General features: G+C 58.3%; 49 protein-coding genes (2 of these 49 running past the window's edge). 22 read left to right on the top strand and 27 right to left on the bottom strand.

Going from position 1 to position 57,671, the window contains the following annotated elements; translation table 11 throughout:
- Nucleotides 1–169, bottom strand: partial view of an NUDIX hydrolase gene (locus tag VO84_RS20635; RefSeq protein WP_231738121.1) — the start only. Its footprint begins 266 nt before the window's first position; 169 of the gene's 435 nt are visible here — the first part of the coding sequence; it begins with the start codon at nt 167–169; its stop codon lies beyond the left edge, outside the window.
- 113 nt (nt 170–282) lie between these two features.
- On the opposite strand from VO84_RS20635, the gene VO84_RS22315 reads away from it, so the two are divergent.
- From VO84_RS22315 to VO84_RS20620, 4 genes are read left to right on the top strand one after another with little or no spacing between them, the layout of a single operon-like run.
- Nucleotides 283–516: a heavy-metal-associated domain-containing protein gene (locus VO84_RS22315; RefSeq protein ID WP_082662242.1), complete on the top strand. Its 234-nt coding sequence runs from the start codon at nt 283–285 to the stop codon at nt 514–516.
- Nucleotides 517–2,709, top strand: coding sequence for a heavy metal translocating P-type ATPase (locus VO84_RS20630; protein WP_082662241.1), 2,193 nt, complete (start codon nt 517–519; stop codon nt 2,707–2,709).
- 39 nt (nt 2,710–2,748) lie between these two features.
- Nucleotides 2,749–5,112 (top strand): LPS export ABC transporter permease LptG, encoded by a 2,364-nt coding sequence (lptG, locus tag VO84_RS20625; protein WP_058189659.1) that lies wholly within the window; start codon nt 2,749–2,751, stop codon nt 5,110–5,112.
- Nucleotides 5,113–5,135: 23 nt separating this feature from the next.
- Nucleotides 5,136–6,905 (top strand): ABC transporter ATP-binding protein, encoded by a 1,770-nt coding sequence (locus VO84_RS20620; RefSeq protein WP_058189658.1) that lies wholly within the window; start codon nt 5,136–5,138, stop codon nt 6,903–6,905.
- A gap of 6 nt (nt 6,906–6,911) precedes the next feature.
- On the opposite strand, the gene fliS is transcribed toward VO84_RS20620, so the two are convergent.
- The 3 genes from fliS to VO84_RS20605 all read right to left on the bottom strand — a co-directional run bounded on the left by fliS (nt 6,912) and on the right by VO84_RS20605 (nt 10,103).
- Complete coding sequence (fliS, locus tag VO84_RS20615; protein ID WP_058189657.1) at nt 6,912–7,340, bottom strand: flagellar export chaperone FliS; 429 nt, start codon at nt 7,338–7,340, stop codon at nt 6,912–6,914.
- 17 nt (nt 7,341–7,357) lie between these two features.
- Nucleotides 7,358–9,013: a flagellar filament capping protein FliD gene (fliD, locus tag VO84_RS20610; protein ID WP_058189656.1), complete on the bottom strand. Its 1,656-nt coding sequence runs from the start codon at nt 9,011–9,013 to the stop codon at nt 7,358–7,360.
- Nucleotides 9,014–9,206: 193 nt separating this feature from the next.
- Nucleotides 9,207–10,103, bottom strand: a complete 897-nt coding sequence (locus VO84_RS20605; protein ID WP_058189655.1) for a flagellin N-terminal helical domain-containing protein — start codon at nt 10,101–10,103, stop codon at nt 9,207–9,209.
- Between the two features lie 246 nt (nt 10,104–10,349).
- Here VO84_RS20605 and VO84_RS20600 point away from each other — a divergent pair, with 246 nt between their 5' ends.
- Genes VO84_RS20600 through VO84_RS20590 form a run of 3 tightly spaced genes read left to right on the top strand, consistent with a single transcriptional unit; the run spans nt 10,350 to nt 12,272 of the window.
- Nucleotides 10,350–10,646: a flagellar FlbD family protein gene (locus VO84_RS20600; protein ID WP_082662240.1), complete on the top strand. Its 297-nt coding sequence runs from the start codon at nt 10,350–10,352 to the stop codon at nt 10,644–10,646.
- Between the two features lie 16 nt (nt 10,647–10,662).
- The gene (locus tag VO84_RS20595; RefSeq protein WP_058189921.1) at nt 10,663–11,442 is read left to right on the top strand and encodes a flagellar motor protein; all 780 of its coding nucleotides are present in this window, start codon (nt 10,663–10,665) and stop codon (nt 11,440–11,442) included.
- The gene (locus VO84_RS20590) at nt 11,439–12,272 is read left to right on the top strand and encodes a flagellar motor protein MotB (protein WP_058189654.1); all 834 of its coding nucleotides are present in this window, start codon (nt 11,439–11,441) and stop codon (nt 12,270–12,272) included. Before VO84_RS20595 ends, VO84_RS20590 begins: the two co-directional genes overlap by 4 nt.
- Here the strand turns inward: VO84_RS20590 and VO84_RS20585 are convergent, their stop codons facing one another.
- Complete coding sequence (locus VO84_RS20585; RefSeq protein WP_058189653.1) at nt 12,273–12,689, bottom strand: secondary thiamine-phosphate synthase enzyme YjbQ; 417 nt, start codon at nt 12,687–12,689, stop codon at nt 12,273–12,275. It lies immediately after the preceding gene.
- A 51-nt stretch (nt 12,690–12,740) separates the two neighbouring features.
- Here VO84_RS20585 and VO84_RS20580 point away from each other — a divergent pair, with 51 nt between their 5' ends.
- The gene (locus tag VO84_RS20580) at nt 12,741–13,088 is read left to right on the top strand and encodes a tetratricopeptide repeat protein (protein ID WP_058189652.1); all 348 of its coding nucleotides are present in this window, start codon (nt 12,741–12,743) and stop codon (nt 13,086–13,088) included.
- The gene (locus VO84_RS20575; protein WP_082662239.1) at nt 13,085–13,858 is read left to right on the top strand and encodes an endonuclease III domain-containing protein; all 774 of its coding nucleotides are present in this window, start codon (nt 13,085–13,087) and stop codon (nt 13,856–13,858) included. The genes VO84_RS20580 and VO84_RS20575 overlap by 4 nt, the downstream gene beginning before the upstream one ends.
- Here the strand turns inward: VO84_RS20575 and VO84_RS20570 are convergent.
- From VO84_RS20570 to VO84_RS20525, 10 genes are all read right to left on the bottom strand, one after another.
- Entirely contained in the window at nt 13,800–15,338 is a 1,539-nt protein-coding gene (locus VO84_RS20570; protein WP_058189651.1) for an efflux transporter outer membrane subunit, read from the bottom strand. The two genes, VO84_RS20575 and VO84_RS20570, sit on opposite strands and share 59 nt — an antisense overlap.
- A 33-nt stretch (nt 15,339–15,371) precedes the next feature.
- Nucleotides 15,372–18,503, bottom strand: a complete 3,132-nt coding sequence (locus VO84_RS20565) for an efflux RND transporter permease subunit (RefSeq protein ID WP_058189650.1) — start codon at nt 18,501–18,503, stop codon at nt 15,372–15,374.
- Nucleotides 18,500–21,865: an efflux RND transporter permease subunit gene (locus tag VO84_RS20560; RefSeq protein ID WP_058189649.1), complete on the bottom strand. Its 3,366-nt coding sequence runs from the start codon at nt 21,863–21,865 to the stop codon at nt 18,500–18,502. The genes VO84_RS20565 and VO84_RS20560 overlap by 4 nt, the downstream gene beginning before the upstream one ends.
- The gene (locus tag VO84_RS20555) at nt 21,862–23,331 is read right to left on the bottom strand and encodes an efflux RND transporter periplasmic adaptor subunit (protein WP_058189648.1); all 1,470 of its coding nucleotides are present in this window, start codon (nt 23,329–23,331) and stop codon (nt 21,862–21,864) included. Before VO84_RS20555 ends, VO84_RS20560 begins: the two co-directional genes overlap by 4 nt.
- A 252-nt stretch (nt 23,332–23,583) precedes the next feature.
- The gene (rapZ, locus tag VO84_RS20550) at nt 23,584–24,489 is read right to left on the bottom strand and encodes an RNase adapter RapZ (RefSeq protein WP_082662238.1); all 906 of its coding nucleotides are present in this window, start codon (nt 24,487–24,489) and stop codon (nt 23,584–23,586) included.
- A 114-nt stretch (nt 24,490–24,603) separates the two neighbouring features.
- Entirely contained in the window at nt 24,604–25,248 is a 645-nt protein-coding gene (locus tag VO84_RS20545) for an HPF/RaiA family ribosome-associated protein (RefSeq protein ID WP_058189647.1), read from the bottom strand.
- A gap of 104 nt (nt 25,249–25,352) precedes the next feature.
- Nucleotides 25,353–27,005 carry an RNA polymerase factor sigma-54 gene (locus tag VO84_RS20540; RefSeq protein ID WP_058189646.1) on the bottom strand — a complete coding sequence of 551 codons (1,653 nt, stop codon included), beginning with the start codon at nt 27,003–27,005 and terminating at the stop codon, nt 25,353–25,355.
- Between the two features lie 192 nt (nt 27,006–27,197).
- Complete coding sequence (gene lptB / locus VO84_RS20535; protein ID WP_058189645.1) at nt 27,198–27,926, bottom strand: LPS export ABC transporter ATP-binding protein; 729 nt, start codon at nt 27,924–27,926, stop codon at nt 27,198–27,200.
- 34 nt (nt 27,927–27,960) lie between these two features.
- Nucleotides 27,961–30,651 (bottom strand): LptA/OstA family protein, encoded by a 2,691-nt coding sequence (locus tag VO84_RS20530; protein ID WP_157440034.1) that lies wholly within the window; start codon nt 30,649–30,651, stop codon nt 27,961–27,963.
- On the bottom strand, nt 30,602–31,216 hold the full coding sequence (locus VO84_RS20525; RefSeq protein ID WP_058189643.1) for a hypothetical protein: 615 nt from the start codon (nt 31,214–31,216) through the stop codon (nt 30,602–30,604). Before VO84_RS20525 ends, VO84_RS20530 begins: the two co-directional genes overlap by 50 nt.
- A 119-nt stretch (nt 31,217–31,335) precedes the next feature.
- On the opposite strand from VO84_RS20525, the gene VO84_RS20520 reads away from it, so the two are divergent.
- On the top strand, nt 31,336–32,004 hold the full coding sequence (locus VO84_RS20520) for a ribonuclease T2 family protein (RefSeq protein WP_197414141.1): 669 nt from the start codon (nt 31,336–31,338) through the stop codon (nt 32,002–32,004).
- A 21-nt stretch (nt 32,005–32,025) separates the two neighbouring features.
- Nucleotides 32,026–33,057 carry an alpha/beta fold hydrolase gene (locus VO84_RS20515; RefSeq protein WP_157440032.1) on the top strand — a complete coding sequence of 344 codons (1,032 nt, stop codon included), beginning with the start codon at nt 32,026–32,028 and terminating at the stop codon, nt 33,055–33,057.
- Between the two features lie 53 nt (nt 33,058–33,110).
- Here VO84_RS20515 and VO84_RS20510 read toward each other — a convergent pair whose 3' ends face one another.
- The 3 genes from VO84_RS20510 to VO84_RS20500 all read right to left on the bottom strand — a co-directional run bounded on the left by VO84_RS20510 (nt 33,111) and on the right by VO84_RS20500 (nt 36,770).
- Entirely contained in the window at nt 33,111–33,455 is a 345-nt protein-coding gene (locus VO84_RS20510) for a hypothetical protein (protein WP_058189640.1), read from the bottom strand.
- Between the two features lie 67 nt (nt 33,456–33,522).
- A complete protein-coding gene (gene glyS / locus VO84_RS20505; protein ID WP_058189639.1) occupies nt 33,523–35,652 on the bottom strand; it encodes a glycine--tRNA ligase subunit beta in 2,130 nt (709 codons plus the stop codon).
- Nucleotides 35,653–35,813: 161 nt separating this feature from the next.
- Nucleotides 35,814–36,770, bottom strand: a complete 957-nt coding sequence (locus VO84_RS20500; protein WP_058189638.1) for a glycine--tRNA ligase subunit alpha — start codon at nt 36,768–36,770, stop codon at nt 35,814–35,816.
- 81 nt (nt 36,771–36,851) lie between these two features.
- On the opposite strand from VO84_RS20500, the gene VO84_RS22945 reads away from it, so the two are divergent.
- A complete protein-coding gene (locus VO84_RS22945) occupies nt 36,852–37,310 on the top strand; it encodes a hypothetical protein (protein ID WP_058189637.1) in 459 nt (152 codons plus the stop codon).
- On the opposite strand, the gene recO is transcribed toward VO84_RS22945, so the two are convergent.
- Nucleotides 37,303–38,037, bottom strand: coding sequence for a DNA repair protein RecO (recO, locus tag VO84_RS20490; protein WP_058189636.1), 735 nt, complete (start codon nt 38,035–38,037; stop codon nt 37,303–37,305). The genes VO84_RS22945 and recO overlap by 8 nt on opposite strands.
- Nucleotides 38,038–38,141: 104 nt before the next feature.
- Between recO and VO84_RS22300 the strand changes: the two genes are divergently transcribed.
- Both VO84_RS22300 and VO84_RS20480 read left to right on the top strand, forming a co-directional pair.
- Entirely contained in the window at nt 38,142–38,456 is a 315-nt protein-coding gene (locus VO84_RS22300) for an AbrB/MazE/SpoVT family DNA-binding domain-containing protein (RefSeq protein ID WP_082662235.1), read from the top strand.
- The gene (locus tag VO84_RS20480; RefSeq protein ID WP_058189635.1) at nt 38,453–38,851 is read left to right on the top strand and encodes a PIN domain-containing protein; all 399 of its coding nucleotides are present in this window, start codon (nt 38,453–38,455) and stop codon (nt 38,849–38,851) included. The genes VO84_RS22300 and VO84_RS20480 overlap by 4 nt, the downstream gene beginning before the upstream one ends.
- Nucleotides 38,852–38,965: 114 nt before the next feature.
- Here the strand turns inward: VO84_RS20480 and VO84_RS20475 are convergent, their stop codons facing one another.
- Nucleotides 38,966–39,226: a 4Fe-4S dicluster domain-containing protein gene (locus VO84_RS20475; protein WP_058189919.1), complete on the bottom strand. Its 261-nt coding sequence runs from the start codon at nt 39,224–39,226 to the stop codon at nt 38,966–38,968.
- 205 nt (nt 39,227–39,431) lie between these two features.
- Between VO84_RS20475 and VO84_RS20470 the strand changes: the two genes are divergently transcribed.
- A complete protein-coding gene (locus VO84_RS20470) occupies nt 39,432–40,499 on the top strand; it encodes a beta propeller repeat protein (RefSeq protein WP_058189634.1) in 1,068 nt (355 codons plus the stop codon).
- A gap of 58 nt (nt 40,500–40,557) precedes the next feature.
- Here the strand turns inward: VO84_RS20470 and VO84_RS20465 are convergent, their stop codons facing one another.
- The 7 genes from VO84_RS20465 to VO84_RS20435 all read right to left on the bottom strand — a co-directional run bounded on the left by VO84_RS20465 (nt 40,558) and on the right by VO84_RS20435 (nt 47,568).
- Complete coding sequence (locus VO84_RS20465; protein ID WP_058189633.1) at nt 40,558–41,424, bottom strand: inositol monophosphatase family protein; 867 nt, start codon at nt 41,422–41,424, stop codon at nt 40,558–40,560.
- A gap of 39 nt (nt 41,425–41,463) precedes the next feature.
- The gene (locus VO84_RS20460) at nt 41,464–41,748 is read right to left on the bottom strand and encodes an RNA chaperone Hfq (RefSeq protein WP_058189632.1); all 285 of its coding nucleotides are present in this window, start codon (nt 41,746–41,748) and stop codon (nt 41,464–41,466) included.
- A 58-nt stretch (nt 41,749–41,806) separates the two neighbouring features.
- A complete protein-coding gene (locus VO84_RS20455) occupies nt 41,807–42,739 on the bottom strand; it encodes a VWA domain-containing protein (protein ID WP_197414140.1) in 933 nt (310 codons plus the stop codon).
- Nucleotides 42,732–43,502, bottom strand: coding sequence for a molybdenum cofactor biosynthesis protein (locus tag VO84_RS20450; RefSeq protein ID WP_058189630.1), 771 nt, complete (start codon nt 43,500–43,502; stop codon nt 42,732–42,734). Before VO84_RS20450 ends, VO84_RS20455 begins: the two co-directional genes overlap by 8 nt.
- 104 nt (nt 43,503–43,606) lie before the next feature.
- Nucleotides 43,607–46,024: an endopeptidase La gene (gene lon, locus VO84_RS20445; RefSeq protein ID WP_058189629.1), complete on the bottom strand. Its 2,418-nt coding sequence runs from the start codon at nt 46,022–46,024 to the stop codon at nt 43,607–43,609.
- Nucleotides 46,025–46,594: 570 nt separating this feature from the next.
- Nucleotides 46,595–46,897 (bottom strand): anti-sigma factor, encoded by a 303-nt coding sequence (locus tag VO84_RS20440; protein ID WP_058189628.1) that lies wholly within the window; start codon nt 46,895–46,897, stop codon nt 46,595–46,597.
- Nucleotides 46,894–47,568 carry an RNA polymerase sigma factor gene (locus tag VO84_RS20435; RefSeq protein WP_082662233.1) on the bottom strand — a complete coding sequence of 225 codons (675 nt, stop codon included), beginning with the start codon at nt 47,566–47,568 and terminating at the stop codon, nt 46,894–46,896. The genes VO84_RS20440 and VO84_RS20435 overlap by 4 nt, the downstream gene beginning before the upstream one ends.
- A gap of 269 nt (nt 47,569–47,837) precedes the next feature.
- Here VO84_RS20435 and VO84_RS20430 point away from each other — a divergent pair, with 269 nt between their 5' ends.
- From VO84_RS20430 to VO84_RS20400, 7 genes are all read left to right on the top strand, one after another.
- Nucleotides 47,838–50,972 (top strand): outer membrane protein assembly factor, encoded by a 3,135-nt coding sequence (locus VO84_RS20430; RefSeq protein ID WP_058189627.1) that lies wholly within the window; start codon nt 47,838–47,840, stop codon nt 50,970–50,972.
- Nucleotides 50,973–50,985: 13 nt separating this feature from the next.
- Nucleotides 50,986–51,747 carry a hypothetical protein gene (locus VO84_RS20425; protein WP_058189626.1) on the top strand — a complete coding sequence of 254 codons (762 nt, stop codon included), beginning with the start codon at nt 50,986–50,988 and terminating at the stop codon, nt 51,745–51,747.
- Complete coding sequence (locus VO84_RS20420) at nt 51,744–56,114, top strand: translocation/assembly module TamB (RefSeq protein WP_058189625.1); 4,371 nt, start codon at nt 51,744–51,746, stop codon at nt 56,112–56,114. Before VO84_RS20425 ends, VO84_RS20420 begins: the two co-directional genes overlap by 4 nt.
- 60 nt (nt 56,115–56,174) lie before the next feature.
- Nucleotides 56,175–56,525: an STAS domain-containing protein gene (locus VO84_RS20415; protein ID WP_058189624.1), complete on the top strand. Its 351-nt coding sequence runs from the start codon at nt 56,175–56,177 to the stop codon at nt 56,523–56,525.
- Nucleotides 56,526–56,926: 401 nt separating this feature from the next.
- Complete coding sequence (locus VO84_RS20410) at nt 56,927–57,187, top strand: type II toxin-antitoxin system VapB family antitoxin (protein WP_231738119.1); 261 nt, start codon at nt 56,927–56,929, stop codon at nt 57,185–57,187.
- Nucleotides 57,184–57,597, top strand: a complete 414-nt coding sequence (locus VO84_RS20405; protein ID WP_058189623.1) for a type II toxin-antitoxin system VapC family toxin — start codon at nt 57,184–57,186, stop codon at nt 57,595–57,597. The genes VO84_RS20410 and VO84_RS20405 overlap by 4 nt, the downstream gene beginning before the upstream one ends.
- A 47-nt stretch (nt 57,598–57,644) precedes the next feature.
- Nucleotides 57,645–57,671 carry the start of a M24 family metallopeptidase gene (locus tag VO84_RS20400; protein WP_058189622.1) on the top strand. It continues 702 nt past the right edge of the window, so only the first 27 of its 729 coding nucleotides appear in the window; its start codon is at nt 57,645–57,647; the stop codon falls past the right edge of the window.

The raw sequence follows: 57,671 nt of genomic DNA, 5'->3' as shown, positions 1-57,671 counted from the left end.
AGCCCGTTTCTTCCTCTACTTCACGCACGATGGCGCGTTCGAGCGACTCACCCAGCTCTATCAAGCCGCCAGGCAGTGACCATTGGCCGCGCGCCGGCTCTGTTGCTCGCCGTACAAGCAGAATACGGCCCTCATGCGCCACTACCGCGCCCACACCGACTAAAGGCATTTCCGGAAACTCACGCTGCATATATCACTAAAATAAAGCCGTAGCATGTGGGATGCGCAAATGGGCCTGCAACTTCCGGACCGGCGCATCATCTTTATATACAGGGGAAAATCGTGGCTGAGATTACTTTGCGGATTGATGGAATGCATTGCGGAGCCTGCGTGAGGCGCGTCAGCCAGGCGCTGGGCTCTGCGCAGGGGCTTGCTGTAAAAGAGGTGCGCATCGGCGCGGCGCGTATCGAATCCGACCAGCAATCCGCTGCCACTTTGGCTGTCGAGGCGCTGGCCAAGGCGGGATATAAAGCGCATCCGGAAGCAGATCTGGAAGAAGTACACGCGAACAACTGAGTGAATGAAGCTACCACAGAATCGATTACGCTGCCCGTTGTGGGGATGAGCTGTGCTGCCTGCCAGCATCATGTGGAGGAGGCGCTGCGCTCAACTGCGGGCGTGGACACGGCTCGCGTGGACCTGATGGCGCATCGTGCGCATGTGGTTTTCAATCCGGCGCTTGTGCAGCCGGATTCCTTTATTGCTGCCATCCGGAACGCCGGTTATGATGCTGTGCTGCCGCGCTCCGGGACGAACGGACCAGAGCAGCCTGTGCCTCAATCTGGGTCTACGCTCAAAGCATCTGTTGCCATCGGCTCCGGAATTATCGCCATGTTGCTTGGCATGAGGATGGATGCGGCACAAGAACCTGTTGTGCGCTGGTTCCTGCTTGGGCTCACTGCAATCGTGGGTGCGTGGGCGGGGCGAGGAATTTATCTCAGTGCATGGCGCGGCCTGCGCCACGGCTCGACGAATATGAACACCCTCGTCGCGCTCGGGACAAGCGTGGCGTTTCTCTACTCGGCCTTTGTTACTATCACGCCGGGCAGCGTTTCAACGCCGATGGTTTATTTCGACGCGGTTCTGCTGATCCTTGGCTTTCTGCTGCTTGGCAAGGCCCTTGAAGAGCGCGCCAAACATCGTGCCCTTGCCGCACTGGATGCGCTAAGCCGCATGAAGCCTGTTACGGCACGACGCGTCGTTGACGGCATAGAAACCATTGTTCCTCTTGCAGAGATTGGTCCCGGCGACCGCGTGCTGGTGCTACCCGGCGAGCGCTTCCCGGTGGATGCGGTCATTGCCAGCGGCCGCACTACTGTTGATGAATCCATGTTGACCGGCGAGTCAACGCCGCTTGATCGCTCCGTCGGCGAGCGCGTTCTGACCGGTTCCCTCAACTACGATGGCGCGGTTGAGTGCGTCGCTGAGTCGCTCGGCGAAGAAACAGTCCTGGCGCGCATCACGCGCATGGTGGAACAGGCACAGAGCTCGCGTGCTCCCATGGAGCGCCTTGCTGACCGCGTCTCAGCTATCTTTGTTCCCATCGTTCTTGTGCTCGCTGTTCTCACCTTTGCTGTGTGGATCATCGCAACGCACTCTTTGGCGCAATCGCTATCGAGTACAGTTGCCGTGCTTGTCATCGCATGTCCCTGTGCGATGGGTCTTGCCGTTCCTGCAGCGCTCACCGTGGCTGTGGGCCGTGGCGCGCAGCTAGGCGTGCTCTTCAAAGGGGGCGAAGCGCTGGAGCGCCTGGCAAACGTCGATGTCATCGCTCTCGATAAGACGGGGACGCTCACGGTGGGCCGTCCTGTGCTTGAAACTATTCAGCCGTTCGGACAATTCGACGAGCGCACGCTGCTCCGCGTTGCGGCAGCAGCGGAAGAGCGTTCCAATCATCCGCTTGCCCACGCCATTGTGGACCGCGCTCACGCGCTCGATCTTTCATGGCAGGCGGCCGAAGATGTGCAGATTATTCCCGGCCGCGGTTTGACCGCACGCGTTGAAGGGCACGACTGCATCCTGGGTAATGCCGCGCTCTTTGCGGAGATGGCTCTTGCGCTTCCCGCCGGAGTTTCCGCTCCGGAAGCGGGGGTTACGCGCCTCTGGATGGCGCTGGATGGTGTTCCGGTCGCGTATTTCGATGCGCGAGATGCGCTTCGACCTTCGGCTTCTGCGGCCGTCGCGCAACTAAAGCAGGCTGGCCTCCGCGTGCTCATGCTTACCGGCGACTCTGAATCCGCCGCACAGCCCATTGCGGAGCAGGCCGGCATTGCGGAAGTTGAACCGGGGCTCGACCCTGCTGGCAAGCTTGCCCGCATCCGCGCGCTGCAGCAGGAGGGTTTTCGCGTGGCCATGGCGGGCGACGGCATCAATGATGCAGGCGCGCTGGCCGCGGCTGATGCCGGACTCGCCATAGGCTCTGGCGCGGACCTTGCGCAGGAGGCTGGCGACGTTCTGCTTCTCCGCTCCGATCCTGCGGTCATCGCTGCGGCTATCGGCCTGGCGCGCCAGACGCTCCGCACTATGCGCCAGAACCTTGTGTGGGCCGCCGGCTACAACCTCATCGGAATCCCCATTGCCGCCGGTGCGCTTTATCCGGCATTTCATATTTTGCTCAGCCCGTGGGCAGCAGCCGCGGCCATGGCCTTCAGCTCCGTGAGCGTGCTGGCTAACAGCCTTCGGCTGCGCGGCTGGCGTCCTTCTGCCTAACTTAATCTGACACGATAGACTGACAGCAGAGTCTCTTACGTGCGCATCCTCACTCGCTACATTCTCGGCGAAATTCTCTCTCACGCGCTCATTGGATGCGCGCTCTTCACCTTCATTCTCTTTATGCCGCACCTGCCGCAGATTCTGGAAACTGTGGTGCGGAACAGTTCCACGTTGAGCAATGTGGCGCAGATATTTCTCTTTACGCTGCCGTATCTCCTGAACGTCACCATTCCCATGTCCGTGCTGGTGGGAGTTTTGCTAGGCTTGAGCCGGCTGGCAGCGGACAGCGAGATCATTGCCATGCGCGCCGGCGGACTCGGGATTGGCTACTTTGTCCGCGTCGCTTCCATCGTCGCCATTGGCGGCTGCATCCTCGGCCTCGTCAACTCGCTCTACGTCTCGCCCAAGGCCAACCAGGCCATTCTCGACATGGAGCAGGAGCTTGCCGCTTCGCAAGCCTCGTATCAGATTCAACCCCGTGTCTTTATCGAAGACTTCAAGGATTTCGTCCTGTATGTGCAGGATGTGCGTAGCGGAACGGGCGCGGCCAACTGGCGCCAGGTTTTCATGGCCGATGTCTCCGACCCTTCTTCTCCGAGCATCACCACAGCCGCCTCTGCCACCGTGGCCAACGACTCTCCACAGGAGCTGCTGATGCGCCTGCGGAACGGCGCCAAGCATGAGAATCTGCCGGACCAGCCATACAGCATTTCAAAATTTGCAACTACCGATCTTCCGCTAAGCCTGAATCCGCAGAGCAGCGTCCACCTGGGCCGCCTGGATACGGTCATCTACGCGATCCCCACGAAAGAGCTGATTCAGCTTATTCAGAAGGCGGACAAAAAAGGGCCTGATCATAAACGCTTTCTCATCGAGCTGAACAATCGGTTCTCGTATCCCGCCGCATGCCTTGTGCTCATGCTGGTTGGTGTGCCGCTTGGCGTCGTCTCGCGCCGCGGAGGCAAGAGCTCCGGCTTTGTTTTCACACTGCTGCTGGTCATCCTCTACTACATCCTCTCTTACACCGGAGTGGCCATGGCGAGGCAGGACAAGCTGCCTGTTTTTGTCGCCGTCTGGATGGCAAACATTCTTTTCGCGGTGACAGGCACGTTCCTGCTCTGGCAAATCGCCACCGGAGGCCGCGTGCTCTCCGCGCTTTTGTCGCTGACTGCGCGCGCTCCCAGAGTGAATGCCGCCGCTGCAATTCAGGAGAGCGGGGCCCAGATCGGCAACAGGATCGGCAGTTGGTTCGAACGCTTGCAGCCGCGCGCTTCCCGGCGGTCCCGCGGCGTCTTTCCGCGCATCCTGGACGAATACGTCATCCGCCAGTTTCTGAACACGTTCTTCCTGGTCCTCTGCGGCTTTGTGATGCTCATGCTGGTCTTCACCTTCTTTGAGCTGGTGGGCGACATCATCCGAAACCGCATCTCGCTTACCGTTGTCGGCGACTACCTAGTGAACCTGACGCCGAGCATGATCTATACCATTGCTCCGCTTGCCGTGCTCATTGCTGTGCTGGTCACCTTTGGCGTGCTCAATCGAAACAGCGAAATCATCGCCATGAAGGCTACGGGCATCAGTCTTTACCGGCTGGTGATTCCGATTGTGTCCATCGCAGCTCTCCTCGCTATCTGCCTTTTTGCCTTCGACGAACTCTACCTGCCGCAGGCGAATCGCAAGCAGGAGGCGCTGCGCAGCACCATCAAAGGCCGCCCGCCGCAGACCTTTCTCAATCCCGAGCGGCAGTGGATCTTTGGGCAGCCCCATCCCGGCGAACCGGACCGCATCTTCTATTACCAGTTCTTTGATCGCGATCGCGAAGAGTTCGCCAACATGTCCATCTTTGAGCTGGACCCATCCACCTTCGCCGTCTCCCGCCGCATCTTTGCCGCTCGTGTCGCCTGGGACGAGGATGCGGGGGCGTGGCGGTTCCAGAACGGCTGGGAGCGCGACTTCGACGGAGCAAATCAGAAAAACTTCCGCGAGTTCATCAACACTAGTTTTGGTGAAATTCACGAGGAGCCGAGCTACTTTTCCAAGGAAATTGTGCCGTCGCAGGAGATGAATTTCGGACAACTCGACCGCTATATCCGTGATCTGCGTCAGAGCGGCTTTGACACCATGCGGCTGCGCGTCGCGCTGTGGCACAAGCTCGCTTATCCGCTTATCGCCGTCGTCATGGCCATGCTGGCCATTCCCTTTGCGCTCTCCATGGGCCGCCGCGGCTCGCTCGCCGGGATTGCCGTCGCCATTGGCGTAGCCATTGCCTACTGGGTTGTCAACGGACTATTCGAGTCCATGGGCAACGTCAACTACCTTCCTGCGCCGCTGGCGGCGTGGTCATCCGATATTCTTTTTGGTCTGGCGGGTGGGTATTTGTTGCTGCGTACGCCGACGTAAGAGCCAGAAGCTAAAATAGAACTATGCTTCGCGACCTGCGCCCGCTCTTTTCCTATATGCGCCGCTACCGCTGGGGATACGTTTGGGGCAGCCTCTCTGTGGTAGCCACCAACGCGATCTCTGTCCAGTTTCCGCGCGTGGTGGGCAAGGCAGTCGACTCCTTCCGTGATCCCTCAACAACGCGTAGCACGATTTTGATTCTGGCCGGTTTGCTGGTCGTCATCGGTATCACCAAGGGCGTCTTTCTCTACGCGCAGCGCTGGATTCTTATCGGCATCTCGCGTGAGATCGAATTCGATCTCCGCAATGACCTCTTCCGCCATCTCGAAAGCCAGGACTCGGGCTTCTATCGCCGCTATCACACCGGCGACATCATGGCGCGCATGACCAACGATCTGAATGCGGTTCGCATGCTGCTTGGTCCCGCCATCATGTATAGCGCCAACACGCTGATGTTCACAGTCTGCGCGCTCTTTTATCTGCTCCGCGTCAGCCCGTACCTTACACTCATCGCTCTGGCCCCTGCGCCGCTCGCTTCCCTGCTTGTGCAATATCTCGGACGCAAGATCCACGAACGCTTTGAGCGCATTCAGGCTGGCTTTTCAGAGATATCTTCGCAGGCGCAGGAGAACTTCTCTGCCAATCGCCTGGTCCGCGCCTTTGCGCAGGAAGAAGCTCAGATCGCGCTCTTCGAGAAACTCAACCGCAGCTACATTGCCCGTTCACTGCGGCTGGTGCAGCTCATGGGGATGCTCTGGCCAACGCTGGAGTTCATTCTCGGCGGCTCCATGGTTCTCACGCTTCTGGTTGGCGGCCATCAGGTTATCGAGCATAAGATCAGCGTGGGCCAGTTCGTCGAGTTCAATACCTACATGCTTCTGCTCATCTTCCCGGTCATCGCACTCGGCTGGGTCGTCAACATCTTCCAGCGCGGCACTGCCTCTGTAGCGCGCATTGATGAGATGATGCGCGAGAAGCCCGCCATCGACGACAGCCAGGCCGATACGTCGATTCCCGCAGATACGATCCTCAGCGGCGAAATCGAGTTTCGCAATCTCAGCTTCCGCTACGATGAAGGCGCCCAGGATAGCCTCGCCGTGCTGCGCGACATTTCGCTCCGCATCCCGGCCGGCTCGAGCCTGGCCATCGTTGGTCCTACCGGCTCTGGTAAAACCACCCTCGTCAACACCCTCTCGCGCCTGCTGGAAGCTCCTGATGGCAGTCTTCTCATTGATGGTAGGCCCGTTCGCCAGTACCCTCTCGCCGTGCTGCGCCATAATATCGGCATGGTGCCGCAGGAGACCTTTCTCTTTAGTGAAACCCTGCGTGAAAATCTTGGCTTCGGCGCACCGGGAGCCGCTGCGCAGGAGCTTCTGGATGCCGCCGAAGCCGCGCATATCCGCAAGGAGTTCGAAGAGTTTCCTCAAGGGTTTGAGACCATGGTCGGCGAACGTGGAGTCACGCTCTCCGGAGGACAAAAACAGCGCACTGCGATTGCGCGTGCGCTGCTGCGCCGGCCCGCGATTCTCATCCTTGATGACGCGCTGGCCTCCGTGGATACCTACACTGAGGAGCGCATTCTGGGCGGATTACGCAATTACACTGCCGGCGCGACCACAATTCTGATTTCGCATCGCGTCTCTACTGTGCGCAATGCGGACCAGATCGCAGTACTGGATAAAGGCCGTATCGTCGAGCTCGGCACACATGATGACTTGCTCGCCCTCGATGGTTATTACGCCGGACTCTATCAGAAACAGCAGCTGGAAGAAGAGCTCGCTGTCGCGAGTTGATTCCTTCTACGCGCTCCACCGGCGCGAGTCCATGCCGTTCTCAGGCGCAGATAGCATCTGCGGCACAGAAGGATTCGCGGCAGGAGTCAGCGCCACCTGCTTCCAGGCATCGCGCACATTCTGCACACACTGAATCGCATGCAGAAACTTTGCCTTGGAAGCGCCCTGTGAGGCCTGCAAAATCTGCGCGAAGATCGACGCGTAGAAATCGCTCAGCGCCTGAGCCGGTCTTCCTCCGACATCCATTCGCAGGCGTGCCTGCAGATGCAGAATAATGTCCAGCGCGCGCTTCACCTGATTGCGCCGGGCCGTCTCGTCGCCGCGATCGACTGCGTCACATGCCGCATACAGAAAGCGAAGAATGCCATCGTAAAGCGCGACCACGAGTTCTACCGCCGATGCGCCCTTCAGCGTATGTTGCTGATATGTTCCCATTGGAGCTGCCCCTGGCCCTAGCCGTTCGGGTTTTCGTTGAAGCCACTAATGGCCGAATACAGTTCGTTGACGCTGTTCAGTTGCGCCGGCAACTCCTGCAGAATTTCATTTGCGGAATTGAGTTCGGTTGTAAGGCTCGACTGCTGCGCAGAAATCTCCAGATTCTCTTTCGACACATCCGCATTCAGCGACGATTCCACGTTGCTGTTTGACTTTTCGGCCAGCGCCAGTACGCCTACCGTATTGCTGGCGCCTGCGTTATTCAGCATCGTAGAGAAGGTCATTCCCCAGCTGTTGGCATCCTGAAAGAAGCCCAACACGCCGCTGTAGTCCGAGTTCAGCACCGAATCGAGCGATGTCTCGTCCAGGGAGATTGTCCCATCGTTATTCATGCTGATGCCAAGACCGGTGAGCGCATTCATGCCGCCGGTGTTTGCATCGTACGTCAGCGAGGTCGTACCATCTGCCAGGTTTGAAGTGGCGGAAAGAGGCGAGCCGGAGATATTCGACACCAGCACCAGCTGGGGCCCGGAACCGTTATTCACCACATTTGCCGTCACTCCAAGATCACCGGAATTGATGGCAGAGGCCAGGCCGTTCAAATTCTGGCTGCCTGAAGCCAGGGACGACATTTGAATCGTTGTCGAACCAATGGTGATGGAACCGGTCAGCGTATCGGACGCACTGCTTGCACCTGTTACAAATCCATTGGGGCTCTGATAGTTGATGCTGCTCAGGAGCTGCTGCTGCAGCAGACTGAGCGTGGGAGAACCAAACAACGGCTCGGAATTGCCGGAGGTGTCGGTGGTTTCCTGTGCATTCATGGCTGAAACCAGCGAGTTGTAATCCGTGACGAACTGGGTCACGGTGCTTTCGACTGCGGAGTTGTCATTTGCAATGACGACCTGGATTGTATCGCCTGTTCCGGTGGTGCCCAGAAGTTGAAATGTGACGCCCGGAATCAGACCCGAAACCGTGTTGGATGAGCTTTGGAGAGAGATACCGTTCACCGTCAGCGATGCATTCGCACCGGTGGCGATCTGAGAGGTATAACTCAGCGACGCGCCACTGGTGGAGTCCGTGATGCTGTTGGCGGTCACGGCGATGCTGCCACCTGTGCCGGAGGTATTTGAAGTCAGAACCAGTCGCGAGCCGGTGGTATCTGTAAGAACGGTTGCCGTGACGCCGATACCCGCTGAATTAACCGCGTTGGCAAGGCCGGTGATATTGTCATCCCCTGTACTCGAATCGGGCACATCAATCGTTGTTCCGTTGATGTCCATTGAGCCTGTCAGGGTATCGCTGGAACTGCTGATCGCCGTCATAAAGCCGGTCGCGGTGGTGGCAAGCGAATTCACTGAAACGGTATATGTGCCTTCCGCAGCCGAAGAATCCGCAGCGGTCAGCTCCAGAATGTCGTTATTCGAGCTGGACCCTTCTTTCAGCGACATAACGCCGGTAAAGTCGGTCAGCGAGCTTATGTCATTTGTGAGATTCGAGTAGAGCGTGCCCAGACTGGACAAAACCGTGTCCTGGCTCTCGAGGCTCGATAACTGGTTCTTCCACGGCGTCTCCACATTTTGAAGATTGGAGACAATCTCAGAAACCGTGGTGCTGACATTAAATCCTGCTCCGCTGGTCGGCGACCCAAAACTCAATCCAACAGTACCCATCTCATTCTCCCGGACAAGAAACCTGCAGCTTGATGGCCAATTTCATGCCACCGCGGATTGGAAGGAATCAACAAAACACCTGTGAAATTCCGCGCTTAAGGCTTCCGTCTGCCGTAGACTTTCTCCGCCCTAAAAAAGGACAGGAAGGACGCCAGAAATGACGCCCTTCCTGTATATCGGCAGGATCGCCGGATTACTGGAGCAGCTTTGTAACTTCCTGCTGCACGCTGTTGGCCTGTGCGAGTGCCGAGATGCCCGTCTGGGTAAGAATCTCGTACTTGGACAGGTTGGAGGTTGCTGCCGCGTAGTCGGTCGCCTGAACGGCGTTCTGCGCGCCAACAATGTTCTCCTGCTCGGTGGACTCAACGTTCGAGATCGCGTTGAGCGTGTTGATCTGCGATCCCACATAGCCGTCCTGCAGAGCAACGGCCGAGATGGCCGAGTTCAGGTCGGTCAGAGCGGTCTGCGCACCGGCCTGTGTGCTGATGTCGTCCGCGCCCGGAGTTGTGGTGCCGGCGACGTTGGTCGCCGTGAACGCGCCCGTTGCAAAGGCCACGGAGCTGGCCGAGAAGCCCAGTGCGGTTGACGAGTCCAGGTCACCGATGCTGAGAGTGTCGGTCGAGGAGCCTGCCGTCGAGGAGTCGCCTGTGAAGATGGCTACGCCGGCAGTCTGCCCGAATACCGCAGTCTGGTTATAGGTGGTGGTTGAGCCGATGTTGTCGATTTCACCCATGATCGAGGAGTACTCGGCCTGGGCAGCCGTCGACTGGCTTGTGCTGAGGGTACCGTTCGAGGCCTCGGTGGCCAGCGTTACGGCACGGTTGAGCAGGCTGGTGACTTGCGAGAGAGCGCCGTCGGCGACCTGGAGCAGGCCCACGCCTTCCGTGGCGTTGATCGTCGACTGCTGCAAAGCGGCCGAGTTTGCGGCCAGACCGTCCACGAGCGAGAGGCCCGCGGCATCGTCTGCACCGGAGTTGATCTGCGAGCCTGAAGAAAGCTGCTGCAGCGTCTTCGTCAAGCCAGCCTGCGTGTTGTTCAGGTTGTTTTCCGCGAACATCGCGGGAAGGTTATTCAAAACACCCAGGGACATGGGGTTCTCCTTATATTGATGCGAGGATTTGAGGCCCTCGTTTCGCGTCCGTCCCCATTTCGATTTCTGCCCTGGGTGCGCCGCGGAACTCAGCCATCCGCATCTGGCCTTTTTTTCGGCCTGCACATCTCCGGACTTTACACTTCGCGGCAATTGTCCCACTGAGGACACCGCGCCTGCCTCTGTCTTAATCTTTTGAACCTTTGTCCATGCATGCCGATAACAGCCTACATAAGGAGGCGCGCCATGATTGAACTCACCCGGCTGAACGGCAGCCCTTTGCTTGTCAACAGCGATCTGATCAAGACCGCTGAGGCGGCGCCGGATACCATGCTCACGCTCATCACTGGAGAGAAGCTTATTGTCCGCGAGGACTGCGCAGAGGTCACCGAACGCGTGGTCGCCTACCGTGCGCGCCTGCTCGCGGAAGTGGCGCGCCGTCTACCCGCAGGCGTTGAAGCCACCCGAGTCGTCTCCATGACCGGACTCCGGATGACGAACAGCGGCGAGGTCATTCTTCCTCCGAGCAAGGAAAGGCCATAAAAAGGAGCTACCGATGATGGATAAGGGAAGTTTTGCTGGCATATTTGTAGCCGTGGCAGGCATTATGGCCGGCCTCATTATTGAAGGCGGCAACATTGGGCAGATTCTGCAGCCCACCGCCGCGCTCATCGTCTTCGGTGGCACGCTGGGCGCTGTGATGCTGCAATTCCCTCTTCGCACGGTCGCTGCTGCCTTTCGCAAGAGCGTCCATGCCTTTGCCCCTCCGCGCAGGGAGCATGACCAGCTTATCCAGATGCTTGTCGGCTTCGCCAACAAGGCTCGCCGTAATGGGGTGGTTTCGCTGGATGCTGATCTTCAGGCTATCTCGGATCCGTTTCTGCGCCAGGCCATGATGCTTGCCGTGGACGGAACCGAATCGAACGATCTTCGCAAAATCATGCAGGTCAGCCTCGATTCCATGGCCGACAGCGAAGAGCGCCTTCCCGCGGTCTTTGAGGCTGCCGGCGGCTTTTCCCCCACAGTGGGCATTCTTGGCGCTGTTCTCGGCCTGATTCAGGTCATGCATCATCTGGATAACATGCAGGAGGTTGGCCGAGGCATCGCTGTGGCCTTCGTCGCCACTGTATACGGTGTCGGCATCGCCAACCTTCTCTTTCTTCCTCTTGCCGGCAAGCTGCGCCTTCGCATCCACGCTGACTACATGGAGCGCGAGATGATGCTGGAGGGAGTTGCCTCCATTCTCGATGGGATGAATCCGCGCATGCTCGAGGTCAAGCTGGGCGGATTTGTGGATGAGCATGGCCGCGACAGGATTACGGGCGAGCGTGCCGCATGAGGCGTCGCTTCGGCAAACCACACTCCTCACACGAACGCTGGCTGATCTCCTACGCAGACTTCATCACGCTTCTCTTTGCCTTCTTTGTGGTGCTCTATGCTTTCGCGAAGGCCGACCAGAAGCGGCAGACGGAAGTCTCCCAGGCTATCGATACGGCCTTCAAGTCGCTGGGCGTCTTCGGTAATGCATCGCGCATTCCGGACAACAAGACCGCATCTTCGGCGAACGAACAGTCCGTCATGGCCATGAACATCGTCATGGGTGAAGACGTGCTCGCTCCTGCGCAGGTGAAAGACGATCTGACCCGCATGAAGCACGACCTCGATGAGCGGCTGGCGAGCCAGATTGCTCAGCACAGCGTGGCCATCAAGCTGGGCAAGGATGGTCTTGTCATCAGCCTTCGCGAGGCAGGCTTCTTTGACTCTGGCTCCGCCACTCCTCGCAAAGAGGGCCTCGAATCCATGCAACAAATTGCATCGGAGCTGGCGCAGATGCCCTACGATCTTCGCGTTGAAGGGCATACTGACAATGTGCCAATTCACACCGCGGAGTTCGCCTCCAACTGGGAGCTCTCCTCGGCGCGCGCCACCAACATCGCTCGCGGCATGCTGGACCTGCATGCCGTTACGCCGGACAGGCTCTCTGCTGCGGGTTACGCCGAGTTCCATCCTGTGGACACCAATGACACTGCGGAAGGCCGCGCCCGTAACCGCCGGGTCGACCTGGTCATCTCGCCCCGCACCAAGATCAACCTCGCTTTGAATACCGCGCAGCCTACTGGCGAGTGGCGCAAGATCACGGACGACGATGTTGCGGCGAAGACGAACTGATTACTCCACTCCTAGTACCTTCACAATCACCCGCTTCCGACGCTGTCCATCGAACTCCGCATAAAACACTTGCTGCCAGGTGCCGAGGTCAAGCTTGCCTGAGGTCACCGGCAGCGTTGTCTCATGGTGGAGCAGCAGCGCTTTCAGATGCGCGTCCGCATTGTCTTCGCCCGTTCGGTGATGCTTGTATTCTGGCCGCGCAGGAGCCAGTTCCTCCAGCCACTTGCCGATGTCTTCAATCAGGCCACTCTCCAGGTCGTTTACATAGACCGCCGCCGTAATATGCATTGGAGAAACAAAACAAAGCCCGTCACGCACGCCGCTGCGCCGCACAATCTCTTCCACCTGGTCGGTAATGTGCACCATCTCCCGCCGTTTTTTTGTCTCAAAGATCAGATATTCGGTGTGGCTCTTCATCGCATTCCATCTCCTGCCATTTATTCCCCTCGCCATTTATTCTAAGAAGCAATGCATGAGTCTGCCGAAACGCTGCTGGAAGATGGTATGAATTTGCTCGCCGAAGGACGTGCCGGCGAGGCTGCAACGTCATTCCGGGCTGCCATCGGCGCAGATGAGAGCTGCATTGAAGCCCACCACGGTCTCATCCGCGCGCTTCGCGACTCGGCGCAGCTTGAGCAGTCCATTGCCGCGGCGCTCGCTCTTACAGCGCTGACGCCGGATGATCCGCTTGCGCATACCGCGCTCTCTATCTCACTGCAGACCGCGGGCCATGTGCCGGAAGCGGAAGCTGCCGCTGGCCGCGCCCGCATTCTTGAGTGGAAGCGCGAGCTTGCCGCGCCGCATGAAGAGCTATGAGTAGCAATGTAGCATCGCGTGTACGACGGATGCACGACACGCTCTTTGCTGCTAATGGTCCGCAGCGCTGGTGGCCCACGCAGTCTGGTTCTGATACGCGGTTTGAAGTAATCGTCGGCGCCTATCTCACTCAGAACACATCGTGGAAGGCCGTTGAGCGCTCGCTCGATGCGTTGCGAACGGCCAACGCGCTCTCCATCGAAGGAATGCGAAGCCTTTCGCTCGCGCGCCTGCAGGAACTGATTCGTCCCTCCGGCTTCGTCACGCGCAAAGCCCCCGCGCTCCGGGCATTCCTCACCCTGCTTGACTCTGAATTCAGCGGCTCTCTCGACGTGATGGCTTCCGCATCTACTGCGGCCTTACGCAGCAGTCTTCTTGCGTTGAACGGTGTAGGCCCTGAGACTGCTGACGCGATTCTGCTCTATGCGCTTGGTCATCCGGTTCCGGTTGCGGACGAGTATCTTCGCCGCATCGCGGAGCGGCATGGCCTGCTTCCCTCGCCCGTCCCGCGCAATGTCCGCAGCTACGAAGCCCTTGCCGCGCTTACGTCCGCCGCGTTTGCGCAAGAGCCGGTAGAAAATCAGAGAGAGCTTTTTAATGAGTTCCACGCGCTGGTGGTAGCTGTAGGAAAAGCACACTGCGGCAGCACGCCCCGCTGCGAAAACTGCCCGCTCGCGCCGGATCTTGATCCAGCGCTGCCGCGCGGCTCATTTACTGCTGCATCTTGTACACCGAAGACGGAACCTTCTCACCAGTCTGCTTGGGAGTAGGCAATTGCGAGGCATCCCACCCGCCGCCCAGCGCCTGCACGAGTTGCACCGCAGAGAGCATCTCCTGTACCTGCAGACTATTCAGCGTCACCTGGTCGCCCAGTAGTGTCGTCTGTGCCTGCACCACGTCAATATACGGATCCACGCCGCTATCGTAGCGTTGTTTTTCCAGATCGTATGACTGCTGCGCAAACTTGACGGCCTCCTGCTCGTGCAGAATCTGCTGCGAGTAATTGCGCGTTGCAACCAGCGAATCCTCAACCTGCTGGAAGGCTGTTAGAACCGTCTGCTTGTACGTTGCTACGTCGGCGTTGTACTGCGCCTCATACTGATGCAACTCCGCGCGGTACAGCCAACCGTTGAACAAAGTCTGCGATACGGAAGGCCCAACCGACCATGTGCGGCTCGCAATGTCGAAGAGGTGTCCGAAGGCCGAACTTTCCAGGGCGCCGGACGCCGATAGCGTTACATCCGGGAAGAATGCTCCATACCCGATGCCGATCGTGGCGTTAGCCGCCGCCACAGTACGCTCAGCCGCCGCAACATCCGGCCTACGTTCAGCCAACTGGGATGGCAGTCCCAGTGGAATCGGCGGTGCGATATAGATCTGAGCCCGTACAGGGATCGAAAAATCCGTTGCTACCTTGCCCACCAGCATGGCAATCGCGTGCTCGTATTGCGCACGCAAGAGGCTCGCATTCACTTGCGATACCTTGGCTGCCTCAAGCGAGCTTTTGGCCTGCACGACGGCCACATAGTCGCCGGTGCCGGCATCATAGGCGCCTTGCGTAGCATCCAGCGCCGCCTGATCCGCTTTCACCGTCTCATCCAGGACATTGATCAACTTATCCTGTCCACGAATCTCGAAGTAATCCTGCGCAAGGGCCGCCTGCATGGACAACTTTTCAAGAGCGAGATCCGCTGCGTTCGACTGCGCGGTGTATTCGGCCTCGCGCACCTGGTTACGGATCTTTCCCCAGAAATCCGGCGTCCAGGAAACATCGATTGGAAGCGCCCAGAGTGAGCTCGTGCTACCGCTGTTGTTGTTGTTTCCGCCGTTATTGTTGTTGCCCGTATTGGATGAAGAGCGGGACCGGCTAAATGCTGGATTAAACGACACGGTGGGCCAGTATTGTGAGCGCGCTTCTGCAATTAGCGCCCGCGCCGCCATATAGTTCTGATATGCCACCTGGATGCTCTGGTTGTTCGCATTCAATTGGTCTTCAAGAGTATTCAGCTCCGCCTCATTGAAGATCTCCCACCAGTTGCCGCGAATCGCCGCTTCCTGCGGGCTCGCCACCTTCCAGCCATCCTGGTCCTTAAAGTTGACGGACGATTCCTTATAAGCAGGCGCAGTAGACGTAGGAGCTGTGGGCGGATGATATCGAGGTCCCACATTGCAGCCGCTAACCAGCGCTACCAGAGCCAGCGCTGCAGCCGCGGCCAGCTTTCCTTCCCGTCGGTTTCGTTCAGCAGACATTATCATCATTTTCTCTCTTCTCAGGCTCGCAAGTCACGACGCTGCCTCCGTGGCTCCATTCGGTAACTGCTTAGCATGCGAGCGTCTCTGCACCCACAGCCGCAGCCGGTCCAGTTCCAGGTAAACCACCGGTGTGGTGTAGAGCGTCAGCAGCTGGCTCAGCACCAGTCCGCCCACAATCGTGATGCCCAGCGGCCTGCGCAGCTCTGAGCCAGTGCCTGTGCCAAAGGCCAGCGGAAGCGCGCCCATGATTGCCGCCATTGTCGTCATCAAAATGGGACGGAAGCGCAGCATACATGCCTCAAAGATTGCGTCATGCGTATTCATGCCGCCGCGCTCAGCCTGCAGTGCAAAGTCGATCATCATAATTGCATTCTTTTTTACAATGCCGATCAGCAGAATGATGCCGATGATTGAAATCACATTCAGGTCAATACTGAACAGTATCAGCGCAATCATTGCGCCCACGCTGGCTGAGGGCAACGTGGAGATAATCGTCAGGGGATGCACGAGGCTCTCGTACAAAATGCCCAGCACGATATAAACCGCCAACAACGCCGTCAAAATAAGATACTTTTCTGTCGCCAGCGAATCCTGGTACGCCTGTGCTGTGCCCGCAAACACGCCGTGGACCGTGGCCGGCATTCCCAGGCCTGCCTCCATATTGGTAATCTCGCGGACCGCGTCACTCAGAGCTGCCCCATTTGCCAGGTTGAACGACAACGTGATGGAGGGGAACAGCCCGGTGTGATTGACCTGCAGCGGCGTTGTGCCCGTCTTCGGAGTCATGATACCCAGCAGCGGCGACATTGTGTTCACGCCCGCGCCGGTCGAGCCGCCGGAAGGCTTGACGAAAATGCTGTGCAGCCCCGAAGGATCCTGCCAGTACTGCGGCGCGACCTCCATCACCACGTAATACTGGTTCAGCTGCGTGTAAATCACCGAAACTTCAGACTGCCCAAACGCGCTATAGAGCGAACTATCGAGGGATTGGGCCGTCTGCCCCAGGCGCGCCGCAGTCGTACGGTCAAAAGTCAGCATCTCCTGCAGGCCATTATTCTGCTGGTCGGTATTCACATCCGTCAGGACCGGAATCTTCTTCATGTTGTTCATGAGAATCGGTCCCCAGTGCGCCAGGTCTTCCACGCTCTCGGTCGAAACCGTGTACTGATAAAGCGCGCCTGCGCTACGTCCTCCAATGCGCAGATCCTGGCCGGGCTGCAAAAACGCCGAGGCGATCGGAAGCCGCGCCATCTGTGGCCGGACCTGGTTGATGATGTCCATCGCGGATGTTTTTCGTTCCTTGCCCAGCGGTTTCAGCGCGATGAAGATGAAGCCGCCGTTGCTGGACCCCTGTCCTCCCGTATACGCATTCACATGCGCCACGCCCGGGTTTGCCTTGATGATGTTCACGATCCGCTGTACGGAAAAATTCATGAACGGAAACGATGCATCCTGCGGGCCCTGCACCATGCCCATGATCAGGCCGGTATCCTGCTGCGGGAAAAAGCCCTTGGGGATGCGAATAATCACCACTACGTTCAGCGCAATCGTCAGCACCAGAACAATCAGCATCAACACCGCATTGTCCAGCGCCCAACCCAGCGAGCGGCGATAGATCAACAACAGCCAATCAAAAAAACTCTCGCTGGCCCGGTAAAACCAGTTATGTTTTTCGTCCTTTTTATGCACTCTCAGCAGGTGCGCGCACATTGTAGGAGTTGTGGTCAATGAAATCACCATCGAAACCACAATCGCCGCCGAGAGCGTTACGGCAAACTCACGAAAGAGCCGACCCACAATACCGCCCATCATCAGGATGGGAATAAAGACTGCGATCAGCGACATGCTGATGGAGAAGACCGTGAACCCGATCTCCTGCGCGCCCTGCAAAGACGCAGCGAACGGCTCCATTCCGTCTTCCAGGTGACGCGTAATGTTCTCCATCACCACAATCGCGTCATCGACCACAAAGCCGGTCGAAATGGTCAGCGCCATCAGCGAGAGGTTGTCGAGGCTGTAGCCGAACAAGTACATCACCGCAAATGTTCCCACCAGCGAAACCGGTACGGCAACGATCGGAATTAATGTGGCGCGTGGACTGCGGAGAAAGATGAACACGACCAGCACTACCAGCACAATCGACAAGACAAGCGTTCGCTCCACATCGAATACGGAAGCGCGAATGGTCTGTGTGCGGTCCATCACAATCGTGGAAACGATGCCATTGGGCATCACCGCAGTTAGAAACGGCAGTTGTTCTTTCACGCGATCGACGGTATCGATAATGTTCGCGCCAGGCTGCCGGAAGATGATGATGAAGACCGCGCGCGTGCCGTCCATGTAGCCAGCCGTGCGAATGTTCTGCGTGGAATCCACCACGTCCGCCACGTCAGAAAGCCGCACCGCCGCACCATTGTGATAGCCCACAATCAGCGGCTTATAGTCCTCAGCCTGGGAGATCTGGTCGTTCGTAATAATGTCAGCCGTCGTCTGCCCATCCGCAAGCTGCCCGCGCGGCGTATCCGCATTTTGCAGGCTCAGTACGGATTGCACATTCGCGAGCGACAGCCCATAGCCCTGCAGCTTCATCGGGTCCACTTCCACCCGAACAGAAGGAGTGGCGCCTCCGCCCACATTCACCTGTCCCACGCCCTGAATCTGTGAAAGCTTCTGCTCCAGAATCGTTGAAGCCAGGTCGTAGACCTTCGTTATGTCGTATTTCTTCGACGTCAGGCCGATGATCATGATCGGCGAATCCGCCGGATTAACCTTACGATAAGAAGGATTCGACGGCAGATTCGCGGGCAGGTACGTCCGCGCCGCATTGATCGCCGCCTGCACGTCGCGCGCCGCACCGTCGATATTGCGGCTCAGGTCGAATTGCATCGTGACGTTTGTGCTGCCCAGCGAGCTGGACGAAGTCATCTCCGTGATGCCGGCAATATGACTGAACTGCCGCTCCAGCGGCGTTGCCACGGAGGCCGCCATGATCTGCGCGCTTGCGCCGGGCAGACTGGCCGAGACGCTGATCGTCGGGAAATCCACCTGCGGCAATGGCGCCACCGGCAGCACCGTGTACGCAATCGCTCCCGCAATGGCCACCGCGACTGTCAGCAGTGTGGTGGCCACCGGGCGGTGAATAAATGGAGACGACAGACTCATGCAGGCTGTTCTCCGGCCGCGGGCTCCCTTGCTGGCGGCTCATTCCGCGGAGCTGTGTGTGATGGCTTGCGGCCTGTGATTCGCTGACCCAGCGTGTCAAAGAAGATGTAGATGACCGGCGTGGTGTACAGCGTGAGCACCTGCGAGAGCAGCAGTCCACCCACCATGGCAATGCCTAGCGGGCGGCGGAGCTCTGAGCCTAGCCCAGTCCCAAAGGCCAGGGGCACGCCGCCCAGCAGCGCTGCCATCGTCGTCATCATGATCGGGCGGAAGCGCAGCAGGCTTGCCTCGTAAATTGCATCCGTGGAGTTTTTGCCATGTTCGCGCTCGCTCTCAAGGGCAAAGTCCACAATCATGATGCCGTTCTTCTTCACAATTCCGATGAGGAGAATGATGCCGATAATCGCCACCACGCTGAGATCCTGACGGAACAATATCAGCGCAAGCAGCGCACCCACGCCTGCCGAAGGCAGTGTGGAAAGAATCGTGATCGGATGAATAAAGCTCTCATACAGCACGCCCAGCACAATGTACACCGTTACCAGAGCCGCCAGAATCAGCAGCCCTTCATTCCCTTGCGAATTGCGGAAGGATGCTGCCGTGCCTTGAAAATCCGCCTGAATTGTCGGCGGAAAATTTATCTTCTTTGCGGCCTTTTCAATGTCGTCGATCGCCGGCCCCAGCGATGCATGCGGCGCCAGGTTGAATGAGACCGTCACCGACGGAAACTGTCCCTGGTGATTGATGGAGAGCGCCTCTGTCGTAATACTTGCCTTGGTAAATGCGTTCAGCGGAATTGCATTTGCGCCCACCGAACTGATTGTCGTATTCGGCGTAGTGCCACTCGTAGTACCCGCGCTGGCGCTTGAACCGCCCGACGAAGTTGTTCCCGCAAGCACAGTCGCCGCAGGCCCCATCACATTCGATGAAGGCGTGTACTTGACCCCCGTTGTCAGCGCATTCGATCCCGCCGACGCGGAAGCGGATGCGGAGAACGATGTCGACGCAGCCGCGCCGCTCGCGCCGGACGACGCGCTCGACTGAATGTACAGCGATCCCAGATTTGCCGGATTCTGCTGCCACTCCGGAGCCGTCTCCAGAATCACGTGATACTGGTTCAGCTGCGTGTACATCGTATTGATCTGCCGCTGGCCATAGGCGTCGTAGAGCGTGTTGTCAATCGTCGTCGGAGCAACGCCAAGCCTGGAAGCCGTCACGCGATCGATCATCAGCGAAACTGCCTTCGCACCGGTCTGCTGGTCCGTTGCCACATCTTCCAGGCCGGGCAGCTTCTTCAGCTCCGTCACGAACCTGTTGGTCCAGTCATTCAGCTCATTAATGTCCGGATCTTCCAGCGTGTACTGATACTGCGTGCGGCTCACGCGGTCGTCTACCGTGATGTCCTGCACCGGCTGCATGTACAGGTACATCCCCTGTACCCGCGTCAGCTTCGTCTGCAACCTGCGAATCACATCCGCAGCGCTCAGGTCACGTTGATCAAGCGGTTTCAGATTGATCGAAATGCGCCCGCTGTTCAGCGTCGTGTTGATACCATCCGCGCCGATGTACGACGACAGGCTTTCCACAGCGGGATCTTGCAGAATGATCCTCGCCATCTCCTGCTGCTTCTTTCCCATGTCCTCGAACGAGATCGACTGCATCGCCTGTGAGATGCCCTGGATTACGCCCGTATCCTGCACCGGAAAGAAGCCCTTCGGAATAATGATGTACAGAACGACAGTCAGGACAAGCGTAGCCACAGCCACAAGAAGGGTGATTGTCTGATGCTCGAGAACTACCTTCAACGTGCGCCCGTAAAAGGCGACCATGTTGTTGAAGACCTTCTCTGAAGCGCGATAAAAACGCGTCTGCTGATGCGCTGGATCGTGTTTCAGAATCCTGGCGCACATCATCGGCGTGAGGGTCAGCGAAACCACCGCCGAAAGAATGATCGTCACCGCCAGCGTCACTGCAAACTCGCGGAAGAGCCGTCCAACTACATCGCCCATAAAGAGCAGCGGGATCAGCACGGCAATCAATGAGACCGTCAGCGAGACAATCGTGAACCCGATCTGCCCCGCGCCCGTCAGCGCCGCCTCCATGGGCGGCATTCCTTCTTCCAGGTAGCGAGAGATGTTCTCAATCATCACAATGGCGTCGTCCACCACAAAGCCCGTGGAAATTGTGAGCGCCATCAGTGAAAGATTGTCCAGGCTGAAGCCCAGCATATACATCACCGCAAAGGTGCCGACCAGCGAAAGCGGCACAGCCACGCTGGGAATCACCGTCGCCGCCAAATTCCTCAGGAAGAGGAAGATCACCATGACGACGAGCCCGATTGTCAGCAGCAGCTCGAACTCAACGTCATGCACAGATGACTGAATGCTCGTCGTCATGTCCGTCATTGTGACGACCTGAATCGACGCGGGAAGATTTGCCTCCAGCTGCGGTAAAATGTGCCGGATCAGATTTACCACCGTGATCGTGTTCGCGCCCGGTTGTCGCTGAATGTTCAGCACCACCGCCGGCGTCTGGTTCATCCACGCGGCCTGCCGCGTATTCTCCACACCATTGATCACGTTTGCCACGTCCTTCACAAGGACAGGCGAACCATTGTTGTAGGAGATCACAACGTTGTTGTATTCCTGCGCATCTGTGATCTGATCGTTGGCGTCGATCTGGTAGTCCTGCCGCGGCCCATCAAAGTTGCCCTTAGCCGCGTTCACGCTCGATTGCGTCAGCGCCGTGCGAACGTCCTCCAGATTCAGCCCGTGCGCGGATAGCTTCGTCGGATTCACCTGAATCCGGACCGCGGGCTTCTGTCCGCCGCTGATGCTCACCAGTCCAACGCCGGCCAGCTGCGAGAGACGCGGGGCCAACCGCGTATCCACCAGGTCTTCCACCTGCGAAAGCGGCAGTTGCGGCGAGTAGACGGCCAGCGTCATCACCGGCGCATCCGCCGGGTTTGTCTTGTTGTATACCGGAGGCGTAGGCAGGTTGGCAGGCAGGAAAGATCCAGCGCCGTTAATCGACGCCTGCACCTCTTCCTCAGCCACATCCAGTCCCAGCGTAAGGTTGAACTGCAGCACGATCACCGACACCCCGCCCGCACTGGTCGAGGTCATCTGGCTCAGGCCCTGCATCTGCCCAAACTGCCTTTCCAGGGGCGCCGTCACCGTCGTCGCCATCACATCCGGGCTCGCGCCGGGATAGAAGGTCAGCACCTGGATCGTGGGATAGTCCACTTCCGGCAGCGCCGACATCGGCAGCTGCAGAAATGCGACAATCCCCACCAGTAGAATCGCGGCCATCAGCAGCGCAGTCGCCACCGGCCGCATGATGAATGGCCGGGAAGGGTTCATGGGGCTGGGCTCTCGCTCGTTTCCGATGTGGATGGAAGTTTGACCTTCGAAATTGTAATCGGCGCGCCGTCAATCAGCTTTTCAAAGCTCGAATCGGCTATCACCGCGCCCGCTCCCAGGCCGCTCGTCACAATCGTATTTCCGCTCTCCGAGTGGCCTGACTTCACCGAAGTCATCGCAACCTTGCACGGCGGAGGTGGTCCGGTTTGCTGTCCTGCTGCGGCCTTGCCGCCGCCATGCTTTGCACCGGCGTTCGCGCCTGAATCTTGACCGCCGGAACCCTGTCCTCCGGAACCAGTGCCCGTTGAGCAAGCTGACACATCGGAAACCGGCTGACCTGTCTTGGCGCTCACCAGCAGATAAACGAAATCCTCACTGCCGTTGTGCTGAATCGCGGAAGAAGGAATAATCACCTGATCCTGCAGCGTCTGCACCAGCATGCGCGTATTCACAAACTGATTCGGAAACAGCGCGCCATCTTTGTTATCGAACATCGCGCGCATCTTTACCGTGCCCGTCGACGTATCGATCTGGTTGTCAATCGAGCTCAGCTTTCCAGTCGCCAGATGTCCCGTTAACGAGCGGTCCATCGCCTCCACCGTCAGCGCCTGCTTGCTCTTCGTCTGCTTCTGCACCTGCGGCAGATTGTCTTCCGCCAGCGTGTAGACCACCGTAATCGGTGCGATCTGCGTAATCACCACCAGCGTCGCGGTTCCGTTTGCCGTTACCAGGTTTCCCGGATCCACAAGGCGCAATCCCACGCGTCCGGAAATCGGCGCCGTGATGTGGCAATACTCCACCTGCACCTGGTCGTACTCCACCACGCCCTCGTCGTTTTTCACGGTGCCCTGCTGCTGCAGGGCCAACTTTTCCTGATCCTCAAGAGTCTGCCGCGGAATTGCGTTCTTGGCCCACGCCTGCTTGTAGCGCTCCAGGTCCATATCGGCCTGCGCCAACACCTGCTTGTCGTGCTCGAGCGTCCCCTGTGCCTGCGCCAGTTGCGCCTGGTACAGCCGGTCATCCAGATCGATCAGCGGATCGCCTTTGCGGACCATCTGGCCTTCGCGATAGTGCACCTGCGTCACTACCCCGGTCACCTGCGCGGTAATCGTATTGGTGTAGACCGGCGTGACGGTGCCCAGGGCATCGTAATAAATCCCCATCGAGCCCTTCTTCGCCGTGGCTGTGGTCACCGGAACCGGGCCGCCCATGCCGGCGCGCCGTCCGCCTCCGCCCGCCGCCTGGCTCTTCTGCTGGTGCTGTATTACCCAGTAGAAAAGGCCGGCAAAAAGAAGAAGAACCACGGCCCATATCCAGAGGTGGCGGCGCTTCTTTTTGGGCGTGGTCGCGTCGGCGGCGTGTGGCGTAGTAGGCGTAACGTGGGAAGCCAGTGCCGGCCCCTGCGTTACGTTCGAAGCCTGTGGCGCCCCTGGCGTTGCATGTGAAGCAGATGATTGTTCGTCCATTGGTCTCTTTATGGTGATCCGAAAAAGGTGTAAATCCGTCGGAGCTGCCTCGGCTTCTCAGAAGCCGCAGGCAGTAAGCCTCCAAATCGCTAAGTTTACCATTTGGGCATAGCGCGAATTTGAACCTTGCGCGACCCTTCAGCATAAATCCACGTACTCGCCGGAACTGCTTGACACGGCGTTTAACGACGGATCGTGAACACTTTTAAGACGTTTGCACGGATCGAAAAGTTGCAGCCTCACCGGGGCATATCACCTTGGCATATCTCGGTGCAGAGCCTTCACCTGGTAGCCGGCTGCTTTCAGCCGAGCCGCCATCTCTTCGGCCATCATTACGCTCCGGTGCATCCCGCCCGTACAGCCAAAAGCAACCGTCAGGTAGCTCTTTCCCTCGGCCACATAATGTGGCAACAGATACAGCATCAGCCCTGTTACGCGCTCCAGAAACTCCTCTGTCTGCGGAAACCCACGCACATAGGCCGCCACCCTCGGGTCCTGGCCCGTGAGTTTGCGAAACTCCGGCACAAAATGCGGATTCGGCAGAAAGCGCACGTCAAACACCATATCTGCGTCCACCGGCACGCCGTTCTTGAAGCCAAAGCTCAGGCACGAAACCAGCAGATGATTCACCTGCTCGTCCCGCCCGAACCGCGCCTGGATGTGCGCGCGCAGCTCGTGCACATTGAAGCTTGAAGTATCAATCAGCGTATCCGTCACATTGCGGATCGGATCCAGAAGCTGGCGCTCTTCCACGATTGAGCGCGAAACCGTGTCCTGTTTCCTCAGCGGATGCGGCCTGCGCGTTTCCGAGTAGCGCCGGACCAGCACTTCATCCTTCGCGTCCAGAAACACCACGCGCGTCCGCAGCACTGTCTTTACGCTCTTCAGAATTTCGGGCAGCTGATCCAGCGTCATCCCCTCGCGGATGTCCACAATGATCGCCGCCTGTTCAATCTCATCGGATTTCTCAACCAGCCGCGCAAACTCCACCAGGAGCTCAAGCGGCAGATTGTCCACGGCGTGAAATCCCAGGTCTTCAAAGGCCTTTAACGCCGTGGCCTTGCCAGCCCCCGAGATGCCGGTCACAATCACCAGCTCCTTGCCCGGTTCTTTCTTCACGCGTTCGCCCATCCCTGCGGCATCGTTCACGCTCGCCATGCGCTCATGGTACAACGACAGGGACTAGAGACATAGAAATCAGGAACCAGGAAATTTGCCTTCAAACGGCGGCATCTCCTAGTCCCTATGTCCCTTGTCGCTCAGTCCCTGTTTTTAGGGAATCTCCACCAGCCCCATCTGCCCATCCCGCCGCCGGTGCAGTACGAACAGTTTTCCGGCCAGATCGTGAAAGATCAGCAGTTCGCGGTCGCGGAACTCCGCCTCCTTCACCGCTTCCTCCAGTGACATCGGCCGCATCGCAATCGCTTCACTGCTCTTCACAATGTGCGGCTCGACCACTGTGGGCTTGGCGGGAAAGGAATGCGCGAGAATCGAAGCTCGCGGCTTGGCCGCAGGCTTTGCCGGCAGCCCATTTTCCGTGACCTCCGACGCCATTTCCGGCTCTGCCGGCCGCGTCTTCGTTCGCGCCACCGGAGGCGCTGCCATCAGTTTTTCTTCCTTCGGCAGCCGCTTGCCCGTCAGGCGCTTGTCACGGTGGCGCAACGCCTGGTGCTCGGCATGAGCCAGCGCATTTCTGAGCGCTGCCTCCTGCGTCGCGGCCTGCCCCGTTGCTGCAATCGTGTGATGGCGCGCCGAAACCGTCAGCTCGGCTATCTGCAGATGCCGCTCCACACGAAAGGTTACTGATGCGCTTGTCGTCTTGCCCATGAGGCGCGCTATGCGCTCCATGCCCACCTCGGCCTGCTCGCGCAGCGCCTTGGAGATACGTACCTGCCTCGCGGTTAACTCCACATCCATGGTCAGCCTCCGCTTAGACGCAATTCTTCTCCCTGCTTGATCAGGGAGCGAATCTAAGGATTTTACAGCATAGTGGAAATGGGGGGACAGTGACCGCGAGCACGCTATGCGTCACGCCGTCTCCTCTGATGTGTTGAAGGAATATTCATTTCCTCGCGGTACTTCGCCACCGTACGCCGCGTCAGTTGAATCCCGCCTGCCTGCAGCATCGCGGCAAGTTGATCGTCCGTCAGCGGCTTCTTCGCATCTTCCTCTTCAATCAGTTTCCGAACCTTCCGCTTCAACACCACGAGCGGCGTATCAGCGCCTTCCGGCCCATTCGAGCCTTCCGAGAAAAAGAACCTCAGTTCCAGCACGCCCTGCGGCGTATGCGCATACTTATTCGCCACGGCTCGGCTCACCGTGGAAGGGTGCACGCCGATCTCTTCCGCCACTTCCTTAATCATCATGGGCCGCAGCGCCTCAAGCCCCTTGTCGAGAAAATCCTGCTGCCGCCGCACAATCACTTCGCACGTCCGCAGAATCGTGCTCTTGCGCTGCGCGATATTCCGCATCAGCTGCATCGCCGACCGGAACCGCTCCTTCACATACTCTTTTACTTCGCGCTCGGTGCCATTGGAGGCAAGCATCTGGCGGTAACGCCGGCTCAGCCGCAGGCTCGGCAGGTCTTCTTCATTCATGCTGACAACCCACTCGGTGCCACGCTTCACAAACACCACATCGGGCTCAATCAGCCGCGTCTGCTCGCGGTTATACAGTCGCCCGGGCCTTGGATCGAGCGTGCGAATGAACTCCACCGCCGCGTGCGCCTCCTCAACCGTAGCCTGCACAGCCCGCGCCAGGTCCTTCACATCACGCTTCAGCAGCAAACCCAGATGCTTGTCCACAATCTGCCCTGCCACATCCATCGCCCTGCGCCGCTCTTCAAGCTTTGCCTCAGCTTCAACGCGGAAGCTCCCGTGCGGATTTACCTCCAGTTCCTCCGCGTAATCCTCTTCTTCTTCTTCAGTCTTAGCCTCGGCCTCGGCTTCCAACTGGCTTCGCTTCGCGTAAAGCTGAGCAAGCTCCTCCTGCTGTCCCGTAACCTGAATCAGCAGGCACTCGCGCAGATCATGCGAGCCGACTCCCGCCGGATCGAGATGCTGCACCAACTCAATCGCATTCCTGATCAGCTTGAGCGCCGCGGCGTATTCTTCCGCCGCACCGTTCACAGCAACGGCCGGATCGATTCCCGCAAAGCTCGCCGCAAGTTCCTCATCGCCCGTCGCCAGATACCCGTTCTCATCCAGATTCCCGACGATAAACTCCGCCGCTGCCGTCAGCTCTGAATTCAGCGAAAGCGCGCCAAGCTGCCACGACAGGTGATCGGTCAGCGTCGTCGGCTGCGATAGGAAATTTTCAAACGATGGCTTCTCGCTGTCTTCATACTCCGGCTGCGTCTTGTATCCCGGATCGAGATACTCCTGGAAGTATGAGCCGAAATCCACTTCTTCAAATGGATCTGCAGGCTTGGTGATCTCCTCCGCCGCGCGCTCTGCGGAAAGCCCCAGCGTCTCTTCGCGGCTTGCCACCTGGTCCAGCATGGGAACCGATTCGTCAATTTCCTCTAATACCGGATTCTCCACCATCTCCGCATCGATCATCTCCTTCAGCTCAAGCTTGTTGAGCGCAAGGACGCTGACCATCTGCATCAGCCCCGGCGTAAGTACTTGCCGCTGAGAGACTCTTAAATTCAGTTTTGGCTGCAACAGAGCCATCAGGACCGCTCGATTCCCGGTTGGAATATATGAAGTTTAGCCGGTAAGAAACCTTGATAAAGCGAAAAATATCTGGAACAAATGTGAATGTTCCAAAATGAATCATGCTGCATGAGGAATGTTTCAGAATGTTCCAGGAATCAACCTTCTCTACCTCTCGAACCTTCCAAATCCCTCAAAAGATGCACAATCCTAATCCAGCGAAAACCCCTCTCCTAGATAGACCCGCCGGACCTCCACATCGTTACCTAATTCCCGCGGAGTACCGGTCCGGAAGATTTTACCCTCCGCAATAATGTATGCGCGATCCGTCACGCTCAAAGTCTCCCGGACATTGTGATCCGTAATCAATATCCCGATCCCGCTTGCCTTCAGATCGAAAATGATCTTTTGCAGCTCCGAGACCGCAATCGGGTCAATGCCGCTAAATGGCTCATCCAGCAGAATAAAGTTCGGCTGAATGCACAAGGACCGCGCAATCTCCACTCTACGCCGCTCGCCGCCAGAAAGCGCGTAGCCCTTGGTTCCGCGAATGTGCCCCAGGTTCAACTGTTGAATCAGCTTATCTGTGCGCGTTCTCCGCTCTTTGTTGCTCAGCGGCTGCGCTTCCAGCACGGCCAGGATGTTTTCCTCCACCGTCAGCTTACGAAAAACGCTCGGCTCCTGCGGCAGATAGCTGATCCCGAAATTCCGCGCCCGCAAATACATGGGAACCCGCGTAATCTCTTCTCCGTCCACCATGACACGGCCCGTCTCCGGCTCCACCAGCCCCACAATCATATAGAAGCTTGTGGTCTTGCCTGCGCCATTCGGTCCCAGAAGCCCGACAACCTCGCCGCGTGAGACGCTTACATCCACGCCTCGCACCACCTGCCGTCCCTTGTAAGTCTTGCCGAGTCCTTCGGCGCTCAGTGTCTGCATCCAGCTCGCTTCTCTGCTTGCTTCCTGCGGCGTCTTACTTCGTTTTCGCCGGCGCGTGCGTCGTTGTTGTCGTCTTGTTTCCCGCGCCTTCGATACTGACGCTATCATCGTGGCTATTGAAAATCAAAGCGTTGCCAGTTACTACTCCCTGCGCAGGATCGCTCAATTTCGGAGGCTTTGCAGCCGTACCCGTCAGCACATACTGCCCCGTCTGTCCTGTGTAGATAAGTTGCTCGCCCGTGCCCTGCCGCCCCTGCGAAGTCAATACCACATTGCCCTTTGCAGTCATTTTGTCTACCTGAGACGTGCTAGCCTTTGCACTACCGCTCGCATCCTTCGTCGCACCAGTCCCCGTCGGCAACAGCGTCAGCTCCACAACATCCGAATTTGAAATCGCCGTTCCCGTCTCCGCCGTGACTGTTCCACCGGGTGCGGCATGCAACACTGCTTTCCGCGTTGTATCTGAATAGAGCAGATCTCCGCCACTCACACGAATCACAGACGGTGTAGTCTGTTTCCTATCGCCCGGCTTTCCGGAATCAGTTTTCGGACTCGACATGGCGCCAGGCGCACCACCTGCGCTCAGCAGCACCAGCTTCACCGGATTCGCTGCACCCGCTCCATGCGCCGTCAGCGTCTGCTTATTCCTGTCCAGCACAATCACCGGTGCAGCCACGGAATTCGCATCCTGCCACAGTCGCGCCTGTCCCTTGAATGTCGCCTCGCCAGTAGCCTGGTGGAACTCCGCCTCCGCCGCAATCACGTGCGCCGGCGTCTGTCCGCCAAATCCAACCGTCCCACCACCTGCGGATCCATTTGGAACATTCCCCGACGTATTCGCGTTGCGCCCGTCATTCAGCCACGTCGCCTTCACATTGCCATGCGCAAAGGCATCCCCGCCTGTATTTCCAGCCTGCGGGGTCTTTGCAGACGCTCCAGCAGCATTCGCCGCTGCCTGCGCAATGTCCAGCTTGTCCGCCGTCATGTCCAGGCCGCCATTCACCACGCGCGGATTTCCCGTGAGGTGCAGCCATCCTCCGTCAAAGACTGCGTGAGCGCCCGTCGCCCGCAGCGCAGGCTGCTGTTGCTCGCCCGACTTGGCCGCTTCCTGCTGCGTCAGCGTCACATGCCCATCCATCGTCGCGGACTCAATCTGGCTGTTCGCCAATCCCGCGTCAGGCGCCTGCGCCGCAGACTTATCCGCGGGTTTGGCTCCCTGCGCAAACTCCGCGTCCAGTTTGTCGCCCGTCGTCGTCTGCGCTGTCCCTGTCGCAGTCGTCTGCTCCACGCTCGCGTGGCCCACGCCCGTTATATGTTTCAGCTGCTGGCTCTGACCCGATCCTGGGGCAAATAGCGCCGTCACCTGATCCGCGCTCATCTTTGAAGGCGTCATTCCGCCATCGCCGCGACGCGTCTGCCCGATCATCACTACGCCACCCTGCCCAAAGACGCTCGCAAGCTCGGTCTTGCCCTTTGCACCCGCGCGAAATGCCATATCCGCCACTGGAGACCGCCAGTCGCGGCTCACATGCGCTCCTGCTGTGTCTTCCTCGCTATGCATTGTCACGCCGCGCTCCATGTGGGCGTGCCGCAGATCGCCCAGCTCAGAAAACTCCACCTCCGCCACTGGCGCGCTCCCATGCGACTGCCGGCCGCCAGTCACCGAGTCCAGCGTTACGCCACCCTCCAGATGCCCATGCCGCGGATGATTTTTCTCGTCAAACTCAAGCCATCCCTGCGGTGCGCTCACATGCGTCCCGCTCGCCGATGTCATCGTGAACCCGTCGTGCGCATCCATCCGCACCGCCGAACCATCCTGCCGGAAGAGCATCTTCGCATCGCCCGCCGTTGCGTGACCTCCACGATAGTCCGCTTCCGCATTCGTCATGGTCCCAACCAGCGAGCCCCGCTCAAACTCCGCATGATGCGCGTGAATCTTTACATCCTCATCGCCGGATCCGGTCTTGCGCCGTACCGTCATCACAACGTCATGGTCCAGCACCACGTGCCCGCTGTTGGAGTCGAAGAGCGCACCCACGGCGTTCCCATTGCCCTGCGCCAGCTCAAACTGCACCGGCTGCTCCGTCGTCGCTGTCCCTGTCTTCTGGTCAAAGGTCAGCCCGCTCGTCTTTACCTCAATCTGATCGGCGGCAGCCGTCTGCGCGGCACTTCCCAGCGCCGTTCCTTTGCCTGCCGCATTCGCATTCGCCTTGGGTGCCACCGCCGGAGCCACGCCCGGCTTCATAATCGTGATCTCTACCGGCCCTGCGGCCGTTGCGATACCGGCCTTCTGGTCGTACTCAAACTCTCCGCCTGAGATTTTGTCCACGCGGCTGCCATCCTCGCCGTAGAGCTCAATCCTCACGTCATGCAGCAGCGCCTTGCCGCCTTCTTTGCTCAACTGTTTGAGCTGCGTCACTTTGCTCGCATGAATTTTGAACAGCGTGTGCCCGCCCCTCGACTGCGTGTAGGTCACACCATTGGCTTCCTGCTGAATGTCTACGCCCAGCCTCTTGGGAATCTCATTGATATTGAATTTGCTCTTCCATCGTTTGACGGCAAGAGAAGCGATCAGCGCCACCAGCAGCAGTCCCCCCGCCACCAGCACCAGCGTCCGCAACCGCTCAATGCTCAAACGGAATGGCGTGAGTCGAAATGGCGTCAATCGCACAGGCTCAGTTCCCTTGCCCCAGCCGCGCCGCAAGCCGTGTGGCAAGACTCTCACCCAGCTCGCTCCATAGAAGCCGCGCCGTCGCGCCGCTCTCCTTCTCCATCGCCGCCGTTAAATCCACAAGCTGCCGGATATTCTGCGCCATGTGCCGGGCCGCTTCCTCGTTCAGAGCCGCATCTTCTTCCAGAAACGGCGTGTCCGGCCCAAAGTCTATGCGGATATGACCTTCCTGCTCGTAGGTGGCCTCATCAAAGAGGGGCCCGAAGGCCGTGACTCGCACCAGCCGCGGCACACGCGCCCACTTCGGATCGAGCTCCGTCGCCACTTCCGGCTCCCACAAGCTCCATCCAATCTGGAACTCATAGGCGTAATCGTCATGCATCAGCTCCAGGCCCTCCTGCACGGCGTCACGGATCTCTGCCCCGCCATCTGCAGCGCGCCCATACACGCGCTGAAATACCGGAGACTCCTGCCAGCTCACCGGCCAGACCGTTACCGCGTAGACCTTTGCCTCGCCGCCATGCGCGGCAAAGCTTCCCAGCACCGCTGCAAGCTTGTCCGGCAACGTCATAAGCCGCAGATTCGGATACCACAAACTCAGATAAAGTGCGTCTGCCATGTCTCTCTATTCTAGACGGTGCTGCGCGCACGGCGGACTGCGCCTGCGGCGCAAAAACCCTGCTCTACGGGCTCCTCATGCGTGCGAGGTTTTCGGTGGAAGCATGCTATGCTGCGCGCATGAAGTTGAAACTGCTCTCCCTTGCGCTTCTGTTCACGCTTGCGGCGTGCAAATCCAATACGTCTGACGCACCAAGACCCGGCGTAATGGTCGACCCACCGAGACGTCCGAATCCTCGCCTCGCCGCCGCCACCGGATTCGATTTTTATCTACTCAACCTCTCCTGGTCGCCCGAATACTGCCACTCGCATCCGGAAGCCGCAGAATGCGCCCGCCGCTCAACCTTCGTCCTTCACGGCCTCTGGCCGCAGAACAATGACGGCAGCTATCCACAGAATTGCGGCAACGCGCCCGGTCCCAACCCATCGCAGTTCAGCGACATCTATCCCGAGCCGGGCCTGCTCGAACACGAGTGGCGCACACACGGCACCTGTTCCGGCCTGGCCGCAAACGACTTCTTCTCCGCCGCCCGCACCGCGTACCAATCCGTGAAAATCCCCGCGCAGCTCGCCAATCTCAGCTCGCAGACTTCGCTTTCGCCCGATCAGATCGCCGGACTCTTCACGCAGTCCAATCCCGGGCTCTCGAGCCAATCCATTGCCATCAGCTGCGGCCACAACTACCTCACTGCCGTTGAAATCTGCCTCGACAAATCTCTCCACGCCATCGCCTGCCCTGCCGTCCGCTCCTGCCGCGCGAACTCTGTCCGCATCGCTCCGCCACGCTGAAGCCTGTACACTGTGGCAGCCATGCTCTACCGTTTTTCCGTCGCTATTCTCGCCATCCTGACCGTTCCGCTCGCGCATGTCGCTCGCAGCCAGCAGAAGTTCGCCGAACTTGGTTCCTGCAAACTCGTCTCCGGCGCGGAAATCCAGCACTGCCGCATTGGCTACCGTACCTGGGGCGTGCTCAATCCGGACCACTCCAACGCCGTCCTCTTCACCACATGGTTCGGCGGAACGAGCCTCGGCGTCGGCGGCTCCGTGGGTGCGGACAAGCTCGTCGATCCCGGCAAATATTTTGTTATCGCTGTCGACGCACTCGGCAATGGAGTCTCCTCATCGCCCTCCAATGCGCCCGCGCCGCAGCACGGCCCCGACTTTCCGGCGTACGCCATACAGGACATGGTCAACTCGCAGTACCGCGTCGTCACGGAAACCCTTGGCATCAAGCATCTCCATGCCGTCATGGGAATCTCCATGGGCGGCATCCAGACCTTTGAATGGCTCGTCGATTACCCCGATATGCTGGACGTCGCCATCCCCATCGTCGGCTCTCCGCACCCCACCAGCTACGACACGCTCCTCATGCAAACCGAGGAGGATGCTCTCCGCTCCGATCCGGAATTTCATCAGGGACGTTACGAGAAATCACCGGCTGTACCTGTCGTCCAGGCCATTCATCTTCTGCATCTCACGACGCCCGCGCATTTTGCCGCAGATGAAACGCCGCAGAAATTCCTCTCAGATTATCCAAAGGCCTACGCCAAAGGCATTCTTCCCTTTGACGCCAACGATTGGCTCTCAGGCCTCGTCGCCATCAGCGCCCATGACATTGGCCACGGCGGCTCGCTTGAAGATGCCGCAAAGAGAGTCAAGGCAAAGGTGCTAATTATCAACGCCGCGCAAGATCACATGGTCAATCCCAAACCCGCGCTCGACTTTGCGCAACTCATCCATGCGAAAACGATCGTCTTGCAGTCCGATTGCGGACACCTGGCCCCCGGTTGCGAAGCCGCAACTCTCTTTCCCGCAATTCGCGCATTCCTCGATGGCAAGTGACCTGCCTAACTCGCTGGCCGAAGATTTATCCACGGCCAGCGAGTTTCGGCATGCTATGCGGCTTTCCAGGTTTTGGTAGAGGAGTCATAGAAAGCGGGCTTTACGATTGGGAATTGATGCTTTCCAATCGGGTTCCCTGTTCCTATTGGACCTGTGCCCGGATTGCCGCCCGGTTTGGTTGGGCTGGTCTTACCGGGGCCCCCCGGATTGCTCGGGCCACGGCCACCGTGGTGCCCCGGACCCGGGCCAGTTGGCAACTGAGTAATGGGAAGTGCGTCGGAGGTGGCTGCAAATGACTCGTACTCTTTCTTTGCTGCCATCTCAATCGCCGATTTGACACGAGCTGACTGTTCGTCCGTAAGCTCGGTATCTCCGAAACTGACAATGAAATGATTCACGGCTATATCCTCCGCATAATAGTGATTGCGAAGGATAGGCCGTTTCTGTCATGCGGTTCTGAGGCGCTTATCCCGTTACGATTTCGCTGAAATCCGCAATTCCGGAAAAGCCTTCCAGCACACTCGCAATCAGCCCCAGATTCGCGCCTCTCACTGCAGGATCGTTATCCAGTACCATCACCTTGTCGAAGAAGGCATCCACCGAGGGCCGTAGCGTCGCAATCTCGCTGAGCGCTTCGGTGTACGCATGATCCTCGCGGTATTTTCTTACCTTTGGAGCAAGTTCATCGGCGTGAGCAAGAAGCTTCTGCGCCTCAGATGCAAGTTTGGCCCCATCCGCAGCCCCAATCTCGAACTTTTTCTCTTCGGCCTGCCGCAGAATGTTCTTGATCCTCTTGAAGGCCGCCGACACCGCCACGAAGTCTTCCGACCCTCGCGCTGCTGTCAGGGCTTCTGCGCGGGCAATGGTATGACGTACGTTCTCAGCCCCCAAAGTGAATTCAGTTACGACGACCATTGACCCCGCGGATGTCACGGCATTCACTACGTCATACGCAAAGCCGCGAGCTTCCATCAAGTAGGATTTCACTCGCTCGCCTAGGAACACTTGGACTTCGTTAAAACTCGGGCCTGAGATCTTCAAGATCGGATAAATCGCAGAATAAATACCATCTAAGGTCAGCTCAAGATCGGATTCCGCAAGGATTTTGATAATTCCGTTTCCTGCTCTTCTAAGAGCAAATGGATCCTTAGAACCTGTTGGCTTGAAGCCGATGCCGAACATCGCGGTAATTGTCTGAATGCGGTCTGCCAAGCCGAGCAATTGCCCCTCAACAGTCGTGGGAATTGCATCCTCTGTCGAGGCTGGTGTGTATTGGTCATAGATGGCCTTGGCCACTGTTTCATCGAGGCCCTGAGCCCGCGCATAAAGGCCGCCGATGATTCCTTGTAACTCGGTAAATTCCTTCACTAACTCGGTGGTCAAATCGGTCTTGGCCAATTCAGCGGCCTTCAGCAGGGCCGCCTCGTCGAACGCGACGCCCGCAGCCTTCACGACCGAAGCCAGCCTGCCCGCAACGACGAGATTTTCTTCCGTCTTCCAGTAATAATTTCCCAAATCCTTGTGGTAGGTCACCGCCTTCAGGCTCTCCACCCGTTCCGCCAGCGGCACCTTCTGATCGAAATCCCAGAAGAACTGCGCATCCTTGAACCGTGCCCTCAGAACCTTCGCATTTCCGTGCCGGATGATCGCTTCACCTTCGGCATCCACCTCGGTATTCAGCACCGCCAGAAAATGCGGGGCCAATTTGCCCTCAGCGCCTTCGACAGCAAAATACTTCTGGTGGTCGCGCATTACCGTCACCAGAACCTCTTCGGGCAGGGTCAGGTATTCCGGCTCAAAGTCTCCCAGGATCACGCTAGGCCACTCGGTCAGGTGCGTCACCGTTTCAACCAGTGGCTCATCTTCTCTCCAGCGCGCTCCAGCCACTGTCCGAGTCGCCTTATCCAAGGCCTTGCGAATCAGCTGCCTGCGCTCGCTAACCTCAACTACCACTTTGGCCCCGCGCAGCGCCTCCACGTACCCACCCGCTACTGCGATCTCCACCGGCTTTTCACCATGCAGCACGCGATGCCCGCGGCTCGCACGCCTCGCCGCAATCCCGGTAATCTCCACCGGAACAATCTCGGAGTCCAGCAGCGCCACCAGCCAGCGCAATGGCCTGACAAACCGCTCCGGCTTGCTCGCGCGCCAGTACATATTCTTCGCCCAGTAGATGGCCAACACTTCCTTGGGCAGCTCGCCCGCAAGGATCTCCGCCGTCGCGCGCCCCTTACGCTGCGCCTTTGCACCTACATACTCGCCCTTCGGCGTCGTCACCTTCTCAAGATCATTCACTGCTACGCCGGCCTTCTTCGCAAAGGCCTCAGCCGCAGCCGTCGGCGCATCATCCTTGAACGCGATCTTCCACGAAGGCCCGGTCAGCTGCTCTTCCGTATCTGCCTGGCCAGCAAGCACGCCTTCAGCCAGCACAGCCAGTCGCCGCGGCGTCGAAAAGGTCGTCACCTTTGCGCCCTCGCTCAGCAGACGCTCCCGCGTCAGCAGCTCCGTCACGCGCCGGCCCAGTTCTGCCTCGGCTCCTGCGATCATCCGCGCCGGAATCTCTTCCAGCCCAATTTCCAGCAAAAAATTAGCCATTTTCGTCTTTCATCATGCCCGCGGGGGCTAAAGCCCATCCTGTTTTCGGACCCATTTGGCACGGCTAAAGCCGTGCCTTGTTACAAAGCTTAAGTTTACGGGAGTGCTATCCGAGGTCCCCAAATGCGAGGGACCTGGGGCACCCAGTGGTGAGTGAAAACCTATGCGGCCTTTTGCAACGCGTAGGCTTTGGCTACGCCTACCGCCAGCGCGCGAATCCGCCCAATTACGCCTACGCGCTCCGTCACGCTCACCGCGCCCCGCGCATCCAGCAGATTGAACAGATTTGAGCACTTCAGCGCCAGCTCATAGGCCGCCAGCAGCGGAAATCTTTTCTTATCCTTTGGACTTGCCGTCTCATCCGTCAGGAGCTTTCCGGCCTGCTCCAGCAGCGCCTTTCCCTCGGCTTCAAAAGCGTTGAAGTGCTCCCAAAGCTTCGGCACATCGGCGTATTCAAAGTTGTAAACCGAGAATTGCAGCTCTTCTTCCAGCCGCACATCTCCGTACGTCACTTCAACGCCGGTATCCGGGTCGCGAGCCCACACAATGTCGTAGATCGAATCCACATCCTGAATGAATGCCGCAATTCGCTCAAGCCCATACGTCAGTTCCGCGCAGATCGGGTCCAGGTCTTGGCCGCCGCACTGCTGGAAATAGGTAAACTGCGTAATCTCCAGGCCGTCCAGCATGACCTGCCAGCCAACGCCCCACGCGCCGCCCGCAGGCCACTCCCAGTTGTCCTCTTCGAACTTCAAGTCATGCTTGAGCAGGTCAATGCCAATCGCTTCCAACGATTGAAGATATAGCTCCTGTACATTGACCGGCGGCGGCTTGAGGACCAGCTGGAACTGCGTGTGCTTAAAGAGACGGTTTGGGTTCTCGCCATAGCGTCCGTCCGCCGGCCGGCGGCTTGGCTGCGCATAGCCCACACGGTAGGGCTTGGCCGAGAGCACCCGCAGAAAGGTCTCAGGCGCCATGGTGCCCGCGCCCACCTCCACATCATACGGCTGCTGCAGCACACACCCCCGCTCTGCCCAGAAACGCTGCAGGCGGAAGAGCAAGTCTTGAAACGTAAGTGCGGAACTCGCCGCCTTCACGGCGTCAACAGATGAAGACACAAGCACTCTCTCACAGGTAGAAACTCATGCCGATTCTACCAGCCTGCGCGTCGCTTTCCGGCTCACGATAAACTGGATTCGATGCGAATCCTCGGCCTCATCCTGCTCGCGCTTGCCGCCCTCGCAGGCGTCATTGCCTGGACCGTCTGGCGCGCCGATACCGTCCCCGTCACCACGCCGCCCTCCGCTGCCCAGCAGGGTCAGCAGCAGCTACACGCGCAGCTCCAGCAAACCATTCAGCACGAGTCTGAAGTTGAAAAGCAGGCGTGGGACTCCATAGACGCCCTCGTCAAGCTCGTTAAGTGGCACCAACGGCGCATCGACCGCCTCACAGGCAATCCTCAGGCCGCGGAAGTTCTCACCTACGACCGCGATTCCATCACGCGCATTCAAAGCCGCATTAACCAGCTCGATGTGGAAGAAAAAGCCCGCGAGCTAGCCGCCGCCGAGAAGGCCAAGGAAGACGCAGTCAAAGCCAAAGAGGTAGCCCTCCAGCAAAAAGCAGAACGGGCTGCCGCAGCGCTCAAGTCCGTCAACTAAGCCGTGCCAGCGCCTCTGCGCTTTTGAGCCGCTTCTCCAGATGCCGCTCCAGCGCCTGCACCGCAAAGCGCCTCAGATCCTGTCCTCGCCGCCGCGGCCATGGCTCGCTGGCAAACGCCGCCACCGGCTGCTTCAACATCCGCAGCGCCAGCATCCATGAGTCTTCACTCAGCGCATTCCCTTGCGCATGCACCCCGCAGAAGAGCCCATCTGCATAAGAGCTGAAGCTAACCTCTCCTGCCACCAGCGCCTCGCCGCACACCGTGCAATGCACCAGATCCGGCAACAATCCCATCAGCCGCGTCATCCACAGCGCAAAGTACGTCACCGGCATCAAGGGCTGCGTTGTCGTCGTCTGCTCCAGCACGGCTGTAAGCAGCCGGTAGACCGTCTCCTGCGGATCGTGCTCCGGCAGCGCTTCATCCAGCACCTCCGCATAAAAGCTCAGCGCCGTCATCCGCGCCATGTCCACGGCATCTGAGAGTGGCGAGCGCAGAATCTCCAGCTGATCCAGCCGCCCCAGCTCCTGCCGCGGCCGCTCCACAAACCACGCGCGGGCAACAGTCATCGGCTCCAGCGCCCCGCCAAACCGCTTGCGGCTCTTGAGCGCGGCCTTCGCCACTCCGCGCAGTTTTCCGTAGTCGCGCGTAAAGAAGCTGACAATCAGGTCAGACTCCTGCACCGGCCACGTTCGCAGAATTACCGCATCCGAAGTGAGAACAGCCATCGCTTTCCATCATCGCATCTGAATACTGCACGCCTTACATATATTAAAAAGTAAGGCAAATATCAATCAAGCAAGGTAAACTCTACTCGAGCAAGGAGGCTGCAATGTACAGATCTAAAATCACATCCAAGGGCCAGATCACCCTGCCGGCAGAGCTAAGAAAAGCACTCGGAGTCAAGCCTGGCGAAGAAGTCGTCTTCTTGCCAGGCGAAAACAGCTCGTTTCGGATCCGGCGCGTGGGGCCCATTGACGAACTCTACGGTATCGTCAGGAAGCTTGGCTATGCACAGGACGGGCCGCCGCTCACAGACCTGGAAATGAAAGAGGCCATCGGCGAGCACGTAGCAGAACTCGATGAAGCCACTAAGAGTGATGCGGGCCGGCGTCGTGCCAAGCGATCCGGTAAGCGTGCCGCATGATCGGCATCGACACCAATATTCTTGCCCGCTACATCCTCGGAGACGATCCGAAGCATAGCCCAAGGGCTCGCACATTTTTTCGCGGACTAACACGCGAAAACCCCGGATGGATTCCGATGGCGTCCATTCAAGAACTCGTGTGGCTCATGGATCGCACTTACAAAATGCCGAAAGATGCAATTCTTACAGTGCTGGAAGGTTTGGAATCTCGCAACACTCTCGTTTTTGAGCGGGCAGCGGATTTTAGCAAGGCGCTTCACTTATACCGCAGCAGCAGCGCAGACTTCGGGGATTGCCTTATTGCGGCCTCAGCGCAAGCAGCGGGGTGTTCCAAAGTTGTCACGTTCGATAAGATCGCGGCACGTGATCTGGGCATGGAACTGCTCTCCTCTTAACCATTCACCAAAATACAAATACGCATCCCGCAAAGCAGGATGCGTATCGATATCACAACTCAATCTTCAGCACGAATGGCGCGCAAAGCGCGCAGTCGCCCGTGCGGCCAGGACCTAGCGGCCGAAGTGCGCTGAATTCTTTTCCGTAAAGTGCGCCCACTTCTCCGGCAGGTCGTCCTGCGCAAAGATCGCGGAAACCGGGCAAGCCGGCACGCACGCGCCGCAGTCGATGCACTCAACCGGATCGATGAAGAGCTGATCCGCCTCGGAGTTGCCGTCTTCGTCCTTCTTGGGGTGGATGCAATCGACGGGACAGGCGTCCACGCAGGCGGTGTCCTTGGTGCCGATACAGGGTTCTGCAATTATGTATGCCATCAGGTCTTCTCCAAAATTACCGCAGGAAGTCTTGCTCTCGACCGTGAGAATAGCACAGTACACCGTGCACTGAACGCCCATTTCTCATCAGCGTTTTGCGATGCGGGAATTGCATTCGATACTGGCTATCATCTTTTAAATCAAGACCTTTTTTGTCCGTTATGTCCTGTGTCTTTGTCTCTGCCTTTCCGCTACACTTGTCGCCATGCGAAGGATGATTGTGCTCGGCGCGATGGCGCTTGCCGTGGGAGCTGCCCACGCCCAATGGACACTTGAGAACTCGAACTCAACCGCCAGCCTGCGCGGGATCCACTCCCTCGGCGGCGGCATCGCCTGGGCTTCGGGAACCAACGGCACGGTTCTGCGCACTGAAGACGGCGGCTATCTCTGGCAGACCTGCACCATACCGCCCGGAGCCGAAAAGCTGGACTTCCGCGGCATCCAGGCCTTCGACGCAAACACCGCCATCGTCATGTCCAGCGGCAAAGGCGATCTCTCGCGCCTCTACAAAACCACTGACGGATGCAGTTCCTGGAAGCTCATCTTCACCAATCCTGATCCAGACGGCTTCTGGGATGCGATACTTCTTAACCGTTTCGATAAAGATGGATTTCTATTAGGCGATCCAGTTAATGGCAAATTTACACTTCGGGAAACTAATGACAAGGGCAACACATGGACCAGAGGCTCATCAAAAGGGCTTGATGCAGCAAAGGACGAAGGCGCATTCGCTGCAAGCAATTCTTCTTTTCTATTGAATGAAATATTTGCGATTGGTTTTGTAACTGGAGGCCCCGCCGGGGCGCACATATTTCTCATCGGCGATTACCCTGACTTCAATTCGAAGGCATTGCCGATGCGCGGCGGTTCTGCAGGAGCAGGTGCATTTTCGGTTGATTTACGCGATTCGCGCCACTGGGCCACCGTAGGCGGCGACTATCAGAAGTCTGATGAATCCTCCGGTACTGCAGCCTTCACCGTCGACGGCGGCAAAACATGGCAAGCCGCAAAGCAGCCACCCCACGGCTACCGCTCCGCAGTAGCCTACGATGCCACCACCAAAACCTGGATCACCGTCGGCCCCAACGGCACTGACATCTCCACCGATGACGGCAAGAACTGGCGCGCTGTAAAACCCAACGCATCCCTTAACGAACCCGCAGATGCCGACAAGAACTGGAATGCACTCTCACTGCCCTTCGTCGTCGGTCCACATGGCCGCATCGGAAAACTCAACGAGCCTGCTCTCAAAGCCGCACTCACTACCAAATAACGTTCTCCAAAAACAAAACAGGCCGCGCATCGCGCGGCCTCCAATAGTCTCTCAGTCCCTATTTTTTGCTTCTCACATAATTAACTGGGCTGACAATCGTCCCAAAATCCCGCCCCGCAAACATATCCTCAAACAGCCCCACCAACTCCGCCTGAATCTTCCCATTCGTTGCCAGCACTTCCTTGCTGTCGAGCTTCACTTTATTCCCAGAAAAATCCGTGACTGACCCGCCGGCCTCTTCCACCAGCAGAATCCCCGCAGCCACATCCCACGGATTCAGATTGAACTCCCAGAACGCCTCATACCGCCCCGCTGCCACATATGCCAGATCCAACGCCGCCGAACCCAAGCGTCGAACGCCATGCGATCGCAAAGTGAACTCATGGTAGAAGTGAATATTCGGGCTCTTATGCCGCTTCTGGCTCGGGAACCCGGTCGCGATCAGCGATTCTTCCAGTGTCTTCGTCTCCGACGCATGAATCTGCTTGCCATTCAGCCACGCACCCTTGCCCAGTTCAGTCACATACATCTCATCGCGCATCGGGTCGTAGATCACCCCAGCCACCAGCGCGCCATCCTCGCCCTCGGCTAATCCGGCTGGCCTGTGCTCCAGCCCTAATGAGATACAAAAATGCGGTACGGAATGCGCAAAATTCGTCGTCCCATCCAGCGGGTCCACGTACCAGCGATACTCGCCGTCCAGCCGCTCGCGCGTTCCCTCTTCGCCGTAGATGCCATGCTCAGGAAAAGCCGCACTCAGCCGCTCCAGCACAAGCTTCTCCACCGTGCGGTCCGCCACCGTCACCAGGTCAGCCGCGCCCTTGTACTCGGTGGTCACGCCTGTCGCGTAAAACTCGCGCAGCCGCGCACCCGCCTCGCGCGCAATTACTTCAGCTTTAGGAATAAAGACGAAATCAGAGCTCATGATCCTATTGTAGAGATCAATCCCGCACGCTGTTATCCGTTATGAAATACGAACGCCGTCGCCATGCGCACGGTGCCGTCCCGCCTCGCTGATCGAACGGATTTGATTCTTATAAATAAATAGATTCGGCTTGCCTTCGCGGGTCAGCCGCAACATTCCGTCGTCAAAGTACTCTATCCAGCCTTTTACTATGTCGCCATCTCTAAGCTTCACGGCGACAGGCACCTTGCGCTCACTCAGCGAACGCAGGTACAGCGCCTCCTGCCCGGTCTCACCCGGTGGAGGGTTCTTCGAACGTCTACGAGATATAGGTGAAGGGGTCATATAACCAGCTTAGATGCAAAAAACAGGGATAAGGAAACAGGGATAAGAGACAAGAAAATTACTCCCTCTTCCTCACCTGCGAATCCGCATAATATCCCGTCCTGTACCGGATATTGAACTGATCCTGACCCGACGCATCCTGACCTGCCCGCGGCACCGTCACCGCAATCCGGTGAAACGTCCTTCCCGGCTCCTGATTCTTCGGGTAATACCCGATCACATACTGCGTCCTCAGGTCGTCGCTCACCTGCTGGAACGCTTTGTCCAGTCCACCCGAGTTCGCATAAAAGCTCTTGCCGCCCGTCTGCTCCGCCAGCGTAATCAGCGCATGCTCGCCGCCCAGGTCGCGTCCCGCGCTCGCCTCAATCGGCACGTCAATGATGGAATAAATCATCACCTCGGCCCGCAGCGCCTGCTCCAGCGCCTGGTCATACGTCGTGCTCTTCGCCGTGTCGCCGCCATCGCTCACCAGCACCAGCACCTTGCGCCCATCCTTGCGCGCCAGCCCCTGCGAACCCAGATAAATCGCGTCATAGAGCGCCGTTGCATCGCTCCCGCGCAGACTCCCCAGCGCACGATCCAGTTCCTGCATCTTGTTCGTGAAGCTCGTAAGCAGCCTTACATCCGTTCCAAACTCCATCAGGCTCATCTGGTCCTGCTGCCTCAGCAGCGCATGAATAAACCGCTTTGAAGCCTCCTGCTCCAACGCTCTGTCCTTAAAGGTGCTGCCGCTCGTATCAATCGCCAGCGTCATCGCCAGGGGCTGCTGGCTTTGGCGCTCAAAAACCCCAATCTCCTGCGGCCTGCCATCTTCAGAAACCTTGAAGTCAGCCTTCGTAAGCCCACCCACAATCGCGCCGGTCTTATCCGTCACATTCGTGTACACCGTCACCAGCTTTGTATCAATCCGCAGCTCCGGCTGCTGATTCTGCGCCATCCCCGGCACAGCTGCCACGCACATCATCCCCGCTAACAGAAAAAACTTACGCAATCCCCACTCCCTCTGGAAATGGCTCACCATCGGCCCACACCGTACCGTCCTCAAAGATCTCCTTCTTCCACACCGGCACCGTCGTCTTCAGCGTGTCAATCAGCCATCGCGAAGCCTCATACGCCTGCGCCCGGTGCGCGCTCGACACAACAATCAGCACACTCGTCTCGCCAATTTCCAACCTTCCCAGCCTGTGCACCATTCCCACAAACCGCACGCCGAACCGCTCCCGCGCCTCGTGCCCCAGACCATCCAGCTTCGCCAGCGCCATCTCTTCGTAGGCCTCGTATTCGAGATACAGCGTCCGCCGCCCGCGAGAGTTGTTCCGCACAATCCCGTCAAAGACCACCACCGCGCCGTCTTCCGCGTCCTTTGCCTGACGAATCAGCCCCTCCGCAGCAATCGGCTCTCTCTGCAATCCCACAGAGACCACCGGCGCGCGCCCTCTCACAGCGGACCAGGCCAGCGCCACAACGCCATTCTCGTCGAGTTCCGCCGCCGTAGGACCTGCGGCCGGTTCCTCAGGGCCGCGTCCCCCACTCACCGGCGGCAACAACCCCACCTCATCGCCTTCGCGTAACACATCGCTCGCCCGCGCATACTCCGCGTTCACGCTTACCGCAATTCCGCGCATGCTCTCCGTGCTGTTCTCCATTTGGGCGAGCAAGTCTGCCACCGTCGCACCCTCCGGCAACTCCACCGAAGTCGCGCCCTCGCCCAGCCGCACCTTCAACACCCCAAACGCCTGTACCTTGATTTGCATTGTTTTCAGAATACTTCTACACGTCTTGGACGCAGCTCACAAGCAAAAGAAAAGGCCGGCATCTCTGCCGGCCCATCTGTTCACTGTCACCTGTGTACTGCTTCTTATGCGGCGACGGACGTCTCCGCCACCGGAAGCACGGCCACCGGCTGCGGTTTGAACTGCGGCAACGCCACAGCCAGCACGTCTTCAATGTGCTTGGCGTAGTGAATTTCCACGCCGGCAATCTGCTCCTGCGTCAGATCCTCTTCCACGTCCTGACGGTTCTCTGCCGGCAGAATCACGGTCTTCACTCCAGCTCTCCGCGCTGCCAGGAACTTTTCCTTGATTCCGCCCACCGGAAGCACATTTCCGCTCAGGGTAATCTCGCCCGTCATCGCGGTCAGCGGCAGCACCTTCGTCCCGGTCAGCAGGCTCACCAGCACCGTCGCCATGGTCACGCCAGCGCTCGGCCCGTCCTTTGGAATCGCGCCCGCCGGTACGTGAATATGCAGATCGACCTCCCTAGTGAAATCCTCCTCCAGGCCCAGCCGTTCGGCATTCGATCGCACCCACGTCAGCGCGGCCTGCATTGACTCCTGCATCACTTCGCCAATCTGGCCCGTGATGGCAAAGCCGCCCTTGCCCTTCATCTTGTTCGCCTCAATGAAGAGAATGTCGCCGCCTGCCGGAGTCCACGCCAAACCAACTGCCACGCCGGGCCGGTTCACGCGATCCGCAATTTCGGTATCCACGCGCACCATGATATTGCCCAGAAAATCTTTCAGGATCTCCTTCGTGACGATCAGCTTTTCCGTCTGGCCCTCTACCACGCGCCGGGCTTCCTTACGGCAAACCGTCCCAATCACCTGCTCCAGCTTTCTTACACCCGCCTCGCGCGTGTAATGCCGGATCAGATGCCGCGTTGCCGCTTCAGGAAACTCAATCTGCTCCTCGGTGATGCCGTTGGCCTTGATCTGCCGCGGAATCAGATAGCGGTTAGCGATATGCAGCTTTTCCTCTTCGCTATAACCCTGCAGCGGAATAATCTCCATGCGGTCCAGCAACGGCGCCGGAACCGTGTCCAGCATGTTCGCCGTGCAGATGAACAGTACCTTCGAGAGATCGAACGGCACATCCAGGTAGTTATCCCGGAAGGTGTTGTTCTGCTCCGGGTCCAGCGTCTCAAGCAGCGCAGACGCCGGATCGCCGCGGAAATCCCGCCCAAGCTTGTCGATCTCGTCCAGCATGATCACCGGATCGTTGGTCTCCGCCCTGCGGATGCTCTGGATAATCTGGCCAGGCAGTGCGCCAATGTACGTGCGCCTGTGTCCGCGAATCTCCGCCTCATCATGCATGCCGCCCAGCGCTACCCTCTGGAACTTGCGTCCCAGTGCACGCGCGATCGACCGGCCCAGCGAAGTCTTGCCAACGCCCGGAGGCCCTACGAAGCACAGAATCGGTCCCTTCATGTCGGGCTTCAGCTCCAGCACCGACAGGTAATCCAGAATTCTGTCCTTTACCTTCTTCAGCTCGTAGTGATCCTCGTCCAAGGTCTCTTTCGCCTTGGCAATGTCAATCTTCACACCGGAGCTCTTCGCCCACGGCAACAGCGCCAGCCACTCAATGTAGTTCCGTGTCAGTGAGTAATCCGCCGCCATTGGAGACATCCGGCCCAGACGCGCCAGCTCCTTCAGAGCCTCTTTCTTTACGTCCTCCGGCATGTTGGCGTCGTCAATCTTCTTGCGCAGCTCGTCAATCTCGCGCTGGCCCTCGTCCTGCTCGCCAAGCTCCTTCTGGATCGCCTTCATCTGCTCGCGCAGGTAGTAGTCGCGCTGTGATTGCTGGACCTGGTCCTGCACTTCGTTCTGAATCTTGTTGCGAAGCTGCTGAACCTCGATTTCCTTAGCCAGGTGCGTATTAACCAGCTCCAGCCGCGCCGACACTCCCGGCGTCTCCAGTAGCTTCTGCTTGTCGTCCGTGGTCAAAAATGGCAGCGAAGAGGCCACAAAGTCCACCAGACGCCCTGCATCCTCAATATTGGCGGCAATCGTCCGCAACTCGTCGCTCAATGTCGCGGATTCGGTGACGATCTGCTGGAACTGGCTCACCACCACACGGGCCTGTGCCTCCAGACTCTCGCCGGTTTCCGTTCCCTCAGCCTCCAGCGGCTCCACCTCGGCGATCATGAACGGCTCGGTCTGCACGTACCGAACCACCCGAACCCGGTCCACGCCCTCGGTAAACACAAAGCGGCTCTGGTTCGGCATTTTCACAATCTTGTGCACCGTCGCCAGCGTGCCCACCGTGTGCATATCCGCCGTGGCTGGCGCATCCTGCCGCGGGTCCACCTGGGCCACGACGGCAATGGTGCGGTCCTCGGCCAGGGACTCAATCAGCTGGATTGAACTTTCGCGGCCCACCGTCAGAGGCAGCACGGCATGGGGAAACAGAACGGTATCGCGCACCGGCAGAACGGCTATACGCCTGAGGCCGCTTTCGGAGACAACGGGGGTACTGGAAACAACAGGCTCATTCGACATTGAGTGTCCTCGTATCAACTTACCCTACATTAGACAGCGCAGCTTGGCAAAAGTTGCAAATTCCCACCGACGCTTCTTGCCACCCGGCAGAACTTCCCGATATGGCTTCTGTTCAGTCAGTTACGTCCATGCCATCCTGCCCGTTCCGTTAAGTTTCCGCTGGCTGGCCCGGGAAACAGGTTCAAGGCGCGCAAGATACCGGCTTGGATGCGGCAGGCTGCTTCAACGACTTATCGACAATGGCCCTTTATTCGTGAGAGAAACCAGTCGAAGCCGGAACCGGCCGGACCGGAACAGGCCGTTCTCTCCCAATGTGCAGAGTTGTAAAGACCTTCCGGCCAAGTTTTAGAAATATTTACTAAATAACTGATTATAAAAATCTTATACTAGATTTATTCCGCAATATTCTCATAAATCCGCCATTTTTATAATTATTAGCAGAGAAGGAAATGGCCCGAATCCCCTCAGGATTCGGGCCACTTGCGTTGCAGCCGCTTTTACATGGAAGAAAATCCGCCAACGCTAAGACGGCCTTCAAAATCGGCCGTGCAGACGATAACTCCCGCGAATCTACTTCAGCTTGGCAGGATCTGCGGTCTCAATTTGCGGTTCTTCTTCACGGACTCCTGGACCTTCGGCCTGGATCTTCGACTGGATCTGCTCCCAAACCGTGTCTGGCGGATCTTCCGCAGGCGCCAGAAGCTGCCGAGCCGCATCGGCAATCGCTTCCAGGTCGGCAAGCAGGCTGCGGCAAAGCTCGCACTCCAGTATGTGCGGGTGTTGGAAGATATCCTCGCCGGTGGCGATTAAATCGGGCAAATGGGACTGAAACTCTTCACAGGTCATTTTCTCGGGCACTTTGAACTCACTCATCGCCGTCCCTCCATGCGGGGGTAGGCGCGCATCGCATCACGCAGCTTCAGCCGCGCTTTGTGTAGTTGTGATTTGCTGTTGCCAATCGAGCAATCGAGCATCGCTGCAATTTCGTTATGCTCGTAGCCCTCGATATCATGCAGCACAAAGATTAAACGATAACCCGCCGGCAGGTCCGCAATCGCGCGTTCCAGCGCCATTCGGTCAATCGATCCCGCCAGCGCCAGATCGGGCGCGCCAAAGCTCCGGCCCGGACCCTCGTCCGGAGACGGTTCCATTGCCTCGTCCAGTGAGATGACCTGCAGCCCTTTGCGGCGCAGGTGCATCAACACCACATTGATGGCCAATCTGTGCAACCAGGTGGAAAAGGCCGAGTCTCCGCGAAAGGTGGCAATCTTACGATGCAGTTGAAGAAAAGCCTCCTGCGTCAGGTCTTCCGCCTCGGCGGCATTGTTCACCATGCGCAGGCACAGCGAATAAATGCGCCGCTTGTGCAGCGCATAAATCTGGGCAAAGGCATGCGGATCCCCGGCCTGGGCCTTCGTCAGGGCCTCTGCCTCCGCGCTCAATTGTTCGGGCGTGCGTGTAGTCGCCTTGCGGACTGTGCTGCCCTCTACGGACTGGGCCGGCGCGTCTGCACGTTGCTGTATAGGAATATAGATTTGCTTCATTCGTATCCTTCTGAACGAATTTACAGGAAGGCTGTGCGGAACATATGTTCCTCGTTAGTATAGGTGGCAGTGGCCTGAGATGGCACACAGCCAGACGAGCCGTGGCTAAATCTGCGCGCCGCCGGGTTAAGTGAAACAAATCTTTAATCATTGCTTTGTGATAACGGGTGAGGTGGGAAGTTTTGAGGCCGAGTCTTCGAGTGCCAATAGGTAAGAAGAGCGGTTTCGGTATTTTGGTTGTGTGCCTTTTTGCGTTTGGGCATCTTATTATGCACGCCGGCGCCCAGGCTTCCACGGGCACGCCGGTTCAGCCCGTCAGCCCCTCCTTACCCCCATCCCAACCCTTTAACACTGCTGCCTGGCAGAAATTCGCCGGCTTGCCCTTGCGTCGCATTGCCATAGAGGGAGTAACCGAAGAACGGCTCTCTTCACTGCACCTGCAATTGGCGCAGACCGTCGGTGAGCCGCTCTCACCAGACAAGGTGTCGGCCAGCCTCCGCCTGCTTTATGCCACAGGCCTCTTCGACTCGATTGAAGCCGCCGCAGAACGCGAGGGCGGCGGCGTAGTTCTCATCTTCCGCGGCGCGGCGCGCGCCTTCATCGGTCGCATCACCGTCGAAGGCGCCAAAGGCGCTACCATCAACACGCAGCTCGAACGCACCGGCCGCCTCAATCCAGGCACGCGCTACTCCGAAGCCCGAATGCAGCAAGCTATCGACCAGATGCGTGAACTGCTGGTCTCCAACGGCTTCTATGAATCCTCCATCAAGTACACCCTCACGCCCAACACTGCCGAGCAACTTGTCGATATTTTCGTAAAAGTCACTCCGGGCCCCCAGGCACGCGTGGGCACAATCACCGTTACCGGCGATACCGGCATATCGCTCGATGAATTCCGCAAGTATTCACGCCTCGTTCCCGGCCGCGCCATCGATCACGATACTGTCAACCGCGCGCTCGAAGGCGTCCTCAAGCATTATCAGAAGGAGCGCAGGCTCGAAGCTGACGTCAAGCTCCAATCGCACGAGTATGTAGCTCATCGCGTCAATTACAGCTTCAGTGCGACCCGCGGGCCTATCGTGAATGTGCACGTCGAAGGCGTCAAGCTCAATGATTCCCACATCAAGCGTCTTGTGCCCATCTATGAGGAGGGCTCGGTGGACGAGGATTTGCTGAACGAGGGCGGACGGCGCATCCGGAACTACTATCAGAGCCAGGGCTATTTTGACGTAAAGGTCGACCACACCCAACAGGAGCCCGCACAAGATCTGGTGCTCATCGACTACAACGTGCAGCTGGGCGCGCGCCGCAAAGTAGAGAGCGTAAAGGTCGATGGCAATCATTACTTTGATGCCGCCACGCTCAAAGAACTGCTGAACGTGCACGCTGCCAATGCCCTTGACCGTCAGGGAGCCTACAGCCAGTCGCTGGTCACAGCCGATATCGCGGCATTGAGTGATACGTATAAGAACAACGGATTCTCCAAAGTATCCATCACACCGGAAACCGGCCCGCAGGCAAGCACCGGTGCAAAGGACCCTGTAGTGCAGACAGGCCGGCCCGCAGGCAAGATCTTCGCGCCACTCACGGTTACTTATCACATTACGGAAGGCGCGCAGCAGCGCGTCGGCACGGTTACGCTCACCGGCAATGACCACGTGAGCTCACAGACGCTGACTCCACTGATGAATACCGTTCAGGGGCAGCTTCTCTCACCGCGCAACCTCGCCGGTGACCGCGACGTAATGTTGAATCAGTACCTGTCACAGGGATTCAATGATGCGCATATCGATGTGGAGGAAGTTTCTGATACCCCGGATGCTGACAAGGTAGACGTGGTCTTTCACATCGTTGAAGGCTCACAGACCTTTGTTCGCAAGGTGCTGCTTACAGGCCTGCACTATACGCGTCCCAGTACCGTGGCCAAAGGTGTCACCATCAAGGCCGGTGATCCACTGAATCAGCAGGCATTGCAGGAAACGCAGAAAAATCTCTACAACTACGCTCTCTTCAATGAGGTCGACACGGCAATACAAAACCCCAACGGCGGTGAGACAGAAAAAACCGTGCTTCTGCAGACTGTTGAAGCACGACGCTGGACCCTGACCTATGGCGCGGGCTTCGAGGCCCAGACCGGCACGCCGCAGAATAACTGTGCTGGTTTGATTGCAGCAGGCGTGGAATGCAGCGCGAATGGACATACAGGTGTCAGCCTCCGCGGTTTGGCGTCCATTACGCGCAATAACTTGTTTGGCCGCGAGCAGTCAGCCTCCATCTCCGGCAACTACGGCACACTGGAACAGCGCGTCGATCTCATTTATCAGTATCCGCATCTACTCGGAGCAAAGAACTTCGGACTCACCTTTTCCGGAGGCTACGCTAACAGCCAGGCCGTCACCACGTATGTCGCCTCCAGACTGGATGCAGGTCTCCGCCTCACACAGAAATTCAATGGCCAGGGCCGCGGACTGTTCTCCCGCGCCAACATATTTGTCTACGAATTCGATTTCCGCCGCGTCAAAGTTGACGAAAACAGCATTCAGGTATACCCGGCAGCAGTTGCTGAGCTATCCTCGGCGGTGCGCGTTGGCGGTCCTGGTTTTACATGGATACGTGACACCCGCGACAACCCCACAGACGCCACGCGTGGCAGCTACACTAGCTTTCAGGAATTTATCTCCTCTGCACAATCCGGCGCGCAAGCCCAGTTCAACCGCATCGATCTGTCAAACTCCAGCTACTACACCTTCGACAAGGGTAAGATCGTCTTCGCGCGCAACACCCGCTACGGACAGGAGCGCGCCTTCGGCAATGCGAGCGGTGAACTGCTCCCGCTACCCGAGCGCCTCTACGCCGGTGGAGCAACCTCTCTTCGCGGATTCTCGAGTAACGCCGCAGGGCCGCGCGACCCTCAGACAGGCTTTCCCATCGGCGGCGCTGGAGCGCTCATCAATAGCCTTGAACTGCGCCTGCCGCCACCTACGCTCCCTTACTTTGGCAACACCCTCAGTTTCGTTCTCTTCCATGACATGGGTAACGTCTTCACAAATGCGGGCGACATATGGGCCAGCGCCATTCGCGTCCGCCAACCCGACCGCGATACCTGCAAAATCCTCACACAGCCCAATCCCGGGAATCCACCTCTGATGCCGCTGCCACCCGGCCCGTCTACCTCCACCGGCCTGCAAGGGGCATGCAGCTTTAACTACTTTTCCCATACGCTCGGCCTTGGCCTGCGCTACCATACGCCCGTCGGGCCCGTTCGCTTCGATTTCAGCTACAACCTCAATCCGCCCATTTATCCCGTGGATGTCAACTATTCGCAGACTAATCCCTACGAAAACCAGCACGTCGGCCAGGCCGGCCACTTCAACTTCTTCTTCAGCCTCGGCCAGACTTTTTAATACAGACACTCTAATGTGCGTAACAGCCACAATCCGGACCACTCGCAGCTCCAGCGTGCTATTCCTCACGCTGGCGAGCGCGCTTGCCGCATCCGGTCTCGTCGCACGCGCGCAGCAACCATCCTCGCCGCAGGTCCTCGATCGCGTGGAAGCCGTCGTCGGGAACCAGGCAATTCTCTCCAGCGACATCGAAAACGAACTGCGGCTTTCGGTTCTTGATCCCGAAAGGGGCCAGCGCGGGCCCTTGACTGCCCGCCGCGCTCTGCAGCTGATCGTCAGCCGCGCCCTCATTCAGCAGCAGGTCCAGCAAAGCTATATGCAGGTTGCCGAGCCCTCCGATGAAGATGTACAGGCGCGTCTCAAGGAGCTACGCGAGCAGCTCCCTTTATGTGTAAAGGAAAAGTGTGCCTCTGATGCCGGCTGGACAGCATTTCTCAAGGAATACAATCTCTCCCAGCCCGAAATTGTGAACTATCTACGCCTGCGGATCGAAATTCTCAATTTCATTGAGTACCGGTTCCGCCAGGGAGTCCAGATTCAACAGGATCAGATTGAAAAGTACTACCGCGAAACACTGCTGCCACAATACCCGAAGAACGAGAAAGCTCCAGCGCTCGAAACTGTGGCTCCCCGCATTGAAGAAATCCTTCTGCAGCAGCAGGTGAATGTGCTCTTCAGCACATGGCTCCGCAACCTGCGAAAGCAGGGTGACGTGGAGATTCTTGATCCAGCGCTTGTACCCGCAGCAACGGACAACGAGGGAGATGCCCAATGACCGAGCAAACTCCTCCGCCTGTCCCCTCACCACAGCCCGCGCCGCACCCAGCTCCGAAGGGAAAGCCGCGCAAGCGTCGTCGCATGCTCTGGGCGTTCGGCATAGTTGCGCTTCTTCTCTGTGCATGCGGAATCGGGCTTAACTGGTGGATACATTCAAGCCGCTTCGAACAGTTAGTGCGACAGCGCATCGAAACAACGCTCGCCACCGCCACCGGTGCGCGTGTCGAGATGGGTGCATTTCGCTGGAGCCTGAGTAATCTCGAAGCGGACGCCGACAACATCATCCTGCATGGCAACGAGCCGGCCAGCGAAGCTCCGTACGCGCGCATCGATCACCTGCACGTCGGCATCAGTATCCTCAACGTCTTCTCTCCACGCATCCTTCTTCGGGAAGCCATCGTCGAACGCCCCCAGGTGCATCTCATCGTCTATCCCGATCAGACGACCAATCAACCCCATCCGCGCCCTCAGCCCCGCTCCAGCCACTCCGGTCTCGACACTTTTTTCGATCTTCAGGCCAACCATGTCGCCGTCGAGCAGGGCATGATCCATCTCGACATCCGTGCCGATACCCTTGATGTTCAGGCCCGCTATCAGCCGCTGGATTTTGAAGCGGACGATGCCTCACTGGTCATGCAATACGTGCCCGCCAGGGATGGTTCGACGGAGAGTTACCACATCGACGCGGGTATCGCGAATTTGAGCCTGGCCCGCGGCAAACAACGCACGCCCGCGCAGGTGCAGGGTCTGCTGCAGGCCTCCATCGATCTCACGCGCAAAGCCGCATATCTCCGCTCCCTGCGCCTGACTGCCCACGCGCGCGGAGCGAAAGACCAGACACTCCAAGTCACTGGCTCCATTGAAAACTTTGCTCATCCCCACTGGCAGGCACAAATCGCTGGTGAGGTTGATCTGCGTCTTCTCGATCCGATACTCGGCTATCCCAACGCTCGCGAAGGCATCGCCCATCTCAATCTCTCAAGCTCCGGCACCGACAGCAAGTTCCGCATCGATGGTCCCGTGCATGTCGAGCATGCCACGTATATCGCTCCAAATATCAACGCGCGCGACATCGACCTCAACACCCACGTTCATGCGGACAACTCCGAGCTCCATTGCTCGCAAGTCGCAGTCCGTCCCCGCCAAGGCGGAGAGATTGATGGCGATGTCGATCTCCAGCACTGGTTACCGGTCACTCCAGTCGTGGCCATTGTTGAAGCCGAAAAGAAGCCGTCGAAGCGCTCCAGCGTCTTCTCGCCCTTCAGTAAAAAACAAGCCGTGCCAAGTCTCCCAAACCCCCAATCGCATGACACGCTGGTCAAGTTGCCCGTTCCGCTTCTCCCCGTCGATGGCAAAGTCACCGCCAACTTCAATTCCGTCACGCTCGATACAGTTCTCGATCTCGTAGGCAACGGTCCCTTTCAACGGCTCGGCCTCGGCGCAGTCTTCAATGGCCCTGCCGAAGCCGTCTGGTCAAACGGCGATGTCAACACGCTTAAGATCCATGCTGCGCTGACTGCGCACGTTCCCAGCCAGATACCCGCAGGCGAAGTACCCACGAACGGTGTCATTGATGCTGTCTTCACACAACGCACGGGTGGCGTCGACATCAACACGCTCACCTTGACCATGCCCTCTTCGCATCTCGAAGCACATGGCCACATCGGCGCATTTCCTCTATCGAGTCCTACCTCGGTCAAGGTCGATGTCCAATCACATAACATCTCCGACTTCGACGCCGTGCTGCGCGACCTTGGCCTCAATCGTGAAGGAAAGACCGGCTCCGCTGCTTTGCCCGTAGCGCTCCATGGTCAAGCCGAGTTCCACATGCTCTGGACTGGCTCGCTTATCTCGCCACGGCTCGCTGGAAACCTTAAAGCCACGCAGATAAGCATAGAGATTCCTGCCACTGGCAACGATCCGTCTGCTCAGCCGCGCTGGATCGCCTGGGATGAGATTGACGCCGACGGAAACTATGACGCCGAAAACATCCTCATAACTCACAGCCATCTCCGTCGCGGCTCTTCGCAGGTCTCAATTGAAGGAACCATCGCCGCGGCTGCTGCTCTGCCTCCAATTCTTCCGAGCCCGACGCGCGCGAACCATCAAAAGCATGGTCCCGTAGTTCGGGGCAAATACGGTGTCGACGAAGCGCCATCTTTCAGCAACAACTCCCTGCTCCACGCTAATGTTCACGCCACGCAGGTCTCTCTTGCCGATCTGCTTCCGCTCACCGGCCTCGACATTCCCGTTACCGGCACGCTTGACGCGCAGATTCAAGCCGACGGCACGCTCGGTTCGCCCGGCGGCTCAGGCTGGGCGCAGCTCACCAATGCCGTTGCCTACGGCGAACCAATCTCGCACGCGCGTGCCCAGGGTTCACTCGAAAATCACATCGTGCATCTCAGCTCGCTGACCGCCCAATCACCCGTTGGGGCTGTCAACGCCTCAGGAAGCTACGATCTCAACGCGAAGCGCTTTGACGTCGAGGCACACGGCAACAATCTTGATCTCGCGCATGTCCAGTATCTTCATTCGCTCAGCAGCGACATGCAGGGCAAGCTCACCTTCACAGCCACCGCATCCGGTACGCCTGACGATCCCCGCGTCGAGGGCCACGCCGAACTCGCCGGCATCATGTTCGAAGGCAAAACGCTCGGCTCCGCGCAGCTCACGGCACACACCGTTAATCGTGAAGTCGGATACGATCTCACCTCCCGCTCTGAGACCGTGGATCTGCAGCTTCACGGCCAGACTGAACTGCACGGTGACTTCGCCACGCAGGCGCAGGCGCAGTTCTCGCACTTCAACCTAGGCGCCGCCCTCAAGCTCGCGCGGGTCGAAGGCATCAGCGCCGAGTCCTCCATCGCCGGAACCGCCAACGTCTCCGGGCCGCTCCGCTATCCCAATCAAATGCACGGCGAGCTCCGGCTCGATCAGGCCGCATTCGCAGTCTCTGAGGTCCAGCTACACACTGAAGGCCCTCTGCATGCAACGCTTGAAAATAATCGCGTTCATCTCGACCAGGCGCATATTGTCGGCGATCAAACCGATCTGCGCGCCGAGGCAACGCTCGACCTTAAAAATGATCGCAAGCTCGACCTTACTGCCAACGGCTCCGTCAACCTCAAGCTTGCTGAAACTCTCGACAAAGACATCACTGCAAACGGCACCGTAACCTTTCAGGTGGAAGGTCATGGACCGCTTGCCAATCCGCAGCTTCGCGGCAGCATCAACTTCCAGGATGGTTCGCTTTCGCTGGAAGACATTCCCAACGGCCTCAGCCACATTCGCGGCTCGCTCGAATTCAATCAGAACCGTCTTGAGGTCCGTTCCCTCACTGCCATGACTGGCGGTGGCCAACTCAGCCTGGGAGGCTATCTTGCCTACCAGCACGGCATCTATGCCGACCTCAACGTCACCGGCAAAAACATCCGCATCCGTTACCCGGAAGGTGTCAGCTCGCTTGCAGACACCACGCTCCGCTTGCAGGGCACGCAGCGCAACCTCGCGCTCACCGGCAACGTCCTCATTACCCGCTTCACCATCAGCCAGGATCTCGACATCGCCACACTCGCTGCGCAGGCAAATGCCCCGCCCTCAATCGCTCCTCCCGATGCGCCGTCCAATCACATCCGCCTGGATGTGCGAATTCAGACCTCGCCACAGCTCAACTTCCAGAACGCCTACGCCAAGCTCGCCGGCGACGCGGATCTACGCCTCCTCGGCACACTTGCCTCACCTTCGCTGATCGGTAGAATCTCCGTCACGGAAGGCTCCGCCATGCTCGCTGGCACGCGTTACACCCTGCAGCGCGGCGAAATCACCTTCTCAAATCCCATCCGTATTCAGCCTGTGCTGGACCTCAACGCAACCGCGCGCGTGGAAGACTACGACATCACGCTCGGCCTGCACGGAACGCTCGATAAACTCAGCGTCAACTATCGTAGCGATCCCCCTTTGCCTGAGTCCGATGTCGTCGCGCTTCTTGCCGTAGGCCGCACCCAGAGCGAACAGGGCCTTTACACGGCGCAACAGCAGTCGGCCAACTCCTCGACAGACATCCTTCTCGGCGGCGCGCTCAACGCCACCATGAGCAGCCGCGTGCAAAAGCTCTTTGGCGCAGGCTCCGTGAAAGTCGACCCCAGCTACCTCGGCGCGCTCGGCAACTCCACCACGCGCATCACCGTTGAAGAGCAGCTGGGCCGCTACGTCACGCTCACCTACGCCACCAACGTCGATACCTCGGCGGAGCAGCTCATTCAGGCGGACATCTCCATCAACCGCCACGTCTCCGTCCTCGTGCAGCGCGACGAGTCCGGCGTCTTCTCCATGGTGCTCAAAAACACGCGCCGTTATCGCTGATCCTCACGATTTACACATCTGTAACCTTTTGCCGCCGCTTCGTTTCATACACTTACCACCATGCTCAGAGATAACCCTCTTGCCATCAGCCGCCGGGATGGCGCGGCTTCTGGAATTGCGATCTTCACGCTGAACGGCCCTGTGACCATGCCGAATCTCTTCACCCTGCAGGCTGAGCTTCGCAATGGCCAGCTTCCTTCGGTTGCTATTGTCGATTTCGGCGAGGTTCCTTACATGGATTCGGCAGGCATGGGCGCAATCGTCAACTACTTCGTGCATTGCCAGAATCGCGGTGTGAAATTCCTTGCTGTAGGAATCTGCAGCCGCGTGCATGAGCTCTTCAAAATGACAAAGGTAGACAGCATCATTCCCTGTTATCCCAGCGTGGAAGAAGCGGAAGCCCACGCGTAAAAACCATCTGTTCGATTGCGGACATTTCGCGAGTTATCCTGTGCAAGGCTAATTACGAAGTCATTTGGATTGTGTGGATTGCAAGGGTTTCCACACTCCTTATAGAAATCTTTATACGATCCTCATTTCGAAACTGTGCAATCGCGCAGGTCCGTTTTTCAAAGAAAATGGCCCGATCCATTCAGGGGATCGGGCCATTTTTGTTTCCACTGTTCTTAGTGTGGCAGATTCCGCGAATTAATGTGCAAATTGCACAAAGTTTTTTAGCTTTTAGAATCAGTAGCTTAGAAAGTATTTTTTACCGAAGGGCTTGACAAAAAAACAGAACAAGATCAATGGCCCCATTTGATGCCTTGAGATGACATCAAATGATGCTAGAATTCGATGGCAAGGAGAAGAGAATGTCGAACCGGTCTGCCATCGCTCCCCAAAATACGCCTGAACGCGATGTGGAAGTGAAGCGCATCCGCACAACGGTTACGCTCGATGAGGAACTCGTCCGGAAGGCGCAGGCTTTTACCGGCGTCCATGAAAAATCGGCGCTGATACGGGAAGCGCTCACGCAGCTCGTTCAGCGAGAAGCCGCACGCAGGCTGGCCGCGTTGGGCGGGACGATGCCCGGCCTGGAGCGAATTTCCCGTCGGAGACTCCCCAGAAAATGACTCTGGTGAAAATGCCCCCGGCAGAGGCACCCGTGCTGATCGACACGAATATCTGGATCGACCACTTTGTCAGAGCGAACAAGCAGGTGACGGCTCTTCTGGAAGCGGGCAGAGTGGTCATGCACCCATACATCGTCGCGGAGCTCGCTCTGGGTTCCCTGCGAGATCGCGTGATGACTCTTGCATCACTGGAATTCCTGCCCGAACTGCCGGTTGCGGAGCTGCACGAAGTCCGGCAACTGATCGAAGTGCAGAAGCTCTACACGCGAGGCATCGGCTTTGTCGACGCCCACCTTCTCGCATCACTCATCATCGTAGAAACACCAGCCGAATTGTGGACAGACGACGGCGGCCTTACGCAGGTGGCAGAAAGCCTTGGTCTGCTCGCGAAACCTCCGCTCGACCGGTAATTTTTCGGTCGCATGTGACTTATAGATATACAGAGAGGTAACGGCTCATGCCGGATCAGATCGATTCCCCACAC

Source organism: Occallatibacter gabretensis, assembly GCF_001449115.1.
Classification (GTDB): domain Bacteria; phylum Acidobacteriota; class Terriglobia; order Terriglobales; family Acidobacteriaceae; genus Telmatobacter; species Telmatobacter gabretensis.
Note: the sequence above shows the minus strand (reverse complement) of the source record. Positions and strands in the feature narration are given on the sequence as shown.

What these genes read in the sequence shown, in the direction of transcription:
- VO84_RS20620 (WP_058189658.1), top strand. Translation starts at nt 5,136, where the DNA reads ATGCTTCGCGACCTGCGCCCGCTCTTTTCCTATATGCGCCGCTACCGC.
- VO84_RS20425 (WP_058189626.1), top strand. Translation starts at nt 50,986, where the DNA reads ATGTGCGTAACAGCCACAATCCGGACCACTCGCAGCTCCAGCGTGCTA.
- VO84_RS20560 (WP_058189649.1), bottom strand. Translation starts at nt 21,865, where the DNA reads ATGAACCCTTCCCGGCCATTCATCATGCGGCCGGTGGCGACTGCGCTG.
- VO84_RS20405 (WP_058189623.1), top strand. Translation starts at nt 57,184, where the DNA reads ATGACTCTGGTGAAAATGCCCCCGGCAGAGGCACCCGTGCTGATCGAC.
- VO84_RS20480 (WP_058189635.1), top strand. Translation starts at nt 38,453, where the DNA reads ATGATCGGCATCGACACCAATATTCTTGCCCGCTACATCCTCGGAGAC.
- rapZ (WP_082662238.1), bottom strand. Translation starts at nt 24,489, where the DNA reads ATGGCGAGCGTGAACGATGCCGCAGGGATGGGCGAACGCGTGAAGAAA.
- VO84_RS22300 (WP_082662235.1), top strand. Translation starts at nt 38,142, where the DNA reads ATGTACAGATCTAAAATCACATCCAAGGGCCAGATCACCCTGCCGGCA.
- VO84_RS20515 (WP_157440032.1), top strand. Translation starts at nt 32,026, where the DNA reads ATGCTCTACCGTTTTTCCGTCGCTATTCTCGCCATCCTGACCGTTCCG.
- VO84_RS20470 (WP_058189634.1), top strand. Translation starts at nt 39,432, where the DNA reads ATGCGAAGGATGATTGTGCTCGGCGCGATGGCGCTTGCCGTGGGAGCT.
- VO84_RS20565 (WP_058189650.1), bottom strand. Translation starts at nt 18,503, where the DNA reads ATGAGTCTGTCGTCTCCATTTATTCACCGCCCGGTGGCCACCACACTG.
- VO84_RS20460 (WP_058189632.1), bottom strand. Translation starts at nt 41,748, where the DNA reads ATGACCCCTTCACCTATATCTCGTAGACGTTCGAAGAACCCTCCACCG.
- VO84_RS20450 (WP_058189630.1), bottom strand. Translation starts at nt 43,502, where the DNA reads ATGCAAATCAAGGTACAGGCGTTTGGGGTGTTGAAGGTGCGGCTGGGC.
- VO84_RS20440 (WP_058189628.1), bottom strand. Translation starts at nt 46,897, where the DNA reads ATGAGTGAGTTCAAAGTGCCCGAGAAAATGACCTGTGAAGAGTTTCAG.
- VO84_RS20430 (WP_058189627.1), top strand. Translation starts at nt 47,838, where the DNA reads ATGCACGCCGGCGCCCAGGCTTCCACGGGCACGCCGGTTCAGCCCGTC.
- lon (WP_058189629.1), bottom strand. Translation starts at nt 46,024, where the DNA reads ATGTCGAATGAGCCTGTTGTTTCCAGTACCCCCGTTGTCTCCGAAAGC.
- VO84_RS20525 (WP_058189643.1), bottom strand. Translation starts at nt 31,216, where the DNA reads ATGGCAGACGCACTTTATCTGAGTTTGTGGTATCCGAATCTGCGGCTT.
- VO84_RS20575 (WP_082662239.1), top strand. Translation starts at nt 13,085, where the DNA reads ATGAGTAGCAATGTAGCATCGCGTGTACGACGGATGCACGACACGCTC.
- VO84_RS20520 (WP_197414141.1), top strand. Translation starts at nt 31,336, where the DNA reads ATGAAGTTGAAACTGCTCTCCCTTGCGCTTCTGTTCACGCTTGCGGCG.
- glyS (WP_058189639.1), bottom strand. Translation starts at nt 35,652, where the DNA reads ATGGCTAATTTTTTGCTGGAAATTGGGCTGGAAGAGATTCCGGCGCGG.
- VO84_RS20545 (WP_058189647.1), bottom strand. Translation starts at nt 25,248, where the DNA reads ATGGATGTGGAGTTAACCGCGAGGCAGGTACGTATCTCCAAGGCGCTG.
- VO84_RS22945 (WP_058189637.1), top strand. Translation starts at nt 36,852, where the DNA reads ATGCGAATCCTCGGCCTCATCCTGCTCGCGCTTGCCGCCCTCGCAGGC.
- lptB (WP_058189645.1), bottom strand. Translation starts at nt 27,926, where the DNA reads ATGCAGACACTGAGCGCCGAAGGACTCGGCAAGACTTACAAGGGACGG.
- VO84_RS20420 (WP_058189625.1), top strand. Translation starts at nt 51,744, where the DNA reads ATGACCGAGCAAACTCCTCCGCCTGTCCCCTCACCACAGCCCGCGCCG.
- VO84_RS20540 (WP_058189646.1), bottom strand. Translation starts at nt 27,005, where the DNA reads ATGGCTCTGTTGCAGCCAAAACTGAATTTAAGAGTCTCTCAGCGGCAA.
- recO (WP_058189636.1), bottom strand. Translation starts at nt 38,037, where the DNA reads ATGGCTGTTCTCACTTCGGATGCGGTAATTCTGCGAACGTGGCCGGTG.
- fliD (WP_058189656.1), bottom strand. Translation starts at nt 9,013, where the DNA reads ATGGGTACTGTTGGATTGAGTTTTGGGTCGCCGACCAGCGGAGCAGGA.
- VO84_RS20570 (WP_058189651.1), bottom strand. Translation starts at nt 15,338, where the DNA reads ATGTCTGCTGAACGAAACCGACGGGAAGGAAAGCTGGCCGCGGCTGCA.
- VO84_RS20415 (WP_058189624.1), top strand. Translation starts at nt 56,175, where the DNA reads ATGCTCAGAGATAACCCTCTTGCCATCAGCCGCCGGGATGGCGCGGCT.
- VO84_RS20580 (WP_058189652.1), top strand. Translation starts at nt 12,741, where the DNA reads ATGCATGAGTCTGCCGAAACGCTGCTGGAAGATGGTATGAATTTGCTC.
- VO84_RS20605 (WP_058189655.1), bottom strand. Translation starts at nt 10,103, where the DNA reads ATGTCCCTGGGTGTTTTGAATAACCTTCCCGCGATGTTCGCGGAAAAC.
- fliS (WP_058189657.1), bottom strand. Translation starts at nt 7,340, where the DNA reads ATGGGAACATATCAGCAACATACGCTGAAGGGCGCATCGGCGGTAGAA.
- VO84_RS20585 (WP_058189653.1), bottom strand. Translation starts at nt 12,689, where the DNA reads ATGAAGAGCCACACCGAATATCTGATCTTTGAGACAAAAAAACGGCGG.
- VO84_RS20475 (WP_058189919.1), bottom strand. Translation starts at nt 39,226, where the DNA reads ATGGCATACATAATTGCAGAACCCTGTATCGGCACCAAGGACACCGCC.
- VO84_RS20595 (WP_058189921.1), top strand. Translation starts at nt 10,663, where the DNA reads ATGGATAAGGGAAGTTTTGCTGGCATATTTGTAGCCGTGGCAGGCATT.
- VO84_RS20410 (WP_231738119.1), top strand. Translation starts at nt 56,927, where the DNA reads ATGTCGAACCGGTCTGCCATCGCTCCCCAAAATACGCCTGAACGCGAT.
- VO84_RS20465 (WP_058189633.1), bottom strand. Translation starts at nt 41,424, where the DNA reads ATGAGCTCTGATTTCGTCTTTATTCCTAAAGCTGAAGTAATTGCGCGC.
- VO84_RS20590 (WP_058189654.1), top strand. Translation starts at nt 11,439, where the DNA reads ATGAGGCGTCGCTTCGGCAAACCACACTCCTCACACGAACGCTGGCTG.
- VO84_RS20600 (WP_082662240.1), top strand. Translation starts at nt 10,350, where the DNA reads ATGATTGAACTCACCCGGCTGAACGGCAGCCCTTTGCTTGTCAACAGC.
- VO84_RS20555 (WP_058189648.1), bottom strand. Translation starts at nt 23,331, where the DNA reads ATGGACGAACAATCATCTGCTTCACATGCAACGCCAGGGGCGCCACAG.
- VO84_RS20435 (WP_082662233.1), bottom strand. Translation starts at nt 47,568, where the DNA reads ATGAAGCAAATCTATATTCCTATACAGCAACGTGCAGACGCGCCGGCC.